This window comes from Cyanobacterium stanieri LEGE 03274, assembly GCF_015207825.1.
In the GTDB taxonomy this organism is placed as follows: Bacteria; Cyanobacteriota; Cyanobacteriia; order Cyanobacteriales; family Cyanobacteriaceae; genus Cyanobacterium; species Cyanobacterium stanieri_B.
Window position 1 is genome coordinate 115344 of record NZ_JADEWC010000002.1, and the last position, 57671, is coordinate 173014.

Below are 57671 nucleotides of genomic sequence, written 5' to 3' on the forward strand. Positions count from 1 at the left end.
GGGATTTATTTTTCCCCATCTTCACCCCGGTTTTGATGCCATGTTTTCCATTGCCAAACTCATTGAAATGTTGACGGTGCAAGAGCGCTCTTTAACTCAGGTAAGAACAGAATTACCTAAAGTATGTCATAAATCCCAGTCTTTGCGTTGTCCTCTCAAGACTAAAGGTGCGCTGATGCGTTACTTGGTAGAAACCGAATCCCCTGAAAAGTTAGAATTAATTGACGGGGTGAAAATTATTGAGCCTCATTCTGATAATTGGGTTTTGATTCTACCTGATGCGGGGGAGTCTTTGGTTCATATTTATACCAATAGTGATAGCAAAGAATGGGCTGATAAGTATGCCCAGATTTATCGCTCGAAGATTCAAAAGTTTATTATTACTCAGCAGGTGAATGATTAATTTGGAACAACAGCAAATTGCTTACTAATAGAGAAAAATAGCTCCTGTAGGTTGTAAATTAAAAGTACGATTTCCCTTACTAATTTCCTCTATGACGCTCACTGTCAAATTAATAACATTATCCTCTGTCACTTCCACCGAATATTTAAGACTCATACGAGAAGCATTAGGATTATTCATATCAGGATATATCACCAAATAAATAGAATTTTCTGGATTTAAACTTCTAATAGTAGCAGTGTCATCAGGCCTTAAAACCGTAGGAGTAAGAGTTTCATCCGTAAAAGAATAATCAAGAAAAACCCCCGTTTTATTAATAATATTTAAACTAATGGGCTTTTCCATATTTACCCTTGCCACAGGTTGCCAGAAACCGGGTTGATAAGTTTCGGCAGGGGGATTATTGTTAGTTTCTGTTTGAGCGTTTATCCTTAAAGATGATAAAGCTAAATTGGTTGTAGTAAACAGTAAAGACGAAAAAATTAAGGATTTCCACATAAATTGATAATTTCCAAAGAATATTCTTTTACCCATCAATTTTAGATCAAATTTTTCATCAATACGGATTAATATAGCGATAAAATCACTCCCCTTGCAATCAATTACCTTTGTAAAGATCTAAACAATTGACAATTAACAATGGACAATTGACAATTAATAAACTGTTACCTGTAACCTGCAACCAGAAGCCTGAAACCTTACTCTAATTGATTTGTAAGTGATCATTCGGACTTGATACAATTAGTTAAAACGACAATCCCTTAACCATAACCTCACAGCCTCACCAACTACCCCTGAAGTAGTATCAACCACAGGGGAAACTAATCCATTATCCCCAACCTCACCAAATCTTGTTAACAACATCACCATATCCCAACCTCTATTTGTAGGGGTTAATAACAACCAATGATAATTATTTGTTTCTTCTAGCCTTGTATCACTCAAATACTGTCTTTCACGGGTAGTAAAAAAAATTTGTTCAATGTGAGATGAATTATTAGCCCCGTAACTTCTCTGCGACAAAGGTAGTTTTTCCATTTCCCATTGCCCTGCTGTAATGATATATATGGGCATAATTGGGGAGTTTGCCGCCCCCCGACGGGATTTTTGAATTACTCTATTGCCATAATCACTAATGTCATTTACTAATTTATCTGCTAATTCTGTTATTTCTTGATTACATTGGTTGTTTGATTTTTTTGTATTTTCTCCATAGCTTTTTTGGCTAAAAAGGGTAGTTATTATTAATATTAAACTAAAAATTATTTTATTCATAGGGGTTAGTAAAAGTGTGCTTTTTCAAATAAATTATAATAATATTATGCCAAATAAAATATTTACTATAAACTTGTTTATTAAGTCAATTAGAATGTATGATGACTAATCATTAAATAACTATCTAGTGAATGTTTATCTAGTATATTTATTAAAATAAAATTCAGTTTTATTAAACATATTTTGTTCAAATCCATTAGCTTACCTGCTTTTTTATAAATTAGTATAAATCAACAAAATAAAATCTAAATCTTTTGTCAATTAATAATTAATTTTTCCTAACACAATTCGGATGAAACCTACTGACTGTTATAATAAGGTGGTGTATATTGCAAATATCTAATTTCTTGATGATTCCTAACTCTGACTTTCTCCAACAGCTTAATTCTGCTCAACGTACAGCTGTAGAACACTTTAATGGCCCTCTGTTAGTAGTTGCAGGGGCAGGTTCAGGAAAAACGAGAGCTTTAACTTATCGTATCGCAAATTTAATCAAAACCCATCAAGTTTCCCCAGAAAATATCCTCGCTGTTACCTTTACCAATAAGGCAGCCAAAGAAATGAAGGAGAGGATTGAGGTAATTTTTGCCCAAGAAATGGCATATAGGAAGCATCAACAAAAGTTAGAATCTTTACCAGAATTAGAACAAAAAAATATTAGATCTAGGGTTTATCGTGGCACGATCAAACCCCTTTGGGTGGGTACATTTCACAGTCTTTGTGCGAGAATTTTACGCTTTGATATTAATAAATATCAGGATGAGAAAGGTAGAAAGTGGGAAAGGAATTTTACCATTCTTGATGAGTCTGATGTGCAGAGTTTGATTAAAAATATTGTTACGAAAAAGCTCAATTTGGATGATAAAAAGTTTGATCCAAAAAAAATGCGTTATGGTATTAGTAATGCTAAAAATTTGGGTTTTTCTCCTTCTCAATATGCCGTTGAAAGACCTGATTATCGGGGGCGAGTTTTGGCGGAAATTTACGAAGAATATCAAAATGAGTTAGCAAAAAATAATGCCCTTGATTTCGATGATTTATTGTTAATTCCTGTGCGTATTTTTCAGCAAAATGAATCAATTTTAGGTTATTGGCATCAACAATTTAGACATATTTTGGTGGATGAATATCAAGATACTAATCAAATTCAGTATCAATTAATTCAACTTTTAGCTACTAATAATGAACCGAATAAAACGGATTGGAATTGGCAAAATAGATCTATTTTTGTGGTAGGTGATGCGGATCAATCTATTTACTCTTTTCGCATGGCAGATTTTACAATTTTGCTAAATTTTCAGCAAGATTTTGGGGATGGTTTAGCTGATGATGATACTCGCACCATGGTTAAGTTGGAGGAAAATTATCGCTCTCGGGAAAATATTTTACAAGCGGCTAATTATTTGATTGAAAATAATAGTCAGAGGATTGATAAGGTGTTACGGGCAACCCGTGGGGAGGGGGAAGCTATCTATTGTTATCGGGGAAATAATGAGAGGGAGGAGGCTTCTTTTGTGGTGCGAAAAATTGAAAGTATGGTCAAACAAAATCCTAGTTTGGATTGGGGTAAGTTTGCTATTTTATATCGTATTAATTCTCAATCGAGGGCGTTTGAGGATGAGTTAATTAGGCGTAATATTCCTTATAATATTGTGGGGGGTTTTAAGTTTTATGAAAGAAGAGAAATTAAGGATGCTTTGGCATATTTAAAGTTGATTGTTAATCCTGCGGATACGGTGAGTTTATTGAGGGTTATTAATACTCCGAAAAGGGGCATCGGTAAGACTACTACGGAAAATTTAATTACGGCTTCTCAGGAGTTAAATGTGCCTCTTTGGGAAATAATTAGCGATCAAACTTCGGTAAATGCGATCGCAGGTAGGGCTTCTAAAAGAATTACTCAGTTTGCTAATTTAATTAGCGATTGTCAAGAAAGGGTGAAGGATACCCCTGCGGTGCAGATTTTGGAGCAGGTGTTAGAGATTTCGGGTTATTTGGATGATTTGAAGCAACAAGGCACAGATGAGGCGGAAAATAGACAGGAAAACCTTAATGAGTTATTGAATGCCATGATGCAATTTCAGGAGGATAACGAGGATAGCAGTTTAGAAGGTTTTTTGAGTAGTGCTTCTTTGGCTTCTGATTTAGATAATTTGGATGAGGGAGATTCGGCGGTTTCTCTGATGACGTTGCATTCAGCTAAGGGTTTGGAATTTCCTGTGGTGTTTTTGGTGGGTTTTGAGCAGGGTTTGTTACCCCATAATCGTAGTTTAAATGATCCTTTGGATTTGGAGGAAGAAAGACGTTTATGTTATGTGGGTATTACAAGGGCAAAAGAACAGTTGTTCCTTACCCATGCCCGGGAGCGTTATTCTTGGGGTAGTGTGGATTATTGTGCGCCTTCGCAGTTTTTAGGGGAGTTGCCACAGGATTTGATTTCTACTAATTTAACTCCTAGTTATGCGGTGGGTAATATCATTACTGAGGAGAAGGAGGAAAAACCAAAGTCTTCTCAAAACTGGCAGGAGGGCGATCGCCTGTATCACCCCACATTTGGCACGGGTGTTGTCACCCATATTTTAGGATTGGGCAAAAAACATACTATCGTGGTTAACTTTGAAGTGGGAAGAAAGATAATTAATCCTAGCCATACTAAGGTATCTAAGTTAACTTAAGTGGGGGATAACATGGCTCAACGGCAGTGAATTATAAAACTGCATTACGATCTAAGACAAGTAAGTTTCTCAATTGATCGCTATCCAAATCCGTTAACCAGTCTTCACCGCTATTGATGGTTTGTTCTGCCAATTGTTTCTTACTCTCAAGAATATCGTTAATTTTTTCCTCCAATGTACCACTACAGATAAATTTGTGAACCTGTACATTTTGGGTTTGCCCGATACGAAAAGCCCTATCGGTGGCTTGATTTTCTACCGCAGGATTCCACCATCTATCGAAGTGGAAAACGTGATTAGCTTTGGTGAGGTTTAAGCCTGTTCCCCCCGCTTTGAGGGATAGAATGAAGATAGGAGGGCCTTGGGGGTCATTTTGGAAACGATCTACCATTTCCTGACGTTTTTCCATTTTGGTACTACCTGATAAAAACATCACATCTACCCCTAATTTTTTCTCAAGGTAGGGTTGCAGTAGATTTCCCCATTCAGTAAATTGGGTAAAGATTAAAGTGCGATCGCCTTCAGCCACAATTTCTTCGAGCATCTCTTCTAACCGTAACAATTTCCCAGAACGTGGTTCAAAATCAAGGCGATTTTCTTTCAAGAAATGGGCAGGATGGTTACACACCTGTTTTAACTTCATCAACAAAGTTAACACCAAACCATGGCGCTGGATGCCCTTACTATCATTAATTTTCTCTAGGGAATCATCCACCAGACTTTGATATAAGTGCGCCTGTTCGGGGGATAAACCACAATAAACATTCATCTCCTGCTTTTCGGGTAAATCTTGAATAATATTTTTATCCGTTTTCAAACGCCTTAGGATAAACGGCTGAACCAAAGAACGTAAAGTTTTCAAAGAATCTTGATCGCCATACTTCTCGATGGGTAAAGTAAAACGCCGTTGGAAAAACTGCTGAGTGCCTAAATAACCAGGGTTCAAAAACTCCAAAATTGACCATAATTCCGATAAACGATTTTCCACAGGAGTACCCGTTAAAGCGATACGAAAATCACCATCTAACTGTCGGATAGCTTGAGTTTGCTTCGCTTGGGGATTCTTAATATTTTGAGCCTCATCCAAAATCACCCCTTGCCAATCAACCCCCTTGAGGGCATCTAAATCACGAAATACGAGGGCATAACTGGTGATCATCACATCCTGCTTACTCGCTTCCTTGGCGAAGGTTTTACCCTTTTTCCGTTGTTCTCCGTGGTGAATTAATGCCTTGAGACTAGGGGCAAATTTCTGGATTTCCCGCGCCCAGTTATTCATCACCGAAGTAGGACAAATAATAATGCAAGGCTTAGTTAATAGTTTATCCTGCTTCAGACGTAGCAAAAAGGCGATCAATTGAATGGTTTTACCCAAACCCATATCATCGGCTAAACAAGCCCCTAAGTTCCATTTTTCGAGGAAATATAACCAACTAAAACCGGCTTTTTGATATTCCCGTAAATCCCCTTTAAAGGTTTTGGGAGTGGGTAGAATTTTGATTTTTTGATAGTCATGGACACTGTTAATTAATTCCGAGAGCGCCCCACTACTTTCAAAGGATACGACAGGTAATTTGGCGATGGTTTCTCCGTTTCCTCCGCTCAACCGCAGGGCATCTTCTACGGTTAAGTTAATGTTACTATTGGCTTGGTCTAAAATATCTTGGGCGGCTTTCACATCGGCAGGTTGCAAAGCTAACCATTGTCCATCTACTTCCACGATGGGGGATTTTTGGGCTAAGAGGTTTTGAAATTCTTTGTTAGTTAATACTTTATCCCCCACGGCAACTTTGAGATTATAATTCAATAGGCTATTGAGGTTTAACCGCTCTCCTTTTTTCAGGTTTACCTTAGCTTCTATTTTTACCCCCAAGCGTTTTTCTCCTGCACCTTCGGCGAGTCCATCGGGTAAGATAACCCCCAAACCGTTATCCTGTAATTGCCAGACGGAACTACGGATGAATTGATAGGCATCGATGGCATTTAATTGGCAACTATTGGGCATGGACTCCTCCAAACTCGTGGCAATATGGGGATATATCTTCGCCGCCAAACCTAAACCTTTTAAGAGGATTTCTTGGGGATTTTCTATGGTGCGATCGTCAATTTCCAATTCGGGGTGGGAATGTTGCCAAATTTGCTCGGAAGGTACAAGAAAATCGGGATTATCAATGGCTTGTAAATAATAATCCAATTTCCAATTATCATAGTTATTTTCTGAACCTGCGGGGGGAGTTAATTTAAAACAGATACGATATTGTTTTTTGGAAAGTTGAAAATCAGAGGTGATTAAATTGTCTTGAATGGGTAATGTCCAATGATCAAAGGCCATCTTTAACCGTTTACTTTCTGTAGATGGCAAATCACAATAATTTATATCAGTTTTTACAAGGGAATTTACCCATGGTTCAACGGTTAAATCCGTACCAGATAGATTAGGTTCTTCTAATAATTCTCTAATTTGTAAATCAACAATGTTGGTTAAAAAGTCTAAAATTAATTCTTGAGGATCAATGGTGGGTGATTCTTCTGATTCTACATAACACCTACACAAAGAGGGCATAGTTTGTACAAATTTGGTCAGCCTAACTTGGTCAATATTACTATCTAATAAAGGTTGCCAAAAACTCTTGTTATGGTCATCAATGGTAGGTAGAAATTTTTGACGACAAATTAAGTCTAAACTCCAACGATATACATGACTCCAAAATCTCAAATCTGAGCCGATATAGTCTTCATTGTTGAGGGGAATTTTTCTTAAAAAGTTGATGGTTTCAATGAAGTTAAGTTTGATTCCTTCTACTTTCCAAGGATATAAAATAACGGTACTTAATTTGTTTTCAATCGCCACAAATTGTTCATATAGAAGCGGTACAACTGTTTTTGATCTGGGTTTTTTTTGAACGGGGAATAAAACTAATTCTTTATTTTTTATCTTGTCTAATTTTAAAGATTTATGATCTTTTGAATCAATGATTAATTGATATTTTTCAAGGGTAGAGATAAGATTGTCTAAGGAATCACTTTGGAAAGGATAATTATAAATATCTCTGGTTTGTAAATCGTATTTTTCTGTGCCTAATTGTTTCCATTCTTCACTCCAAATAAAAAAATATTTGAAATGATTTTTGACAATAAAACTACCACGCAAAATTGACATATTATTTCAGTTTTTTTAAAAAATATATATTAACCAAGAATACCTTTTCAAGATGAGATAGCGAGGCATAATCTGGGTTATTTAAGTCGCAAAAAATAAGATTTTAGCTAGATTTTTAGTTATGATGGATATAGTTATTTTTTATAGGTAGAAGTATAATTATAAAATAAAACTATACTATGTCATGGTGGGATATTAATAGTTAACTTCCCTGATCTTATGCCTTATGATGTATTAATATCAGGCTCGGTGAATACTTACACTGTATGATTTAATACGTTTGGTAAGATGTTTTGCCATGAAATTTCATCTTACCATCATTGAGGATCATTGATCACTCCTGTTTTATGGACTTATTTTTAGTTACGATAGAAAACCATTGGTAGTTATAAAAAAAAGGGTGATGGCATCATAAAAATTGATACTTCTAACCTTTTTGATGGTAATTTTCCGAAATAATAACCAGTGTTACTGAGTAAATTTTATTCTAAATCATGACCTCAAAATCATCTAATAGCCCTCTTTCAAGACTTTTAGAATATTCTCCTAAATACCGTGGTTTAATTTATCGGGCGGTGAGTTGTTCGGTATTAAACAAGTTGTTTGATTTGGCGCCCCCTGTGTTAATTGGTGCGGCGGTGGATGTGGTGGTTCAAAGGGATGAAAGTGCGATCGCCCGATTCGGTTTTGAGAGCGTCTTTTCTCAGTTGTTGGTATTAACGGTGTTATCGGTAATCATTTGGACGTTAGAATCTTTGTTTGAATATGCCTACGAGCGTTTATGGCGCAATTTAGCCCAAAATATCCAACATGATTTGAGGCTGGATGCTTATAGTCATATCCAAAGTTTGGAATTAGAATATTTTGAAAATAAAAGCACTGGTCGTTTATTATCGGTATTGAATGATGATATTAACCAGTTAGAAAGATTTTTGGATGTGGGCGCCAATGAAATTTTACAGGTGCTTACTACCGTAATTATCATCGGTTTAGCCTTTTTTATTCTTACTCCTACCACCGCTTGGATGGCCGTTGTACCCATTCCCGTGATCATTTGGGGGGCGATCGCCTTTCAGAAGTTTCTCGAGCCTCTATACGGTGATGTAAGGGAAAAAGTAAGCCTTTTAAATGGTCGTTTGAGCAATAATCTGAGCGGTATTACCACCATCAAAAGTTTTACCACCGAAACCTATGAAATTGAGAGGATAAAAGCCGACAGTGAAGCCTATCGTCGCAGTAATCAAAGGGCGATCGCCTATAGTGCCGCTTTTGTACCCCTAATTCGTTTTGTAATCTTGGTTGGCTTTACCAGCATCCTTTTATTTGGAGGCTTACAGGTAGAAGAAGGTACACTGGCCGTGGGTACTTATAGTGTACTGGTATTTATGACCCAACGGCTATTATGGCCCCTTACCCGTCTTGGGCAAACCCTCGATTTATATCAAAGGGCAATGGCTTCCACCACTAGGGTAATGGCATTGTTAGACACTCCTATTCAGATTCACTCTGGGGATACTCCTTTATCCCTTACGGATACCCAAGGGGATATTTACTTAAAGGATGTTACCTTTTCCTATTTTGAAAGAGAACCTGTGTTAAAAAACCTTAATCTTCATATTGAGGCAGGAAAAACCACCGCCATTGTTGGCTCAACAGGTTCGGGAAAAAGTACCATTATTAAGCTACTCCTCCGACTCTATGAAATTAATTCGGGGATAATTACCCTCGATGGCACTAATATCCAAGATATTGTCCTTTACGACTTGCGCAAAGCCATGGGCTTAGTAAGTCAAGAGGTGTTTTTATTCCATGGTAGCGTTAGGGAAAATATTGCCTACGGTAGCCCCAACGCCACAGAAGATGATGTTATTTCTGCCGCCAAAATAGCCGAAGCCCACCAGTTTATTATGGAATTACCCCAAGGATACGATACCGTAGTGGGTGAAAGGGGACAAAAATTATCAGGAGGACAAAGACAAAGATTATCTATTGCTCGGGCAATTTTGAAAAATCCCCCTATTCTTATCCTTGATGAGGCAACCTCCGCCGTTGACAATGAAACAGAAGCTGCGATCGCCCGTTCCCTACAATATATTACCAAAGATCGTACCACCATCATGATCGCCCATCGTCTTTCCACTATTCGCCATGCCGACTGTATTTACGTTATGGAAAAAGGAAAAATTATCGAACAGGGTAAACATGAAGAATTAATCGCCCATAATGGTATTTATCAAAGTCTATGGCAAGTGCAAACAGGGGAAACAGTAAATTGTTAAGGTGCGCTGTCACAAATTAGGGTAAGGTTGCAGGTATTAAGGAGATGAGGGGTATGGGGGATAAGGAGATAGGGAGTAACGGTGATGATAGTTCAATTTATTGAACGAACTACCATTAGCCTTGTAATTCATTACACGGTGGAGCTGTGAAGGTACAATCTATTTATGAATTATCCAAACTTGATATAATTCACTACAAGGGGAGTGATGATATATTTTCTGGTATTCTTAACCATATTTAACAATATTTTACCCATCCCTAAAAATCTAATGATCCTCAAAACTAGAATCATTCAACCAATCCTGGTGATTCTCATCTCCATTACTATTTCTTGTCTATTACTAATGTGGCGTATTCCAGGCATGGAATTAGTGGGAGTTACCCCCAATTGGCTACTAATTTGGTTGGTAGTGTGGAGCGTCAAAAGAAATCTATGGCAAAGTATGGTAGCCGCTGTTTCCCTGGGTTTGATTTGGGATAGTATCAGTGGAGATTTTCCCACCCATGTTTTAGGATTAGCAGTGATAGCCCTTTTGACGAGTAATGTTTATCAGGGGGAATATATCAAAGAAGACGTTATCTCTATTGTGGTAATTGTCTTTGGTATGGTTATTATCAGTGATACTGTTACCGCCCTACAATATAGTTTACAAACGAATCTTCCTTTGAGGGATATTTGGTTAAAATACCAACAGCATTCCCTTGCTTCGGCAATTATTAGTAGTTTATGGACACCCTTACTTTATTATCCTTTCAATCATTTTATTAATCCCTCTAAAAAATCTCGTCGTCCCTGAAACCTCACTCTAATTTATAACTGATCAAGGGTAATTGATATTATCGAAAAATTGATAAGGTTTGTTTCACTTAAGAACATATAATATGAATAGCTTCTGGTAATTTATCATAAAGTCAAAAATGCTCAACTCCGTTTTTAAAAGTTGTTATCCTAGATTAGAAATATTATCAGGAAACTTACAACTAGATCTTTTTGCCGCCAAATTAAAATCGGTAGTTGAAAACAAAGCCCCTCAAGTTTATCAAAATCCAGACTTATTTTTTGCCAATACTTTCCCCACTGATGGCATAAAAACCCTCATTAGAGAAGTATTTACCCGTCTAAGTGGTAAAGGTAGCGGTTCACCTATTCTACGCCTCGAAACCAGCTTTGGGGGCGGTAAAACCCATGATGAGATAGCGATTTGGCATATTGCTAAATCTGGGCGTACCATTCAAGGTTTAGAGAGATTTACGGATTTAGATATTATTCCTACTCAACCGATTCAAGTAGCCGCCATTGATGGGAGAGATTTGGATGCAGAAAATGGGGTAATTCATCAAGACACAGGGGTAACGACTTATACTTTGTGGGGTGAAATTGCCTATCAGATAGGGGGAGTAGAAGGTTATCAATTATTGCAAAAGAGCGATCGCACCTTATTAAGCCCCGGTACATCAGTGATGGAAGCCTTAATAAAAGATAAACCGACGGTAATCATGCTAGATGAAATTGCCCGTTATCTAAGCATGGCAAGGGGGAAAAAAGTAGAAGATAGTAACCTAGGAAAACAGGTAGTTAGTTTCCTATTTTCGTTAATGGATTTAGCATCTGCCACCAATAACCTAGTCTTAGTGTATTCCCTAGCCTCTAGTAGTGATACCTTTGCCGAGGAAACCAACGAATTAAAAGAATTATTGAGCGCCTCCGCCCGTCAAGAAAGAATTTTAACCCCTAGCACCGATGTAGAAATATATAATATTGTTAAACAAAGACTTTTCGACTCCGTAGATGAAGAAGCAGGGAAAAAAGTAGCTTCGGCTTATCTGCAAATGTATAAAACAGCGCCCCTTAATTTGCCCGATAGTTGTAAAGATGCTACCTATGCCGAAGCCATTGCCCAAAGTTATCCCTTCCATCCCGAATTATTTAATCTCCTTACCAAAAAAATCGCCACCATCGATGAATTTCAACGTACCAGGGGCGCTCTACGCCTACTAGCCCAACTGGTGCGTTATGTGTGGAATAATCATCATAAAAATGATGAAGATAACCCAGAAAACAATCTGCCCTTGATTCATACCCACCACATACCCATGGGTAAAGAAGAAAATATCACCAACGAATTAACCTCCAAAATTCAAAGAAACACCATGCGCCCTGCCATTAACGCAGATATTTTTAACCCCACAGGCAGAAAAGCCTACGCCCAACAACAGGATGAGCAATGGTTAATAGCGGGGAAACCTCCCTTTACCTCCTATGTAGCCAGAACTATTTTTCTTCATTCCCTTAACTATGGTATCAGTGCCGGGATTCGTCAAGCTGAGTTGAATTTATCCCTTCTCACTCCGAAAGTTGAATTAAATTTTGTTGATAACACCCTAGAAAAATTACAAACCGTGGCATGGTATTTGGATGTTGACCCTATTACTACCATAGCAAGATTTAAAGAAGAACCCTCCATCAATAAAATTATCACAGAAGAAAAAGAGCAGATAGGCAGGGGAGAAGCAAAAGAAGAATTACGCAAACGCCGAGATACTATCTTTGCCAAAAAGTTTTTTACCCCCATCAGCGCCCCCAACAACCCCGTTGATGTGGACGATCGCCCCGATGATGTGGTATTGTGTCTTATGGATTTTGATGACATTACCATCGCCGAATCGACGGAATTTGCCCCTTCTTCGTTAGTTGATATTCTCAATAAGACGGGAGAATCAGGACGTTTTCGTATTTATCGTAACCGTATTTTGTTCTTGGTTGCCAATAAAGGAGAGTTGGAAAAAGCCATAGACGTGACGAAGGAATATAAAGCCATCCAAAGCATCCTCAAATCCCAGACAAGGCTAGAAGACTTATCCCAAACCCAACAAAAACAACTCAAACAAAGGGGCGCTGACAAAGAATTAGGAGTCAGACAAGGTATTTCTAACGCCTATCGTCACCTATTCTATCCCGACTTTGACCCAATCAAAGCTCCTGAAGGCTTAAAACATTTCATTTTATCTCCCCAAGATGCCAACACCGTCAAAGGTAAAAATAATCAACAGGATATTATCTTAAAAGCGCTCAAAGACTGTCAAAAAATTCGGGGAGATGAACCCCTTAAACCCTATGCCCCAGCTTATATCCAACAAAAAGTATGGCCAGCAGGGTTGGATAATATTACCACCAAAGCCATCAAAGAAACCTTTGTTAAGGATTTGGGTTTAAAATTTTTATTAGATCAAGAAATCTCCCTCTTTCGGGATACCATTCGCCAAGGGTTGGTTGATGGTATTTGGGATTTGGAGGTTAACTCACCAGACAAAAAGACAACCTATATTAAAACCGATACTCCTTTAAGCAATCTTCCCCCCCTCATCGAGTTTTCCGACAAATATATTCTTTATCGTCGGGGTATTTTACAACCGCCCCAGCCCAAGATAATTGAACTTTCTGGGCAAGTTATTAACCCTGAAACAAAAGAGGTTAGGGTGCGCTGGAAAGCTAATAATGCCTTAGCAGTTACTTTATATCAGGATAATAGTCTAGTGGGTGATAACTTCCGTTATAGCGATGAATATGCCACCACCATTGAGAAGTTAACCGTCTTTAAAGTAGTGGCTAATTATGGTGATGGTGAAACGGCTACCCAAGAAATTACCATGGATTTAGTTACTTCTAGGATGAAGGAAAAAACAGGTAATTATGTGGTTGATAATAATGATCTTTTTAAGATTATTAAACCTACTGAAATTGTCAAAGATGGTACTATTAATGGTACTTTTAATTATTTAAAAGATGAATGTTTAGATAATAAAATCAAGGGAATTTCTAGCATTATTTTTACTGTGGATAATGTGATGGATTATCGTAAAATTAATACGGCTTTACCTTTGTTAAATAGACCTCAATTATGGTCAATAAAAATAGATCAAAGTATTACAATTCAAGCCCCAGAACAGTTTTTACGCCTAGAATATCAGGGAGAGGTTAATAATTTTAGAACTTTGTTTAATACTGTTAATAGTTTACTAAATATTCCTAATAATGAGGCAATAATATCGTTAACTATTACCCTTGATTTTGTTAATCCTATCGTACCTGATGGTACGGAATTTAATATGATTTTTGATCATTTGAAGCGTAATCCTGTGGATAGATTGAGTTTAAGGGCGATGTTAGTTAATGATGAGAAAACATCTCCATAATGCGTGGTGTAATAGATTGTTGGTTATGTTTTCATCCTAAAAAACAAATATCGAGTTTAATTCATTAAACGAAAAATCCGTAGCCTCGGAATTTATTGCGAGGCGATATATGACGATAACCCATAACGTTATAAATCATTGAGGTGTATTCCCATCACCCATCGTGTAATAAATTGTTGGATTATCATCATCCCCCACCATGAAATAAATTTCATGGCTAATAATTTTACGTTCAATAAATTGAACTAAGATAATCATAAAACCCCAGCGCACCTTACACCCCACAAAAATATCGAGTTTAATTCATTAAACGAAAAATCCGTAGCCTCGGAATTCATTACGAGGCGATATATGACGATAGTCGATTTAATTATCATCATCCCCCACCATGAAATAAATTTCATGGCTAATGGTTTCACGTTCAATAAATTGAACTAGAATAATCTTAAAAATTAATCTTTTCTAACTCATTAATAATTGTGTTATCCCGATGATGTTGTTTTTGGTTTTTTATATAATCAATTACCATGGGTAAACCTCTTTTTCCCACCGTGAAAATGCCGTAGCCATTCTGCCAATAGAAAGCATTATTATCTATTTTGCCAACGAAATTAGAACTACTACCCTTAATTTTTCTTACATATTCAGATACTGCCATATTTGGAGGAATTGAGACTAATAAATGAATATGATTTGGCATACTATTAATACCATGAACGATACAACTAAATTCCTTTGACTTATTAACAATATATTTATGTAATCTTTCTTCTATGGAGAAATTAATCAGGGGTAATCTTTCCTTTGTTGCCCATACGATGTGATAATATAATTGCCAGTATGCCATTGATATTATTATTAATTAATATTGATTCTTTGTCGTATTTTAAGCTCAATAAGCAATAAAAAATGATAGAGTTTAATTCATTAAACGGAAAACCCGTAGCCTCGGAATTCATTACGAGGCGATATTAAACGATAACCCATAACGTTATAAATCATTGAGGTGTATTCCCATCACCCATCGTGTAATAAATTGTTGGATTATTATCATCCCCCACCATGAAATAAATTTCATGGCTAATGGTTTCACGTTTAATAAATTGAACTAAGATAATCATAAAACCCCCAGCGCACCTTACACCCCACCAAAAAATATCGAGTTTAATTCATTAAACGAAAAATCCCGTAGCCTCGGAATTCATTACGAGGCGATATATGACGATAGTCGATTTAATTATCATCATCCCCCACCATGAAATAAATTTCATGGCTAATAATTTCACGTTCAATAAATTGAACTAAGACTACCATAAAACCCCCAGCGCCCTTACACCCCACAAAAAATTATAGAGTTTAATTCATTAAACGAAAAATCCCGTAGCCTCGGAATTTATTACGAGGCGATATATGACGATAGTCGATTTAATTATCATCATCCCCCACCATGAAATAAATTTCATGGCTAATAATTTCACGTTCAATAAATTGAACTAAGACTACCATAAAACCCCCAGCGCCCTTACACCCCACAAAAAATTATAGAGTTTAATTCATTAAACGAAAAATCCCGTAGCCTCGGAATTCATTACGAGGCGATATTAAACGATAACCCATAACGTTATAAATCATTGAGGTGTATTCCCATCACCCATCGTGTAATAAATTGTTGGATTATCATCATCCCCCACCATGAAATAAATTTCATGGCTAATAATTTCACGTTCAATAAATTGAACTAAGACTATCATAAAACCCCCAGCGCCCTTCACCCCACCAAAAAATATCGAGTTTAATTCATTAAACGAAAAATCCCGTAGCCTCGGAATTTATTACGAGGCGATATATGACGATAGTCGATTATTACCATAAAACCCCAGCGCCCTTCACCCCACCAAAAAATATCGAGTTTAATTCATTAAACGAAAAAACCCGTAGCCTCGGAATTTATTACGAGGCGATATATGACGATAGTCGATTATTACCATAAAACCCCCAGCGCACCTTACACCCACCAAAAAAATATCGAGTTTAATTCATTAAACGAAAAATCCGTAGCCTCGGAATTTATTACGAGGCGATATTAAACAATAACCCATCATTCATTACGAGGTTAATCACCCCTCAAACATCTCCGTCTGGAAAAATTGTACCTTCGACTTAATCTCATCAATACCCAACCAAAGATTAATCAAAGTTTGTTTCTCCTTCATACTATCAGGAATCACCTTAAAAGCCACCTCCATCACCTTCACCAACAAATCATTACCCCCTAACCCCGTATTCTTGAGGAATTTGCGCACCGCTTCCAAATCCGCCTCATCCTCATATATCCCTATCAAAGCATGTAACCCATCGATGAGATAATCCATAGAAAACTCTTGGGGATTGATAGTAAAAGCCCGTTTTTTGAGCCTTTGTTGCGGTGTTAATAACTTACAAATACCACTGGCAGAATCAATTAACTTATATTCTTTTGCCAAATCATTGACATTAAAACCACCCACCGCCAAAGCCAACTGTCTAGCTTCATCAAAAGGAAACTCCCGCGCGCCAAAGGCATCCCATGCCAATAAATACCACTGAGTTAGGGCATCAAAACCAATGGTATCGGTTTGTAATAGTTTGCGGAAACGATAACCAGCAATGGCTTTTCTGGCTTCGGCGAAAGCAACTTCTGGGCGCACTTCTTTCCCCGTATTATCAAGGATAGGATAGGATTTAGAAAAGACGTTTAAGGCTACCCCAAAAGCGCTGAGATATAAATCAATACCCGTAATGTCGTTATCCTCAAAGTATTCTGCCCGTGATTCCACTAGGTTAGCCACTTCTGGGCGTAAGTCATCCCACCATGCTTGGGGTGCGTTACTATCCCTCTTTCTACATACTAATATTACCGTGCTAGAAACACTATTCTTCTTCGCTTGGTGGAGGTTTTGGGGGTTTTCCGTGGATACTGCCCATGAAGCGGTGATTTCAAACCCTGCATCGATTAAGGATTTGGCTAACACATCCCACGCGCCCGATTCTTTATGGTTAAATTGTACCGTTAAAACGCCCTCATCCTTCAACACCCGATAGGCTTCATTCCATGCCATATTCATTTTGCCTTCATAATCCTGTTTGGCTAACTCGTCGGGGGAGATACCCATATTACGGAAACGGGAAGGGTTGGCAACGGCTTCCCTATCTTTGTCGGTTAATTCTTGCCAAAAGATGTCGGGGAATATGTCTCCTAATATTCTTTTATTCCAGACGTAAAAAAAGTCGGACAATTCGGCATATTGGATTGTACCATAATAGGGTGGATCTGTGACAATTGCTTCTAAGGTTTTGTCGGGTATGTGATATAAGCTATCGGCAGATTCGAGGTTTATGTTAATGTTTGATGGGTTGATTTCTTTGGTTAATTTTGTCTCTGGGGGTGTTTCTACGGTTAGGGTTAATTGTTGTTGTTTTTTGCTGGTTTTTTCTTGTTTATTTACTACATTTTTTTCTTGGTTTATATATTCGCAAAGTTTGCTAAATTCAGAGGTAAACGCATCAGCACATTGATTCCATAATTCACCTATTCCAGAAACTTCAGGATAATTCCAATTAAGATTTAATGAGTGTTGCGTTGAGGCTCTTTCAACAGAAAATCTCCCAGAATTCCAAATAGATAATCGACAATTTCTATCCACGCACCTATCCAATACTAAAGCTAAATAGGTGATAATTGCTTGGGCTTTTTCTAGTTCATATTCCGCTAATATTTTGGCTTTTGCCTCGTTGATTATCTCTACATAACTCACAAGAGTTAATAATTGACGAGGGTTAAATAATTCATGCCATTGATTAATACCAATATTAGGTAATCTTTCAGTTTCTTCACCCATAGGAATATCAATATCAGGTATTAGTTGATTTAAGTGATATTCATCTGATTTAGCTTCTAAATATTCCTGTGCTTTTTTAACTCCTTCTAAATCTAAATCTGTGGGGATTCTAAATTGTAAACTGCCTTTTCCTTCCTTAAACGCCACGGCATATAATTGATGTCCTAATCCTTCGGCTTGTGCCTGTTGTTTGATATAATCATCTTCGATAACATTGTCACAATTACAACATTTGCCAACCCCTCGCCCAATGGTATTATAATCGCTAGGGTCAAATTCTATAGTGGATTGTCCATCATTAATATTAATAGTTGTACCCTTTCCTTTTTTGCCCTTTATTAACTCAAAGTCCACTCTTTTTTCAGCAAGATTAGGAATAGGTTTAACGGCATACCAATCTGATGTTACTTTTCTAGCTTGTCCTTTTCCTGCGTAGTTACTGGTTTTACTTAGCCACCAATTAGGAGAAAGGGGAATGGTAGAATGACAATGGGGGCAATTTACCGTGTGCGCCCAAAGGTAATTTTGTACGGTTTCGTTGGGTTGAGATGGGAAAAAGTCTTTTAATCGGGTTTTTGCTTCACTTGCCACATAGTTAACCCATTTGTCGATGTCTTGTTGTAAATCCTTACCAAACTTAAGGGGATATTCCATCCCAGCTTTCATGGTGATGTAGGCAACGGGATTTAAATCGGAGGCGAAGACATTTAAGTTATACCTAACCCCCTCAAAGGGAATGCTACCCCCTCCCGCGAAAGCGTCGAGGATGCTGGGGGTGTCTTTTCCCCATGTGGTTTGACAATGGTGTTGTAGTCGTTGGATTTGCTTTTGGGTGGGGGGTTGTTTATAAAGACGTATTTCTTTGATGTTGCGCAGTTTGTCTTTTTCTGCTTCGGTTTTGCTAGATTTTTCCCAAAATTCGATTTCCTCTTGGCTATAGATACCCATGATGTAGAGAAATTCTTCTGTGGTGATGTCGGCGGGGAGGAGGGAGGCTAACACGGAGGCGCGGGAAAAGGATAATGGTTTGCGAGAATACCAACGATGTAATCCTTTGAAGGGGTTTCCGCCATGTTCGTAATATACTTGTTGGTTGAGGAGTTTTACGGGGAATATCTTTTCGATGAATAGTTTTTTGCGCATTTTCTCCTCTTAATCGGGTGTTGCCGTTATCCCACCATGAAATGGGGTTTTGCCTTCGCCGTGTAATAAATAGTTGGGTTTGTTGCCATCAACCGCCATGAAATGAATTTCATGGCTACTATGTTTTCGTTCAATGAATTGAACTAGGGTGATAAGGTTATTGTAAGGGGCGATGGTTGATTATTCCCATTACCCACCATGAAATAAATTCCACGGCTACCGTGTTTTCGTTCAATGAATTGAACTAGGGTAATAAGGCTATTATAAGGGGCGATCGTACTTTAAATCAAATAGAGTTTAATTTATTAAACGGTAAATCCCGTAGCCTCGTAATTCATTGCGAGGCGGTATGTGGCGATAGTCGATTATTCCCATTACCCACCATGAAATAAATTTCATGGCTACCATGTTTTCGTTCAATGAATTGAACTAGGGTAATAAGGTTATTATAAGGGGCGATCGTACTTTAAATCAAATGGAGTTTAATTTATTAAACGGTAAATCCGTAGCCTCGTAATTCATTGCGAGGCGGTATGTGGCGATAATCCATAGGGTGATGGATGGTTTGATGTGTTGCCGTTATCCCACCATGAAATAAATTTCATGGCTACCATGTTTTCGTTCAATGAATTGAACTAGGATAATAAGGTTATTATAAGGGCGATCGTACTTTAAATCAAATGGAGTTTAATTTATTAAACGGTAAATCCGTAGCCTCGTAATTCATTGCGAGGCGGTATGTGGCGATAGTTGATTATTCCCGTTATCCCACCATGAAGTAAATTCCACGGCTACCATGTTTTCGTTCAATGAATTGAACTAGGGTAATATGGTTATTATAAGGGGCGATCGCACTTTAAATCAAATGGAGTTTAATTTATTAAACGATAAATCCCGTAGCCTCGTAATTCATTGCGAGGCGATATGTGGCGATAGTCGATTATTCCCATTACCCACCGTGTAATAAATTCCACGGTTACCATGTTTTCGTTCAATGAATTGAACTAGGATAATAAGGTTATTATAAGGGCGATCGTACTTTAAATCAAATGGAGTTTAATTTATTAAACGATAAATCAGTAGCCTCGTAATTCATTGCGAGGCGGTATGTGGCGATAGTTGATTATTCCCATAATTCATTAGGAGAGAATATTAATCAGCCAATAAAATACGCAACGCCCTCAACGCTAAATTACCCCTATCACCGCTAATTTTAGCAAACCAATAATAAGCCTCCTCATGACTCATCGCCATTATGCTATTCATAATACTAATTATTTTTTCTTCTTTTCTTAACGGTTGAATAGTTTTAAAAAGTATCGCTAAATTAATTCCAGAAGATTCCGTTAAAATATAGTTAGATTTTCTTTTATTATTCAGAGTTTTAGGGTCATATTTATTATCTTTTAATGTTTGATAAATAGCATCTCTGACTAAGATAATCTTATTCATTTTTAAGACTCCTACTTTTTGGGGAGATAATCTTTTTTTCTCTCCAGCTTTTTTGTAGTCCCACTGATATAATTGGATAATAAAATGATTATCTTTTAAAGGAACTATCCTCAACTGAAACTCTTGCACTTTTTAGCTAATAGTTAATAATGATTGACAATTAGTTTTTATAAATTTATCACCCTAGAGACTGGGCAGTCATTTTAAAATAAATTTTAAAAAAGAAGATAAATTCTGTTATTCACAAAGATATTATACCACTATTATTACCAATGTTATTAACAAAAAAATCTTGGTTAATTAGTTACTCTAGTAACGAACATAATCCCATTATTGATTTTTATATTCCTGCCCTAGAGTGTGCCATCACATATGACCGCAAATCAGGCTTTTTTAATAGTGCTATTTTATCAAAAGTCGCTCAAGGATTAGATGTGATGGTTTATAATCAGGGGCAAATTCGCTTGATTATGGGCTGTGAGTTTAGCAAGGATGATTTAGATGCTATTAGTAAAGGATATAAACTAAAAGAGCAATTAAACACTTGTTTAGAAAGACAATTATTAGAACCTGATAGCTTAACTCAGTTAAAACATTATGAAATTTTAAGTTGGTTAATAGCCCATGATTTTTTAGAAATTAAAATTGCTATACCTTTAGCTAAAAATGGCTTACCTAATCAATTAAATAAACATAAATTATTTCACGAAAAAACAGGAATTTTTACAGATAAAGAGGGTAACAAAGTAGCGTTTAGTGGTTCAAATAATGAGTCTTTGGGTGGCTGGGAAAGGAATATAGAATCATTTCATGTTTATTGTAGTTGGGAGGGAGAAAGGGATTTAGAAAGGGTAAATGAGGAAGAATATCGCTTTGAACAGTTGTGGAATAATTTAGCCCCTAATGTGAGGGTTTTTGATATTCCCAATGGAGTAAAAAATAAGTTGTTGCGCTACACTCCACAATCAATTAATAATAATCCAACATTAATAATTGATCATCTTCAGCAAGATAATTCAGAAAATAATAATCAACCAAAACAATTAGAGGAAAATAATCAGCAATACAACAAAGAAGAAATAATTAATTTAAGTGAAGAAGAAGAAATAGAGATAGAAAAAGAAAAATTTGCCCCTTTATTAAATATTCATAATCATGGGGGATGTTTAGCTTATGCTTTAGAGTCTATTCCCGTTAAACCATGGATTCATCAAAGAAAAATATTACTAAAATTTATCGCTAATTTTCCCAATTCCGCCTTAATTTGTGATGAGGTGGGATTAGGTAAAACCATTAGCACTGGTATTATTGTCCGTTATTTACTTATTTCCCGTCAAGTGCGACGGGTATTAATTCTTGCTCCTGCTAGTGTACAATCTCAATGGCATGAGGAGTTAAGGGAAAAATTTAATCTTCATTTTTGGAGTTATGGGGGAGGGGTTTTCACAAATCCTGATAAGGAGGTTATTAATCCTGTGGGAAATCCTTGGAATGAGGTGGATTTGGTGTTGGCTTCTTCCCATTTGGTGCGTCAGGGTAGCCGTAGTCAAGAGTTGTTGGAGGGGGAAGATTGGGATTTGATTGTGGTAGATGAGGCACACCATGCGCGTCGTCGTAATCCTCAACGGCGGGAAAATACTCCTAATCGTCTGCTGGATTTATTACAGCAACTCAAGGCGAAAACGAAAAGTTTGTTATTGTTGACGGCAACACCCATGCAATTAGACACTATCGAAGTTTTTGATTTACTTAATTTGGTGGGTTTAAAAGGATTATGGCAGTATCAAGATAATTTTTGTGATTATTACGATAGCTTATCCCAACCCGTTAACGAATTAAGGCTAAATTTTTGGCAATCTCTGGCAGTTAATTATTTTCAGCAAGGGGGAAAATCTTGTAATATTCTTGAACAATATTTACTACAAAAAAATCGTCTTGTATTCTATCGTCTTAAGGATACATGGCAGAAAGGCAGGGCGATCGCCCATCCCCGTAAATTATGTAAAGATGATGCTTTTATAGAGGCTTCTCGACAGTTTTTGACGGTGAATACTCCCCTCAAAGATTTGATGTTTCGTCATACTAGGGAAACTCTACGGGAATATTATCGCCGTGGTATTTTGCGTCAGTCTATACCCACTAGACTTGTGTTTGACAATGCGATCGCCCTTAATCATACCAATGAAATTCCATTATATCAAGCCGTAAGCGACTATGTGAGACATTTTTATAATTTAGCCCAACAGGAAAACCGCAAAGGATTAGGCTTCTTGATGACATTATACCGTCGTCGTCTCACCAGCTCATTTTATGCCATCCAAAAATCATTACAACGACGGCTAGAGGGCATTAGCATCACCGATGATGACTTAATGGATTTGGATGATGCCGATGATAATATTATTCAAGGATTAGAAAAATATTATAAACCCACAGATCCATCAGAAATAGAGTATTTAGAAAATATTTTAAGTAAATTTGAACAAGTGGGCGAAGATACTAAACTATCCCATTATTTGAGTCTTTTACGTCAAGAATTAACCCATAGAGAAAAAGTTATTACCTTCTTTCAATATACCGACACCATGGATTATGTACGAGATACTTTAGTACAGATGTACGGTAATCAAGTGGCTTGTTATTCAGGTAGAGGAGGGGAATTATACCAAGATGGTAAATGGAAAGTAGTAAAAAAGGAAATAATTAAAAAACTTTTTACTATTGATAATAGTAGTACATCTCCAGAATTGTCATTAAATAATGGTAAAAATATGATAGACGGTAACGAATTGCCGAAAATCAAAATATTATTATGTACTAAATCGGCTAGTGAGGGGTTAAATTTACAAACTTGCGGAGTATTGTTTCAATATTCCTGCCCGTGGAATCCCATGCAAATTGAACAACAAATCGGGCGTTTAGATAGAATCGGACAAATTCACCCCACCATTCATATCCACAACTTTTATTATGATGGTACTGTAGAAGCCAAAGTATATCAGAAGTTGAGATCTAGGATAAATGCTTTTGAAACAGTAGTGGGAGACTTACAACCCATTTTAGCACAAGTACCCACCTTTATTGAACAGGCGGTCATGGCCGCAGACCCTGAAGAAGAAGGGGTTTTATTGGCTGAGTTGGATAATTTAATGGATAATCCTCCATCACGCCCAGATTTAAATAAAATTGTATCGATGAATGTTTCTGCTGACTTGGAATTGTTAAGACAAAATATTGCACCTAATCCCCTCCCTCCTCAACAAGTAGAAAAAATATTTACTCAATCTTCATGGTTAAAAAGTCAAGGAATTATATTTGAGAATAAAGGTGATTTAACATGGCAGATAAATTGGCACGATAACATTTATCATGTTACTTTTTATCCTGAAGTTTATGAAGAATATCCCTCACTCAAACTGATGTCTTTGGGTGAACCACTCATCGAAAAGTTTTTGATATTATTATGTAGCTTTTTTTATTCGTAATAATAGCAAATTCAATTTAGAAAATATATCATCATTTGCCCACTCATAAATTAACTCCTAATTGTTCCATGATTATATATTGACTTTGATATATTTGTGGCGACTTTGTAACTTAGAAAATATCCACCAATTAAGAAATTATATTAAAAATCAACAAAGCTATATTTTCAATATGCTGAAAAAGCATTTTTTTTGTATATTTTTGTAAATAAAAGTCAAGTTTAAATAATTTTAACTAGATTTGTTTAATAAAAGAAGTATTTTTTTAATGGGGATTATATAATAAAGAAAAATAACTCAAAGTAATCATTTAATTTGCTAATATTTATTGTACTAAAGGGGTTATTTAGTTTTAATTCATAATTTTTAAATCGTCAAATAAAGTTTTTATTTAGGGATATTTTTTATTTCTAAAATGTGATTTTGAATGCTCTTGGAAAGGGAGTAATTCGGTCTAGTCCCTAGTTTTTGGAGACAAAAAAATGCAAATAAGTGATATACTTAAACGTTACAATCAGGGCGATCGTGACTTTAGGGAAATAAATTTAAGTAAAAGTAATTTAAGTGGAATGAACTTAAGTTATGCAAATTTATCTCGTTCTAAATTAACAGAAGCTCATTTGGCATGGTCAGATTTACAACGATGTTTCTTATTAGAGTCAGACTTAAGGGGTGCTTTTCTCTACGGTGCAAATTTAAGTTTTGTGAAACTCAAAGAAGCGCTACTTTTAGAAGCAGATTTAACTAAGGCAGACTTACAGGGTGCGCAGTTACACAAGGCGAATTTAGAGGGTGCAACCCTCAGCGGTGCGGTATTAAATTGGGTAAGTCTTTACATGGCTAATTTACCGGGGGTAAACCTGTGCGGTGCAAATTTGGAGGGAATTAATTTAAGGGGTGCTAATTTAGAAAAGGCGAATTTGAATTGGACAAATTTAAATGGGGCGAGGTTGAGTGGGGCTAATTTACGGGGTGCAAAACTCTACGGAATTAAGTTGAAAGGTGCTTTTCTCAATGGTTTAGATTTGCATGGTGTTAATTTTAGTGCCATGGATTTAGAAGAAACGAAAATGAGTGGTATGAAGTTATACGGCAGTGATTTTAGCGGTAGTAATATGCAGTCTGCCTATATGCGTCGCAGTGTGTTGGATAAGGCAAATTTAAAAGGTGTGGTGCTAAATCAGGGGCAGTTGAAGGGGGCTCAATTTGTTCAGGCAAACTTGATGAAAAGTGATTTAAGTGAAACGGATTTGAGGATGGCGGATTTAAGTTTTACTAATCTTAATTTAGTGAATCTAAGGGGCGCTGATTTGAGTAATGCTAACCTCCATGGTGCTTATCTTTGGGGTGCTTGTCTTGATGGTGCTATAGTTAAGGGTGCTAATTTTACGGGAGCAAATTTACGGGATGCTGATTTATCAGGCATAGATTTATCAGATGCAATTCTGACAGGGGCGACTATGCCTGATGGTAAAATTCACGTTTAGAGGCGACGGGCGATCGCACCTTCCCAAGTATCAACCATGGTAGTAAGATTAAGATTAACTAGGGAAATACTAGAAGAATTAACCTGTAAACTATCACCTTTTACAGAACCAATTTCCTGCCAATTATTGGGTAAATTGTCCGTCAAAAAATGTTCCCATGCCTCTTTATTATCAGGGGAAACAGAAACAATAATGGCACTTGCCAACTCCCCAAACAAAGCCGTATCCAGACGGCCAGCAAAAGCAGGTACATTAACCACTGCTCCCAAACTGCCACCGATACAACATTCAGCAAGGGCAACCGTTAAACCGCCCTCCGCACAATCATGGGCAGATTTCACCAAACCATGACGAATCCCCTCACGACAAGCCTTTTGTACCGCCTTTTCTAAATCAAAATCGAGGGCAGGAGGTTTTCCAGCGATGGTGTCATGGATAGTCGCTAAATACTCAGAAGCCCCCAAACTAGGATTAAAAGCCCCTAAGAAGTAAATTAAATCCCCTTCCTGTTGCCATCCTTGCCCCGCAATTTTGCTAATATCGGGAATCAAACCCACCATCCCAATCACAGGGGTAGGATAGATGGGTTGAGGATTGCCTTCGCTATCCACCGTTTCGTTATACAAGGAAACATTACCCCCCGTTACAGGGGTTTCAAACTGACGACAGGCTTCGGAAATACCACTACAAGCATGGTGCAACTGCCAATAACCGATGGGCTTTTCAGGGCTACCAAAATTAAGGTTATCCGTTACCGCAATGGGTTGCGCCCCCACACAGCTGAGGTTACGGGCTGCCTCTGCCACCGCCAAAGATGCTCCCACATAGGGATCAAGATAGACATAACGGGGGTTACAATCAGTGGTTGCAGCAATACCCGTTTTCGCCAATTGAGGTTTTCCATTTACAGGACGCACCCGAATAATGGCGGCATCAGCGCCCCCAGGGAGCATCACGGTATTGTTTTGTACTTGGTGATCGTATTGGCGATAAATCCATCTTTTAGAAGCGATGGTAGGCTGATCTAGGAGGGTTAACAACACTTCAGACCATTTTTGACCTTTGACCCCATTTTCGTCGCACTCAGGCAATTCTTTCTCATGCCAAGCCCATGCCTTTTGGGCATATTCGGGAGCTTCGGATAATAATTCATGGTGATAGACGGGGGTGTTGTCCGCTAGGGCAGTGGAAGGCACTTCAGCGGCGATGCTCCCTTGGTGGAGGATGCGCACAATTTGTTCTTCGATTACCTCCCCCGCCACCACGGCATGGAGTCCCCAACGCTCGAAAATATCGATTAATTCTTGTTCTCTGCCTTTTTGAGCCACAAATAACATTCTTTCTTGGGATTCGGAAAGCAGATATTCATAAGGTATCATGCCCGTTTCCCTAGCAGGGATTTTGTCCAAATCCAATTCGATGCCCAATCCTCCTTTGGCGGCCATTTCTGAGGTAGAACAGGTAATTCCTGCCGCGCCCATGTCTTGGGCCGCTACCACTGCTCCTGTTTTAAAAGCCTCCAAACAGGCTTCTACCAGGGATTTTTCGAGGAAAGGATCTCCTACTTGCACTGCGGGGCGATCGTCCATGGAATCGTCCGTTAACTCGGCACTGGCGAAACTAGCTCCACCCATACCATCTCGTCCTGTGGTAGAACCCACATATAATACGGGATTACCTACCCCAGAAGCCCCTGATTTAACAATGGTTTCGGTTTCCATCAAGCCGATGGCCATGGCATTAACGAGGGGGTTTCCTTTATAGGCGGAATTGAAATACACCTCACCCCCCACAGTGGGAACGCCGATACAATTATGGGTAATGATTCCTGAAGTGGTGACAAATAAATGAGTATTATCCACCTCAATATCATACACGGGGTAATTTTCAACCTCTTGAACTTCGATGTCTTTTATTTTAACAAAGGCTACTTGATTGGAAACATGATAACGAGGGAACGAATGTTGATTGCCTTGATATTTTTCTAAAGCAGAGACTAATTGTTGATTTCTTTCTTCACTAAAAATCTTGACAAATTTAGCTAAATTATCAACATTATTAATTTCTAGTTGCCATAGGGGTAAAGATTCACACTGTCTGCCTTCAATGGTAGATATTTGAGCTGGTTTACGGTAAATATAAGGAACTACCCCTAAATTTTGTAATAAAAATATTGTTTGTTCAAATAGTTTTTGGCTAGTGGTAGCAAAACCTATTTTGGCGTGATTACCAGTGGTTTTTGTGGTTAATGAACCATCCCCTCTCAATAAACCTTTTAATCCTTCTTCTTGTAATGTAGGTGACCAACTAAAGAAACAATCAGGAAAGGCTTTGAGGGGTGCTTTATGTCCGCATTGCCAAACTTCTTTTAAGAGATGTCCTAATAGCCAAGAAGTAGTATAAACGGCAAAAGTTGACTTTCTTTCTTCAATACAGGCTTTTAAACCTAATTTTTCAATTAAGTTAATGACATCTTCCACATATTCTTTTTCATGGAGTCCAAAAGTAAAGATGATTTTGTAAGTGTTACCATTTTGAGAAACACAACCTTCTGACAAGTAATAGCCTAATAAACGGGCAAAATCTTCATCTATTTTTAAAACCGCTTTCATATAATTAGCTTTACCACTACGGCGATAAAGACGTAATTCCGAAGGTTCAATGTTAACTAAGGATTCTAGTTGACGATAAAGATTAATGGGTAAATATCCCTGTGTGAGATAACGATGTCTTGGTTCTGCATTAGGTTCGATTTCCTTGAGTTTTCTTTTTAAGACTTCAGTTTGTAATTCACACCAATGATCTGGAAAATCGACATAAACGTCGTTAAATTCTTCTCCTAAAAGGGAAATTAAGTTTAAATCTTCTGTTTTTGCTTCATTAAAGGGTAAATTTAGTAATAAAGGTATTAAATCTCCTTTTTGTAGTTCTTTGGCATCTTTAATTTGCCATTGTCCGTTTTGCGCTACTAACTGGGGATGATCTGGGGTGAGGGTGATTTTTCTGCCTAAAGCCGTTTTGAGGGTGATTAGTTGGTTAGTGAATCGTTTATATATACGGCGAATGGGTTGCCAAGTGGTTTCTTGGGTTTCTTGGTTAAAGGATAGGGTTTCAATGGATTTTTGTAGTTCTAAGGTATCCTCATGGGTATCTGATAAATGTTTTTCTACAAAGTTGCCAATGGTGTCAAAATGTATTCCTTTCTCATCACGCCATATAAGGGTTTCTTCTGCAATCAAACAGTTGCCGTAATGACTTATACCCTCTACCACTCCTTGAAAAATTCTCTTGGTGTGGGGATTATCTAAATTACCAAATCGAAGAGAGTTTAAAATGGCGATGGGACGCGCGCCCATGGTAAAAATATCTCGGAGGATACCCCCTACCCCTGTGGCGGCTCCTTGGAAGGGCTCGATCGCACTGGGATGGTTATGGGATTCAATCTTGAAGGCTACCTGTAAACCATCACCAAAATCCACAACCCCTGCATTTTCCCCAGGCCCTACCAAAATTCTTTCCCCTGTGGTGGGAAATTGGGAAAGGAGAGGACGGGAATTTTTATAACAACAATGCTCTGACCACATTACCCCAAACATCCCTAATTCTGCTCGGTTGGGGTGTCTGCCTAAACGTTGGACAATATCTTCATATTCAGAGGGTTTTAAACCTTCGGAGGCGATTTCTTCAGGGGTAAAGGGCGCTGACATATATGGTTGTTTTTTTCGTAATTTAACGCCTACATTATCCCATATTCATATATCTTAATCAAATTTTTTTCCTCAGTCCTCAAGATATAAATTCAACCAAGGATAAAGAATAATCTGGGTACATCAGCTATTAAAGATATTACCACCATTGCAAGAATGCCCGTTGCCCATTCCCTACCAACCCTAGAAAATGTTATCCCTAACTGGCATTGCACGGGTTATGGTATGAAATATAGTTGAATTACACTAAAAACTAAAACTTCTAAGTATTATAACCGTTCCCTGTTCCCTGTTCCCTGCCTCAACGAAAAATCATACCTAAAATCAGCAACGCTCCCTAACTCAGATTATATTACAGTTGAGAAAGTAAGTTTTGATAATAGTCTTGTTTATAGTTAATTTCTTGGGCAATTTGTAAAGCCTGACTAAAATAAATCCTCGCTTGGTTGATGTTGCCTTGTTGTTGATAAATTATTCCCATGCTTTCATAGGTTTCCATTAATCCATAATAGTTATAGGCCTGTTGTTGTAGTTTGATTAATTCATCATAGACAGTTAGGGCAGAATCTAATTGTTCATATTCTTGATATAAATTTGCTAATCTTTTTAGGGCATCCGTTGCGATCGCAAATTGTCCTTGCGCCCATGCAGTATTAAAAGCCTCCTGATAAAAATTAGCCGCCTCTTGAGGGTTATCCAATAACTTATAATCATCACCCATAGAAATTTCTAGCAATGCCACAGCCCTTAAATTATTATTTCTCACATAATTAGCAATTAACTGCTTCTTATACTCCACCGCATTTTCAGGACGTAATATCGCTCCATTAATCTCCGATAAACGCCTTAAGTAATTAGACTCAGCCAAAAAATTATTATTTTCTTGAGCAAAAGTTAACAACTCCTCATAAATCGGTTGAGCATTGAAATAATCAAACTTACTCAGATATAAACTACCCAAAGCCTCCAAATTATTAATAATATCCTCCTCCTCATCTTCTCCACGGGCATCATCTAACAACTGTCTCCTTAACGCAATGGAATTATCAACATCCCTCAAAGTTTCATAGGCTTCCAAAAAATAAGGCAACAACTGAGGATTTAAAAGATTATTAGTCGTACTTTCCCTTTGTAAAACCGATAACCTCTCGCTCAAAAAATTAACATCATCTCCCCTACCCCTTGCCCATGCCACGGCGCCCACTTCACCAATTAACTCAACTTCTTCCCTAGCCCCCAAAAAACGAGTTAGCCTAATTTGACGATACCAAATATCAAACGCCTCATCCTCATTACCCAACTCTAACTGACTTTGTGCCAACTGATTTAACTCCTCAAGAGCAATTTTTAAGGCTTCTTTTTCCCCTTGAGTTAAATTATTTCTTCTTGGTAATAACTCATCCCTAACATTTTCATTAATGGGATTAGCCCTTCTGTTTTGGGCAACAACAGGGTTAAAAACTGAAGATATAGTTAACAATAAAATTAACCAAGAATAGATAATAAAACCTTTTTTAAGGAACATGGTATATGTAGAAAAATTTAAACCGTCACCTATTATAGTCTTTTACAAAAAATCCTTTGATTTGAAGAACAAAAAACCCTATCTGGTGACATAGATAGGGTCATGGATTTTATAATAATTTTAAAGCACGGAAACCGTAATATAAACCAACCGCCGCCACGGTGAAAGCACCGATGATGCCAACATAAGCAATTACACCAGACATATATAAAACTCCTTAACTTAAAATGGATAACCCATATATTGTACAATGAAGTGTTAAGTCAATCATAAGTTATGGTCGCTCAGTCTTCTTAAATTATCAATAATGATGCAGTCAATCATCCCTGTTAAATTGCCCCAAAATGCCTACGAAATTCATATCGCTACAGATGGATTAAAAGAAATTGGCAAAAAAGCAAAGTCTTTAAATATCGGCAAAAAAGTTTTAGTGATTTCTAACCCCGAAATTTTTGACTACTACGGGCAAACGGTAATCGATTCTTTTACCCAAGAAGGATTTTCCGTTAATTATCATCTCATTCCTGCGGGGGAAAGTTATAAAACCCTTGATTCCATTAGTAAAATTTACGATACAGCCTTAAATTTAAGACTCGAAAGAAATTCCACCATGGTAGCTTTGGGGGGTGGGGTGATTGGTGATATGACAGGTTTTGCGGCTTCTACTTGGTTAAGGGGAATTAATTTTATTCAGATTCCCACTTCTTTACTGGCTATGGTAGATGCTTCGGTGGGGGGCAAAACGGGGGTAAATCATCCCCAGGGAAAAAATTTGATTGGGGCTTTTTATCAACCTAAATTGGTTTTAATTGATCCTCTTGTGTTAAAAACACTGCCAGAGCGAGAGTTTAGGGCAGGTATGGCGGAAGTTATTAAATATGGAGTGATTTGGGATAAAGAGCTTTTTAACCGCCTAGAATCAGCAAATAATCTTAATTCTATGGATGTTTTAAGTGCTGATTTACTCAGTTATATTTTAGAACGTTCTTGTCTTGCTAAGGCTGAGGTGGTGCGACGGGATGAAAGGGAAGGGGGAGTAAGGGCTATCCTTAATTATGGACATACGGTAGGCCATGGAGTGGAGAGTTTGACGAATTATAATACTTTTGTCCATGGAGAGGCTGTGGCCATTGGTATGGCTGTGGCTGGAAAAATTGCTGTGGAAGCTGGTTTATGGACAGAGGATGAGTTAATCAGACAAAATGATTTAATTAAAAAGGCTGGTTTACCTTTGGATATTCCTGCAACGGTGGATAGGGAAGATTTATTGGATAGTTTGCAGTTGGATAAGAAGGTTAAGGCTGGAAAGGTGCGTTTTATTTTACCGACGGAGATAGGTAAGGTAATTATTCGGGATGATATTCAGACGGATTTATTGAGGAATTGTTTTCGGGCTAGTTAGGAAGTCAGCAACCCTTAAGGATAAATGGTGGTAACTACTCGATTATTACCGTTGCCTGTTACTGTTACTTGTTTATCTTGTAGTTTGCCTTGCGCCCTATTTCCTCGAAAGTTAACTACGGGATTTATCTGTTGATATACCACGTTACCTTGAGCGTCTATATTTTGATCATTTAAATTCCAGATTACATTATCGGCATATAGTTTCGCTTCGTTATCTAGGGATTCTCCAAAAATTTGCTTACTCAGATAAACTTTATTCTCTGTTAAGTCAACTTTACCTTGATTTGCCGTCATGGTAATTTGTTCATCTACTTCTACTAAACGTATCATTTTATCGGCTTCAACAATTCTGTTATTATAATCCCATCGCATTCGGCTACCTGCCCCTTGTAGGGGAGGATTTAGGGATTGATATTCGATGTTATTTTCTACTATTAAAATGTTATCGTTGAGATTCATTTCTGCTGTGGTAGCCTTTAGGGTATCTGTGATTTGCTCATCTTCGTAACGGCTGACTTCAAATGGTAAGTCTGTACTGATTAACCCCTGTTCTATTTGCCAGATGATGGCATCGGCAAGGATTTTTAATTGTGGTTCAAAGGTATTAGCGACAATGTCTTCTGTTAGTTGTAATACTTGGGTGGCGGTGTTATATTCTGCTTGTTGGGTAACTAATCTGATTTGGGTATGAATTGCTTCGATATTTTCTTCAAGGGTAAAGTAGTTTTGCTCTGGTTTCCAATATAGTTTTTCTCCTCGGATTTCCATTTCGTTACGGGTGTCGAAGGCTATGATTTCCCCGGTGAGGTTGATTTCTTCTCCGTCGTTGATAACTTCCCCGTTTTGGGCGCTGATTTTGAGGACGATTTCTCCATTTTGGAGTAAGTTAGCGGTAATATCTTCGATGGTGGCGTTTTTGTTGTCTTGGGAGTAGGTTACTTTACCGACTCGTAGTCGCCAGAAGTTTTCACCATCGTTGTTGGATTGTTCGATGGTGGCATCACTTAAGACGATGCCTGATTCTACTGTTTGATTGTTGTTGGTGTCGTTGATGGGGGGTTGATTTTGGCAACCGCTAATGAGGAGAATGGTGAGGAGGGGGATAATTTTTCGGTACATCTGAGATTAGGCTATGGCGGGGTTTTGGGTTTTTTTGAGGTGATCTACAAATAGGATTCCGTTTAAGTGGTCAATTTCGTGTTGTATAATTCTAGCAATAAAACCATGGAATTCTCTTTCTTGTTTTTCCCCTTTTCTATTGTAGTATGTAAGGGCGATCGCCCCATAACGTAATACATCAGCCCTTGTGCCTTTAACACTTAAACAGCCTTCCTCCTCCATTAAAAAATCATCGGAAAAGGAAATAATTTCAGGGTTAATCATCTCCATGGGTGCCATGAAAGGGGCATGGGGATAACGGGCATTCGGATGGGAAGCCACCACCACCACCCGAGTAGAATAACCAATTTGAGGGGCAGCCAAACCTACCCCATGGCGCTCAAACACCATTTTTAACATCATATCAATTAACTCTTGTATGTCTGAGGCGTGAATATTTTCCACCCGGGGAGCTACTTTTCTTAAAATAGGATTACCAATTTGTAAAATTTCTACCATTGTCCGTGTATGATATTTCCAAACTTTAGTGAATTTTTTATCTGAATGGGATCTGAATATACTAATTTTAATTTAGTTACTCAAATAGAAGCGATACTCTATCTTAAAGGTAAACCAACCAGCTGTGCAGAAATAGAAGAATTAACCCAAGCGGGGGAAGAAGAAATAGAATCGGCCTTGATTAAATTAATGTCTGATTATGCCCACCGCCCCGAGAGTGCTTTAGAAGTGGTGGAAACCCCTGCAGGATATGCCCTACAACTGCGCCATTGTTGTCAAAATCTCCTCGAAAATCTTGTCCCTGCGGACTTAAACACCGCCACCCTTCGTACCCTGGCTGCGATCGCACTTACAAATCCCATACTACAAAGCGACTTAATAACCGTGCGTGGTAGTGGAGCTTATCAACACGTCCAAGAACTGCTAGAATTAGGTTTTATCCGTAAACGTCGTCAAGCCGAAGGGCGCTCTTATTGGTTGGAAATTACCGACAAATTTCATCAATATTTTGAAATTGACCAACTACCAACCTAAAAAACGTTTATATTAATAAGCAGGTAAAGAGGAACTGAGTAAAAGAAGAATCACTATAGAGGACAAAAATAAATGGTATTTAACGCAAATTTTTTTGGCGGAGAATCAGACACAACTTTAGATAACACCTTAATTGATTACCTACAAAAACAAAAACCAGAAACCCTTGAAAGAATAGCCCAATCAGCAACCCCAGAAATCAAAGAAATCATAACCCACAACGTACAAGGGTTATTAGGGATGTTGCCCACCGAAGGATTTAACGTACAAATTGTCACCGATAAACAACATATGGCAAATCTACTAGCCTCTGCCATGATGACGGGTTATTTTCTCTGTCAGATGGAAAAAAGAAAAACCCTAGAAGAAAACCTCTTTGATACCGATTCCATGGAGTAATTATTTTCTTGGCGTTGGTGAATTAAGGTATGATTTTTAGTTGAGTTTGGCAATAGGCAATGGGCAATAGTAATAATAGTTTTAATACTATACATTTACTGTAATTCAATAATGCTTCATACTCAAAATCAGCAATGCCATTTTTTTCAATGGTGGGAAATACCCACCATATATTATATTCTTAACCTGACACCTGATAACCGATACCTGACACCTTTTTTACAAGACTATAAATTTTATCCTGAAATCAGGTTATTATAGGGTGGTTATTGCCCTACCTCAAAATTTTCTCCGTCAGTTTCGCAAGAATAGTCTCCCTTAACTGTTTATCCTTGGGTAACATCGCCAAAATCTCTTCAACTTTTTGATTAACTTCAGACTCCCGTTGACTATCTATCCATATCAGGTGATTGGTTTCTTCCCCGTCACTGCGGGTAACAGTAATCCTTCTGGCGGATAATCCTTCCCCTTGTTTAACTTTTACTTGCCCTTGGATGGCTTCTAGGTTGGTAAATTTACGGGATAATTCAGCCAGTTTACTTTGAAATAAACTAACATCTTCATCTTTCCAAGATTCCGCTGGTTTGTCAGCAATAATCATCATCAAAGCCTCTAACCATTGTTTATCATTTTTGGTTTCATCACATACTGCTTGGGTAAAACGTTTTAAAATTGGCTCAACACATTTATCTTTAAGGTAAGATGCCCTTATGCGTAAGTCTTCCCTGAGTTTTGTAGTCTCGTTTCTCACCCCAAAGGCAGAATATAACAAGGATTGACATTCACTCAACAGATTTTCGTAGGCAAGATTAATTTCTCTTAATGCTGTTATCAGGTTTGTTTTTAGTTGTTTGGCGGTGATACCGTCTTTTTCTTTGTTGGTGGTGATGGGGGGTAAGTCACAGGCTTCGGGTAGTTGTTTAAATAATAGTTCGTCAGGTTCGACGGTTTTTTGTAAGATGGTTAAGATGTTTAGTGCTGTTGGACTTAATTCTTTTGTTTGAAGGGTATAACGGGGGAGTTGTTTAACAAATTGATATAGGGGAGTGACAACGGTTAAAAGGGTGGCGTTACGAATGTTTCTTTTGGCTTTTGTTTGCGGATTACGCAGGATAGCTTCTAATTCTTGGAATACTTCTCCCCTTAATCCTTCTATGGCAAAATATTTTACGGCATAACGTTCGGGATTTTTGACTAATAATTCTAAATGTTCTTCCCCTAGCACTGGTATAAATGTACCATCTTGATATACTCCCACTTCTTCTTTGTAATACAGTAATACGGCGGTAAGAATGATGGGGATGATGCCTTCTTTTACTCCGTAGGGGGGTAGTTGTAGGATTTGGTATAGTTGGGCGATATTTTGGGGATTTTCGGTGGCTGATGTGCAAAAAAGGGCGATCGCACCCCACACTTTATCTATATTAGGATTATCCCCACCCATAGGCGCATGAATACCCCACTCTTCATCCATTAAAATTGTAGTATCTGTGTCGGGGGGGGTAGTATGTAGTTATAACCTTTGCCATCACTAGATTTGAGGTTATTTTCAGTCAAAGAAAGAGGGCGATGGATACCCGTTTCCCGTAACAAAGAATAATACATCGTCACCTCAGGGCCATAACCAGAAAAACCAAGATTAGGTAAACTAGAATGGTTAATCATCGCTGTAATTAACTCCCTTCTTGCCTTGCTACCCTGAGAAGTAAGATTGCGACGGTTAATCAACTCATTCCAGAGAATAGGAGTTTTAACAAAAGTCTCATCACACAACCGAGAAAGATAACCATTCAACTCCCCTACACTTTTGACGGGGGTTAACTCTCCCCCAATCCAACAACGACACTCCCCCCGACTAAAATCAAAAACACTATTTAAAGTTTCATCCAAAGCTTTTTGCGCTTCCATGAGACGATAACGCACCTCCTTTCTCGCTACCCCATCCGACTGTAACTCCTTCGCCTCATTATTCATCCGATTCAAAGCGCTAAATTCTTGGGCTTGTAATCGCAAAACCTGTAAGTTATTGGTAGTAATGACAATAATGGGTAAACCATTGACAGTTTTTTGGGGAAAAGTAGGGGGCATTTCCTCCTCCAACCAATAACCTAACCAACCATCCGTCGAATTATCTTCACATTCCACCCTATCCCAATCAAAAGAGGCATCGAGATAATGTCTTTCAAAATAACGTAAAGTGCCTGTTTGATAACTATGTCGTTGCGCAATGATAGGCTTGAGAGGGCGTAATGGGGATAAAAGTTTGGCTAAACTAGACTGCTCTTGTTTTAAATAGGATTCTAGTTCATAATCAATGTTATAGTCTGAACCTTCCCAGATTCTCAACTCATCAATTTGTTTACGATGGGTAATCAACCCTTGTCTTAAAAGTTGTTCAATTTTTTCTTGCCAATAGTTAAACCTATCGTTATCCTCTCCATCACAAAGACTATGGGCGACTAAATTACGGGTTGCCCTAATAATACCTGTAATACTAACTAAGTTTAGCAAACCGATCGCCTTTAGCAACCGCAAATTATCCTCATCGAGGTGTTTGGCATCGTTGATTAAATCATAGATTTCTACCCACCGTTGGAAATTTACTACCCTTGTCAACCCCATACCCACGGAGGAGATAAAATAATCATAGATTTGATCAAGTTTGAGGGTAGGTAAGTCATCATCGTTAATAACCGTTTCCTCTAAAAACTTTTTGAACGAAAAAGGCTCATCGGATGTGATAAAAGTAAATAAGGTGCGATCGTTTTGGGCATATTTGACGCATAAAACTGGTAAAATTAAGGCACTAAGGGGATGAAGGGGATAAATATTTTTAATTAAATTATCTTCAATTTTTTCTAACTTTAAAATTGGCTCTAATGTTTGATTCCAATAACTACTATATTGGTCAATTTTTTTCTCAAAACCATCATCAAAATTCGAGGTAATAGCTTCGGCGATTAACCTAATCATCTGCCCCGTGGATTCGGTAAAAGCAATATCTTCAAATCTTCCTGTAATTTTTGACCATTCATTACGTTGAATAGTAGCCAACCTTTGTCCATATTCGGTAAAGGCTTGGTGTAAGATACCTAAAATATAAATTCTTTTGCCTTCAACAGCTTCTAATTCTGCTAATTGTTGTAATAAATATAAATCCTCTGCCCCTTGATTATAAACGGCATATTCTAAGTTTTTTCCTAGTTCATCAATAACTAAAATAATATCTTTTTTTGTTTGTAAAACAATATCTTTAATAATACTAACTATGGCAGTATTTTGAACTATTTTACCGTCCTTAATACGGTTTTCTATGTCCTGTAAAGAAGTAATAAACTGCGTAGATAATTTACCCCCAACATCCTTTAAACCATTAATTAACGCCCGAATAATAGTTAAACTAATCGCCTCTCGTTGACTAACGGCGATCGCCCTTACCATGCCATCATCAGGAATATTATTGATAATAACATTATCATCTATATGGTTATTTACTATCTCTAAAGCCTTTCTTTTTACTTGATTTTTTTGATTAGCTAATAAAGAAATTAAAAAATGAACAAAAGCAGATTTACCAGTACCATAAACCCCCGTTAAAGTCCAACAATTATATTTATTTTCTCCACTTACTCCCAACAAAACTCGCTTTAAAGTTTCCACAGATTTATCCGTTAAAACATAACCATCCAAAGCAGATAAATCGTTAAAATCCCTTTCTAAATTAATAGAACGACCATAACGACGTTGTAAAGTAAAATAAGAAGATAAATTCATAATCATCAGTATAAAAAAATTGAGTTCGGGATAATATTTTTGGTTAAGATGGGGAATAGGGAACAGGCAATAGGCAATAGTGATTATATTTTTAATAATCAATTATTTTGATCATGGAAGTATATTTAATAGTTTAGTTAACTATTATCTAGTTTTTAGACTATCACTTAAAGCCTAGTTTTACTAATAAAAAAGAGTTATAAACTGACTTTAAATAGGTAGATATAGCATTATTATAAAAGATAACTTATTATTAAATATTGATTTTAAGGTAATAACTGATTTTCAATTAAATTAAACCGTACCATTCGTAATTATACTAAACCTCAATAACTGAAAGTCAACGAATTTTGGAAGATTTAAGAGGTAAAACCATACCTTTTATTTAAAAAATATTATCAACTATCAATTATCAATTATTAACCGTCAATTATTAAGAAAAAATCATCAAGAATATTATCAGCTAAATCAAGAGGATTACCATTAAAAGATAACTGAATTAAACCAGCAGTATCCGCTAAAAAAAGATTATCATACTTACGAATCATCGTATCAATAGCACCAAGTAAAGCCTCCTCCGTCAACTTAAACACTAAACCAGGGCTACCATAATCATAAAGTAATCTGCTGATACTAATGGTTGTCTGATTATCACTCACCCAACTAGCATATTCCAAACAAGTAGCCACCACAATTTCAGGGGCTAAATTTGGTTTACTGCCAAAACGAAAACGATAATTTTTGTTATGGAGAGGCTGATAAATTAACCCTAAACCCGCAAAAGGAGAATCAATGGAATCTTCCACAAAACCATCATCACCAGTATCCACATACATCCTGAAAATACAAGTCATATCTTTGTTAAGGGAAGAATCAGCAATATTAGGCTTAATCTCATCCCGAAACTTCTTCAAGCCGTTAAGCAAGTCATCTCGACTAAATTCGGTTTCATTAAAAAGATTAAAAGTATAATACCATGACGCACCATTACAACTCGGTTTAAGGAAATGCCAATGTAATAACCACAAAGACGCAGGATTTTCCAAGTATTTATCCCAACCATTTTCCCCTAACAACCTTTGCCCAAAATCTGAGGGATTATCATCATTATCAGTCACTTTAAAAGCATTACACCAATAACGGATACTCCTCACCATATTTTTACCCACTCCCAAACGAATGGGGGCATCATTTGCCTGAAAAATATTATTATCTATACTAGCCGCACTAAAACCTTTATTTAACCATCCCCATCGAGGGTGAAATGTTTCATGACGGGCAAAAACTGGGTTTATGGGATTATCTAACAGATTTAATGGTAATTTGGTTTGAGTCATTGGGTGTTATGGATTACTGTTTAAGGGTATTATGCAATGGGTTTTATATCAATATTTAATTTATTTGATGTGCCATAATTATTTTAATGGCCACCAAGAAACTTTATCCCTAGTGGCACTATAAACTTCTTTTAATTCTTCTGGTTGTAGGATATGAATTACATCATCGGATGTGCTATTATTTTTATCTAGTTTGATTAATCCTTCCTTTTGCATTCCTTTTAAAACTTGTTCAACGGTGCGCTGGTTGAGTTGACAGGCTTTGGCGATTACTTCCACAGCCAAATCAAGGATATAAACTCCTTTTTCATTGGGTTGATTTTCCAATTCCCTTTCTTGATAAATTAACGCCCTGAGGAGAGATGCTACGGCTTGGGGAGGATAACTACTACAGTTGAGGAGATGATAAGTAAATTTTTCCCTTAACTCGAATAGTTTAGCATAGCGATCGCCCATTACCTCAAAATGATCATAAATTTGTTTGAGGGCATCAAGGGGAATTTTAGTGACATAGGTGGTTTTATAAGCCTCCACCAGACTAGGATAAGCCTTTGTTGCTAAACCATGACTAAAAGGTAAACTACGCATTCCAAAACAACCACCGCTATAGGTTAGGGATAAAATGCGATCGAGGGGATTACTACGTAATATTATAGGCCCTCCTTCTAAAACTACATACAAACTATCTAAATCCTCATCAGGGGAAAAAGCGGTAAAAACAGGGCGATTGGAAAAAAGTTTTTCTCTGGTAAGACTATCTGGGGGCAGAAAAGCACTTAATTCTTTTTCGTCTAATCCTTTAAATAAATAGGAGTTATTGATTAAAAAAGTAAGGATGTTAGATTCACTGGGATTTTTTCTTACCATTGTTGCCTGATAATTTAATGTAGTCTTTTATGCACATTTTCCCACAGTTACAGACTGTTTGAGATGGGATTTTAATTAATGTCAAAATTAAATTTAGTTTTCTGGTAATATAAACACCTAATTTAAAAAATTAACTTATCCACTGCCATAGGTTACGCACAGCCAAAAAGACGACTACCACCAAAAAAATTCTGCGCAACCATAGATTACTCATTTTCATGGTGACTTTTGCCCCAATTATCGCCCCAAAAAACATGGTGATGCCCAAAATAATGCCTAATTGATAATCTACTAATCCTTGAGTCATAAAAATGAGGGTAGCAATGATGGAGGAGAAAATATTTAATACTTTGGTAATGGCAACGGCTTCTATAAATGTCATATTTAAAAAGCCAATGAAAGTCGCTGTCAATGTAGTTACATAACCACCACTAAAAAACCCTCCATAGATACCTAAACCAAAGGTTAAACCATAACCTATTTTTAAAGCGGTGGGGCTTGGCTTTTCTTGTTTTTCTAATCCTTTGTTTTTGTTGGTGACGGAAAAAACTGTAACGGCAATCATGAATATGGAGATGAGTAAGGGCATGGTATCGGCAGGGATAATAATTACCAACAAAGCCCCCAAAATTGAACCAATTACTGTTAAAACCGACAACAGAGACAAATCTGGGCGTTTTAGCACGTCACTTTTTAAAAAAGGAATAGTCCCCCCGATACTCATAAATATTAAGGCAAACATATTCGTTGCGATCGCCCTTGCGGGATTAATATCAAACTCTAACATCACAGGCACAGTTATCAGGGAATTACTTCCCGTCACCACTCCAATGACGCTAGTTAAGAAAAAAATCGCAACTAAAAATATTAATTCTGTGGGTGTCATCATACTAAATCCTGTTTGAATAATATACTAATTAGGGCAGGGAACAGGGAACGGGGAACAGGCAAAAGACAATAATTTTTTATTGTCAATGGTTACACGGTGCATAATAGTAAACTTTGCTAATCAGATTTGACATCACTACTTAAAACTTTAAAAATGAAATTAAAATGTTTTCTATTTTAATTAACATATAGAATAAACCTATAGTATATCCAGAAAATGAGCAAAAAAGCACCGTCTAAGTTTAACGCCTCTAGGATAAGAGATCACCTAGCCAATGAACGAACCTACTTAGCATGGATGCGTACAGCAGTAGGCTTAATGGGTTTTGGGGTAGTTATTCTACGTCTTCCGAACTTTCAACCGCCTGAAGTTCCACGACTTGGCATTAGCTGGAAAATGGGGTTACTTTTTGCCTCCGTTGGTTTAATTACCGTCTTACTTTCCACCATCCAATACTTTTCTGTACGCCGTGCTATTGATCAAGATACCTATGAACCTTCTGACAAAATTATTATTTTATTTAGCGGTGCGATCAGGCGTAGCCTGCCACTTCGTGATCGCTCTCTTTGGTGGAGCAATTATTTATATAGTGTTTAGCATTTCTCAGAGAAATATTTTCTTTTTACAATAAAATATTTTTAAAAATGTATTGAAAATTGATTCAAAGTTCATTATGATAGTAGCTAACAAAATTTGTAAAACATGAGCGATGAAACTACAGAGAAGATTATTCAGTAAATTTTTGCTAGGATTAACCATTAGCGGAGTAATCGCCAGTTGTGCTTCCCCCTCCACCACCACAGAAAATACAGGTAGCACAGCAGAATCCCAATCCCAAGAAGAAGTAACCCTCACCCTTGTTAGCTACGCAGTAACCCAAGCAGCCTACGAAAAAATCGTTCCCCAATTCGTTGAATACTGGGAAGAAACCACCGGACAAAAAGTAACCATCGACCAAAGTTATGGCGGTTCAGGCTCTCAAACCAGAGCAGTCATAGACGGTTTAGAAGCTGATATAGTCGCCCTCGCTCTCGCCTCCGACACCTACGCCCTCCAAGAAGCGGGATTAGTCGAACCTGGTTGGGAAAATGAAGTATCTGGACAAAATGGCATTATTACCCGTTCCGTAGTTGCCCTCGTGAGTAGAGAAGGAGGACAGAAAGTAGAGACATGGCAAGACTTAGCAGATCCTAATATTAGCGTAATCACAGCGAATCCTAAAACCTCTGGGGGAGCTCGTTGGAACTTTCTCGCCCTTTGGGGTAGCATCACCCAAGCAGGGGGAAGCATTGAACAAGCCACAGAATATGTTGCCCAAGTTTATAGCAGTGTCACCACCCTTCCCAAAGACGCTAGGGAAGCCTCCGACGTTTTCTATACCAGAAACCAAGGGGATGTATTAATGAACTACGAAAATGAACTATTACTTGCTGAATCCCAAGGTAGAATTCAACCCTACGTTATTCCCACTGATTACAATATCTCCATCGAGGGGCCTGTGGCAGTGGTAGATGGATATGTGGATAGACGAGGTACAAGGGAAGTGGCGGAGGCTTTTGTGGAATTTCTATACACCCCCGAAGCACAAAGGGCATTTGCCGAGGCAGGTTTTCGCCCTGTTAATGAGGAAGTTTTTGCAGAATTTAGCGATAAATTTCCCGTGGTAGAAAATCTTTTCACCATCGAAGACTTTGGCGGTTGGCCTACAGCCCAATCAGAGTTTTTCGATGATGGCGGTATTTTCGATCAAGCCATTTCAGGAAGATAGTTTAGGGTTGCTCAACAAGGGGAGTCATGAGGCGCGATGGACAATTGACAATTACGAAATTCTGACTCTACCAGTATCCCAAAAATTCCGTAGGAATAATTACCAATTTCATTACAGCTATGGAGAGTTGACTATGACAAACCAAGATATTCAAGACAAAAAATCTATCAAAATTTCTATCCATATTCCCCCGAATCATCATGATAAACCAATCATTGTTGATCTGGCTTCCAAGCACAATTTAGAAGTAAATATCACCTCTGCCATGTTAGGGGAATATGCGGATAAAGATGGTTGGTTTAACCTTATCTTGTCAGGAGAAAAAACTGCCATTCAAGAGGCTTTAAATTATCTATCTGACTTAAATATAGAAGTTTGGAGTCAGACGGGAAACGGTCAACAAATAGTAAAAGATTCTTGGAGTTTGGGAGAGTGGGAAATCAGACATTAAACATTCTCGATGGAAAACTATTCCCCTAAAAAAAATCATGATTAGTTCTTTAAAACAACCACCATTCAATTATCGAGAAACCATTAAAAATATTCTGCGCAAATTCTCCATCCCCTGGGCGGTGACTATCATCTTTCTCGCCGTAATTTTAATCATTCCCATGATGGCGTTAATACTTGAGTCAGCGAGTTTAGGATGGGAAAACTTCTGGCAGGAGGCAACGGCGGAGGTGGCAGTGGCTTCCTATATTTTTACCTTTGGCACTGCCTTAGTTGCTTCTTTGATTAACGCTGTGATGGGAACTTTAACCGCTTGGGTGTTGGTGCGTTACGACTTTTGGGGCAAAAAAATTATTGATGCCACCATCGACATTCCTTTTGCATTACCTACCACGGTGGCAGGTTTGGTATTAGCGACGGTGTATTCTGAGGATGGTTGGATTGGTCAGTTTTTTACTCCCTTTGGTATTCAGATTACTTTTTCACCTTTGGGGGTATTTGTGGCGATGTTATTTATCGCCTTGCCTTTTGTAGTCAGAACTTTACAGCCTGTATTACAGGAAATGGGATCGGAAATTGAGGAGGTTTCTTGGTCACTGGGTGCATCGGATTGGCAAACTTTTCGCCTAGTAATTTTACCCCCTCTCATTCCTGCTATTTCGGCGGGGGTGGCTTTGGGTTTTTCTCGGGCGGTGGGTTCCTATGGAACTATTGTTATTGTTGCTTCTAATATTCCTTTTCGGGATTTGATCCCCCCTGTATTGGTATTGCAAAAACTGGAACAGTATGACTATGTGGGAGCAACGGTAATTGGAGCGGTTTTGTTATTTATTTCTTTGGTTTTGTTGTTAATTATTAATCTGTTACAGCAGTGGGGCAAACGTTATGCAGACAATTAAAAGATTAAATACGGGCAAGAATTGGTCAATTTTGGTTGTATTTGTTTATTTGGGACTGATTTTATTAATTCCTGCTGTCTCGGTGTTTTATGAGGCGTTTAAGGAGGGGATTCCCACTTTTTTACAGGCAATTCAACAACGGGAATTTATCCAGGCGGTATGGTTAACGGTGCTGTTGTCGTTGTTTAGTGTACCTTTAAATACGGTGTTTGGTTTGTGTGCGGCGTGGGTAATTGCGAGGAATAATTTTCGGGGTAAGGCGTTTTTGATGAGTATTATCGATTTGCCTTTTTCCATTTCCCCTGTGGTGGCTGGATTAATGATGGTGCTTTTGTATGGGCGTAATGGTTGGTTAAATTGGTTGGTGGAATATCTTGATGTGAGAATTGTTTTTGCTTTGCCGGGGATGGTATTGGCGACGATTTTTGTGACCATGCCTTTTGTGGCGAGGGAGGTAATTCCTGTGTTGGAGGAGATTGGTAGTGAGCAGGAGGATGCGGCCAGGAGTCTGGGGGCGAATGATTTACAGATTTTTTGGCGGGTGACTCTCCCTAGTATTCGTTGGGGTTTACTCTATGGGGTTTTGCTGACTAATGCTAGGGCGATGGGGGAATATGGTGCGATCGCCGTTGTTTCTGGCAACATTATCGGTAAAACGGCATCCCTACCGATTTTCGTGGAATTGGCCTACAAAAACTATCAAAGTCAATCGGCTTTTGCCGCCTCAGTGGTACTGGTTTTGTTGGCAGTTGTCACCCTTATTTGTAAGGAAATTTTGGAACGTTATACAAGGATTTGATCCCCCCTAACCCCCTTGTTAAGGGGGGAACTAATAGATCAAAAACTGTTCCCTATTCCCCGTTCCCTAGTTTCTAATTCACTTTTTCATAACACTATATCTAAAACAATGAGTATTATTATCAATCAAGTAAACAAAAAATTCGGTGATTTCCAAGCTCTAAAAAATATTAATTTAGAGGTAAAACCCAATACTTTAGTCGCCCTCCTTGGCCCTTCTGGTTCAGGAAAATCAACTCTTTTGAGGGTAATTGCAGGGTTAGAAACCCCCGATAATGGTCAAGTAATTATTAATGGAAAAGATACCACCCATCTTGATATTCGTAAACGAAATATTGGTTTTGTATTCCAACATTATGCCCTTTTTAAACATCTCACCATCAAGGAAAATATTGCCTTTGGTTTAAAAATTCGTAAAACTCCCAAAAATCAAATAAAACATAAAGTGGCTGAATTGCTTGATTTGATTCAATTAGAGGGTTTGGGCGATCGCTACCCATCCCAATTATCAGGAGGACAAAGGCAAAGAGTCGCCCTAGCGCGCGCGTTGGCTGTGCAACCCCAGCTATTGTTATTGGACGAACCTTTTGGGGCATTAGATGCCAAGGTGAGGAAGGATTTAAGGGCATGGTTACGGAGATTGCATGATGATGTCCATATTACCAGTGTATTTGTCACCCATGACCAAGAAGAAGCCATGGAAGTGGCAGATGAAATTGTGGTAATGAATCACGGCGTTATTGAGCAAATTGGCACCCCTGCAGAAATTTATGATAATCCTACCTCACCTTTTGTGATGAAATTTATCGGGGAGGTGAATGTTTTACCTAGCCATACTCCTATTTTTGTTAATGTTAATCATGATGAATATTCCTCCCATCCAGAGGTGTTTGTGCGCCCCCATGAGGTAGATATTTTGTTAACAGATGACAATGAAAGTACCAAAACCACCATTAAAAGAATCACTCATCTAGGCGCAGATATACAAGTAGAATTACTTTTAGAAAATAATTTGCCCATTATTGCCCATCTCAGTAAACAAAAATTTAATTCTTTAAATCTTAAAAATAATCAAGTAGTTTTTGTCAAACCCCATCGCATAAAAACCTTTGCCTAGGATGATAAAATTCGCTCTAAATTTATTGTTAAATTATGTGGATTAATGTAAATATCCTCAAAACGACTATCGGGATAAAGAAAATTATTAAAACTTTTACTGCCCATAATTTCCCCTAAAATATAATGATATTCTAAATCAATAATATTACTAACTAACCAGTAACAAGGATATACATAATTAGGGGAAAAAATTTCTATTACCGTCGTTTTGGATTGACAAAAAACTAGATTACTTAAACCACTACCATGGGGAGAAATGACAATTTCTGCTTGATTTAATAATTCTGCTTGTTGCTTGACAGAAAGTAATTCTAAATTGAAAATTTCAAAGTTATATTGTTTTAAAATATTGATAATTTCTTGTTCATTAATTAACCTTCTATTACTAGATTTTTCTCGACTAATATAAATTTTTTTATCAGGTGTTTTTTTATCTAAATTATCACCTAATATTTTTGTACGTAAATATTGACAACTCCAAGGAGGCATCCAGGCGATCGCACTGGGAAAAGAAGGTACAATTAATTTATCAGCCTTAATATGGGTAGGAAAAGAAAGAGGAAATATCTTCGAGGAAGGAATGCCAAACATTTCTAAAGTTTCCCGTTGAAATTGGCAACGATTATCCACCACCACATAATCCACTTCATCCCAAGAAATAGAAGCCTTTTCCAGTAGATGAATACGAGGAAGAATATCAAATAACCAATGGAAATAGATATTGTTTAACAATCCTCCCAAAACAACTACCTTACCTTTAAGACGAGTGACAGGGGAAAGCAAAGAAGTTGTCAACAAGGAATGATAACGAGGATGTTTATCAGGATGATTAGGACTCAGGGCAGGAGATTCGGGAGAAATATCCCCTATCATATAGTTATCATCGCTGATAATGGCACTACTGCCCTCGTCTTCCCGTAACCAAAACCGTCCATTATCTAAAATTGTCACAAAACTAGAGGGTAAGGGGAATTTGTGCGGAAAATAAAAACTAGGATGAATATTATTATCAAAACTATGGGGAGGTTTTAGGCTAAGTTGATTATCTCCATAAATTAACTGATAATTTCCTTTTTTCTTTGCCCATTGTTGGCTAGTTTCATAATATTTTTTAGCTTCATTTATGATTAAATTTTCAGGATGATTAACTTTTTTTGTTGAGCCATTGATTAAATTTTTAATCACATTTTTTATATATTCATTATCCGTATTACTTAATTGATTAAGATATTCTTTTACTTTATCTTGATTATTTTGTTGATGGAGAATAAAGAATAAGTTATCCAGAATATTTTTAATTTCGTTTGTTGTTAATAAATTTTGGTTTGATAAATTATTTTGTTTAAGAACTAAATCATCCAATGCAATTTGATAGTAGATACTTGCTAAAGAGTATTTTTTTTGTGCAAATAATAAATGAGCAATAATAACAGTAAATTCTGCTAAACTTTTGTTGAAAAATAAGTTATCAATTAGACGATAATTTAAAATGATACTTTGATCATTACTTTCTTTACTCCAATTAAGTAAGTTAGTAAATATATCAAAATTATTCACTAAAATTTGCCAAGATTCTTTTGCTTTCTTTACATTTCCTTGCAATAAATAGATATAACCTAGTTCACCATAAATACGGTCACTATAAGGATCAATATTTAAACATTGTTGATAATAATCAATAGCTAAATCTAATTGATGAGTAGCAGTATAACAAAAACCTAAATTGTACAAGATTTTATTATCATTACTATAAAAATCAAGAGCTTTTAAATAATAACTAATGGCTTGATTATATTCTTTAACATACTGATATTGTTCTGCTATATTTAAATATAATTCTTTCCATTGAGCATTTATAGATAAACCATTTTTCCACACCTCCATAGCATCATCAAAATTGCCAGAGTATAGAAAACAATAACCAAGTTTAAGATAACCTTGGAAATACTCTGCATTAAATTCTAATACCTGTTGATAAATCAAAGAAGCAGTATTAAATTGATTATTTTTAAAATATAAATCACCTAATTCTTGAAGATTATGAGCAACAATTACTAATTCTTCCTCATCCGCACACAAAAAACAATCTAGCCAAAGAGCGATCGCCCTTTCCTCGTCATCAGCTAACATATAGCTAACCCCAGCATAAGCCAAAAATAAAGGATTAGAATCATTCACCGTCAATAAAGATTCTATATAAGCCTTTAATTGTTCATAATTATTTTGATAACAATAACTCTTTACCTGTGCCTTAACTTCTAACCAATTATCCATACTATTCTTACAATAGGGGTTGCTAAAAAAAAGCACAAGCCACCCCTCCCCGACCGCTACGGGTCAAGAAAAGGTGGCTATGTTTTATATAATTTTATTATAACATAACTAAGGCTAAATGACTACATTTTTGCTGTTTTTTTTGATAATTATGCTAGAAAATTATTGATTTTTTAAAAAGCAGTAAAAAACTTCACTTAATAGCATAAATATTTCATAGATACATCCTGCTAAAAATACTAAGAAAATATATTAGCCTTAGTTAATTGAACCAGTAATTCTTAACCATGATCACGGGGATTATCTTGATTTCCTTCTATAATAGGATTAGCATTTTTCAGCTGAGAAGTTATCCCCTGAGAGTTCGCATAAGGGAGGGGATTATTATTAATTAAAGCTGTTAAATTTTTTTGAAAAATTGATAAAGGTTGTTCGCCAATGGTAGATGCGATCGCACTTCCGTCCTGATCAAGAAAAACAAAATGGGGAATACCATCCACCTGATACCGTAAAACCTCAGGAAGCCACTTCGTATTATCCACATTAAGCATCACAAAATTAATATCATTGCCATACTCCTGCTTCAAAGTCGCCATATCCCCAGCCATGGCTTGGCAACTGGTACACCAATTGGCATAAAATTCCATCAAAGTGGGCTTACCATTACTAACCGCCACCTCCAAAGGAGTAGAATTTTGTGCCTGTGCCTCCAAAGACTCAGAATTAGCGCTAGTTTGTAACCCTAATACCAAAGTAACACTAAGGGCGATCGCCACCAAAGCAATTACCAAATTTCGTAAACCATTAACCCCAACACCAGAAGAAGTATTTTCAGACATAAATATAATTCCCTACACTATAAATAGTTATTCAAAAACCATTATCCCTCAAACTCATGAAAAAACGAGTAACCCTCACCTTTCCCCGTACCATGGTACAAATTCCCATCACCTATCGCCTTGCCAAAGAATTCAACATCGCAGCCAACATCATCCGCGCCCAAGTCGCCCCCAACCAAATCGGTAAATTAGTAGTAGAATTATTAGGAGACATAGATCAACTAGAAATAGCCATCGATTGGATGAAATCCCAAGACATCAAAGTTTCCTCCGCCACAGGAGAAATCATCATCGATGAAGAAATCTGCGTCCATTGTGGCTTATGTACAGGGGTATGCCCCACCGAATCCCTCACCCTCAATCCCAGTAGTTATAAACTACAATTTCGTCAACAAACCTGCATCGTCTGTGAGCAATGTATTCCCACTTGCCCTGTCCAAGCTATCACCACTAATTTATAAAGGTTTCAGGTATTAAGATGATGAAGACTATGGGTAATAATCATTTAATATCAAGTCTGCTCGATCACTTACAAATTAGCAGTATTAATATCTTAGTTCAATAAATTGAACGAACTACCATTAGCCGTGTAATTCATTACACGGTGGGGCTGTGAAAATATTTGATATAAATTGTTCATTATCAATTGTTTACACCCATGAAAGATTGCGATTTTTATCCCCAACTCAAATTATTTATTGAAACACTACCTCAAAAAGTACGGAAAACCTACATATATAAATACTTCAATCACCATAAAATAAAAACATAGCAACCACTGTCAAAACATTATGAAATTTAACCTTTCTTCCCTATACACATGGTACACCAACGGCATCCGTAACCCCCAATACCGTCTCTGGGTAATCCTTGGCACATTAGTATATCTCATTAGCCCCATCGACATTTCCCCCGACATCATCCCCATCGCAGGGCAAATTGATGATTTTGTCATTGTCTCCATCATGCTATCAGAAGTATCTCAACTACTCTTAGGGGCAATGAAAAACAAAAAACTAGACAAAGATAATATTGACAATGGAAATAGTGATAGTCAAGGAGAAACCGTAGAAGTAGAAGCCATCCCCCTCGACAAGTAAAAATCAATTAGGGCATTGCTGAGTATGAAGCATTATTAAATTACAGTAAATATATAGTATTAAAACTATTATTACTATTGCCCATTGCCCATTACCTATTGCCAAACTCAACTAAAAATCATACCTTAATTCACCAACACCTAAATTAAGTTAAAAATCAATCAAACAAAGATAACGGTAAATGTCCGTAAGTTCCTAGAATAGAATCATTAACATCAGAAAAAATCGTTATTAATACCCCACGATATTCCCCAGAATAATCAGAAACCATGTGAGATAACTTTTCTCCATTAAACTTGATATAAATAGGCTCATCACCATCAACCCCATGACGACGACTAATATCTAAAACATAGCCAAAAGCCTTGAGGTAACTTTGTAAGGCAGAAAAACCCTCATCATAACTCGATGCGCAAATACCCAAATTACAATAATCCGCCTCATGGATAATCAACAAAAGAGATTTTTGCAACTCCACCTTTTCCGTTTCCGATGCGGGAATCTTTGTTTTAATACCACTATATTCCTTTAAAACCCTTAAAGCCGAAGCTACTTCAGAATTCATTTAATTACCCTTAAAAAAATTATTACTACAAATAAACCCCAAGCTAAATTTTAATCCTCAGCACAAGAATTACACTCCCCCTGCACAATTACCTCATAATGATCAACTTTTAGCCCTCGGCGCAACTTGTGAATGGACAAATTAGAAAAAGTTTCCCAAGGAATATCCTCGATTTTTCCACAACAGTTACAGCGAAAATGATGATGAGGAGAAACATTGGCATCGTATCTACATACCCCCTCTTGTAACAACACCTCACGAATTAACCCCACATCCCTCAGAGTTTGTAACGAAAGATATATTGTTGCTTGAGATAAAGTCGGTACGTCTTTATTTAAATCTGTCAAGATATTTTCTGCGGTGGGATGATCATTTCTACTCAACAGATTGGCATATACAGCATAGCGTTGGGGAGTCACCCTCAGCCCTTTTGCCTTTAGTACACTAATAATTTCATCTGCTTTTTTTCCCATGACAAAGTAAAAATAATCTTAGTCTTACACTACAAACTTACAGTCTAATTGATAATCAATTTTTTAGTATTAATCAACTAGCCTTAACTATACCTTAACAAAAATGAATAATTATTGTTGTTGACAAATTCCTAAATAAGAGTTATTCTGAGATAGAAGCAAAAAGTTAAGTAGCTTCAACAATATTTTTAAAAACGTAAAGTTTTATTAACCATTATAGTAGAGGTAAAACATGGCTGTTATCGAACAAGTACCTAGTGTAGTATTCAAAACCCGTGTCCGTGATGAATCCGTAGAAGGACCTAACCCTTACCGTTGGGAAGACAAAACCACTGAAGATATTTTTGGCGGTAAAAAAGTAGTTGTTTTCTCCTTACCCGGAGCATTTACCCCTACTTGTTCTTCTAATCATCTTCCTCGCTACGAAGAATTATACGATGAGTTTAAAGCTCAAGGTGTTGATGAAGTAATTTGTGTATCTGTAAACGATGCTTTCGTAATGTTCAAATGGGGTAGAGAAATCGGCGCTAAAAACGTATTCCTATTACCCGATGGAAACGCTGAATTCACCCGCAAAATGGGTATGTTAGTTGATAAATCTAACCTCGGATTCGGTTTGAGATCTTGGCGTTATTCTATGCTTGTTAACGACTGTAAGATCGAGAAAATCTTTGTAGAGCCTGGTTATGAAGATAACTGTCCTACCGATCCTTTCGAGGTCTCTGATGCTGATACTATGTTAGCTTACCTCAAAGGAACTGCTCCTGCTGGAGTATGTGAACCCGTTAAGGAATTTGTAGGTTAATAATTAAAAAAAAATAATTTGATTTTTGGGGTGTATATTTACACCCTTTTTTTGTGAGTGATACTTTTTTGGTATTGCTGATTTTATGCTAAATCTGATTGATAAAACTTAGCATTACCCACCGTGTAATGAATTACACGGCTACATAGATAACGTTCAATAAATTGAACTAAAGATAAACCTAACACCTAAAACCTGGCACCTAAGACCTAAAACTATTTAATAAACAACATTTCTTGATAGGTAGGTAAAGGCCATAATTCATCATCAACCTCACCTTCAAGGGCATCAGCATATTTGCGGACTTCATTCATCATGGGAAGAATGGTTTGGGCAAAATATTTCATATGGGCTTCGGTATCTGCGAAATCTTCTTTTCCTAGGGCTTCACTAAGTTTTTCAACTTCTATCATTAATTGATTAACCAAGGTGGCGATTTTTTCGATCGCAGTGGTATCCAATTTGATACCGACATTATTTAAACTAGCCATGGTGCTAGTAAGTTTAGAAAGATAATTGATAGCAGCAGGATAAATAGTAGTTTTTGCCATGCTAACCACTAATTTTGCTTCCACCTCAAGGGAAAGAATATATTGCTCTGCATATACCTCAAAACGGCTTTCTAATTCCACAGGGGAAAGCACCCCCATGCGATCAAATAGCTCCTCAACCTCTTTATATCTGAGACTAGGTAAAGCATCAGCAGTGGTGGGTAAATTAGCCAAACCCCTTTCCTCTACGGCCATTTTATGCCATTCATCAGAATAACCATTACCACCAAAAACCACAGCCCCATGTTTTTCCATGATTTCTTGGAGAACTTTTTGGATAGCATCATTAAGCTCAGTACCTTGGTTTAACTCAGCCTCTAATTTTTCCGCAATCCACTGTAAAGAATCGGCTAAGATGGTATTCATCGCCACCAAAGGACCTGCCACCGACTGACTAGAACCCACGGCCCTAAACTCGAAACGGTTACCAGTAAACGCAAAAGGAGAAGTTCTGTTGCGATCGCCCGGATCCTTAGGAATAACAGGTAAAGTATCAATACCAATATTCATGGTTTGAGCCAACTGAGAACCCTTGATTTCTCCCGTGCGAATTTGTTCAAAGACATCCTCCAACTGAGAACCAAGATAAACCGACATGATAGCAGGAGGAGCTTCATTAGCCCCTAAACGATGGTCATTACTAGCCGTTGCCACCACCGCGCGCATCAAAGGCCCAAACTTATGAACCCCTCGGATAATTGCCCCACAGAAAAGGAGGAATTGAGCATTACTATGGGGAGTATCACCAGGATCTAGTAAATTACCCTGAGTAGCATTACCCACAGACCAATTCACGTGCTTTCCAGAACCATTAATCCCAGCAAAAGGTTTTTCATGGAGCAAACACAAGAAACCATGTTTTTTGGCCATTTTTCTTAAAATGGTCATGGTTAACTGTTGATGATCCGTTGCCACGTTAGCACTTTCAAAGAAAGGCGCCAATTCAAACTGGCCAGGGGCCACCTCATTATGACGAGTTTTCGCGGGAATACCCAGACGATACATAGATTCTTCCACATCCTGCATAAAAACCTGTACTCGCTCAGGGATAGCACCAAAATAATGATCGTCAAATTCCTGTCCCTTAGCCGAAGGTCTGCCAAATAAGGTTCTTCCTGCTAAAAGTAAATCAGGACGACTATGGGCGAAATTAGCATCAACCAAAAAGTATTCCTGCTCTGCTCCACAGCTAGAATTAATGGGGGCTATATCAGTATGTCCCAATAGTTCTAACACTTTACGAGCCGACTTGTTGAGGGCCGCATTAGAACGAAGCAGAGGAGTTTTTTTATCCAGAGCTTCCCCAGTCCAAGAAACAAATACCGTAGGAATACAAAGGGTTACACCGTTATCCGTCTCCATCACATAGGCAGGGCTAGTCACATCCCAAGCGGTATATCCCCTAGCCTCAAAGGTAGAACGAATACCACCATTAGGGAAAGACGAGCCGTCAGGTTCTCCTTTGACCAATACTTTTCCTGCAAACTCAGAAATTACCGAGCCGTCACCCTGTACGGACACAAAACCATCATGTTTTTCAGCGGTGGAGTTGGTGAGGGGGTAAAATACATGGGCATAGTACAAGGCTTTTTTAGAAATTGCCCAATCCCTCATGGCCGTAGCTACCACATCCGCAATGGAGAGATCGAGGGGTTCTCCTGTTTGGATGGTTTTTTGTAGGGATTTAAATACATCTTTAGGTAAACACTCCTGCATTTTGCTGAGGGTGAATACATCTTTTGCCCACATTTCTTCCAATCTTTTGGGGCTATTAAAAGGTTTTACCTCTCTATTGGTGATTTGATAAATGGCTTGAACCCTTGATTGATTTCCACTCATAGTCTTTTATTTGAAGGATAATCTTTCAGAATAATGATTATGTAATTTTCAAATAGTTCACAGTGAACACTTTTGTAACTTTTTATCTTTTACCCATTACCCATTGCCCATTACCCATTACCCAAACAAAGGTTATATTTAATTTTAGACTTATTACTTTTATTGAGATACTAATGGCGATCGCACCTTTATCCTGGCAAGAACTAGAAAAATTAACGGACTATCATATCGATAAAATCAACGGACAAACCAACTCCCAAGCCACCCTCAGACTGTTTAACCACCAACAAGAAGCCATAAGAGTAACCCTCTATAGAGATAATCACGCCTGGTGTCCCTACTGTCAAAAAATATGGCTATGGCTAGAAGAAAAACAAATCCCCTACCGCATCAAAAAAGTAACCATGTTTTGCTATGGTCAAAAAGAACCATGGTATAAAGAAAAAGTTCCCTCAGGAATGCTTCCCGCCGTAGAATTAGACGGCAGAATAATCACCGAAAGCGACGACATATTAATAGCCCTCGAACAAACCTTCGGCGTATTACAATTCGGCATGGAAGATAAAAAAGTCCTCCCCCTAAGAAAACTAGAAAGACTACTATTTAGGGCATGGTGTACATGGCTATGCTACCCCACCATTTTTCCCCAACAAGAAAACAACAACCGTCAACAATTTATTCAAGTCATTAAAAAAGTAGAACAAGCCCTCAGTCAAACCCCGAGCCCTTACTTTCTCCAAGACTTTAGCACCGCCGATGTAATTTTCACCCCCTACATAGAAAGAATGAATGCTAGTCTTTACTACTACAAAGGCTATTCACTAAGGGAAGAAAATCCCAATCTTTCCCGTTGGTTTGATGCCATGGAAACTCGCCCCACCTACCGAGGCACTCAAAGCGACTTTCACACCCACGCCCATGACTTACCCCCTCAAATGGGAGGATGCTACAGTAATCGTGAACCCCAAACCCTCAAAAATCAACAAAGAGTTGATCAAGGAGACTGGTTTTTATTACCCGATGTGGCTTACCCTGAGCCTGAAAACTCAAGACAAGAAGCCCTCCACAGAGTTTTAAAACATCGTCACAACATCATCGACATCAACCCTACCGATAATCAATTATTTGATCAAGCCCTACGTAGCGCCTTAACCTACATGATGACAAAAGAAGATTGTCCTCCCCCTAACCAATCTGCCCTCGGGTTAAGATATTTACGGGATAGAATTAATGTGCCTCGGGATATGTCCATTTATGCAGGAAAAAGGCTCAGACAAGCCCTAGAATATACCGCTAGTTTAGATAGTAACATACAACCAGAACCTTTACCCATTCGTCATCGTCGGGATCAAAACCCCCTTAATTTTCGTTAGGCTAGAGGAATAATTCATCATTACAGCGCACACCCTCCATTAACTTTGAAATACTTATGAATAAAATTAAAAAGTCATTGCAATGGTTAACCATTGGCTTAATTACCATCACCTTCACTATTATTAGCCGTAACGTTGCCATAGCCCAACCCATTAGCCATTATTCTGATTTAGCATACCCCCCCTTAGGGGAAGTGGAATTACCAAAATACGATCGCCTTTCCCTCGATAACGGCATGGTAATATATTTAATGGAAGATCATCGTCTTCCCCTCATCACGGGCAATGCAGTGCTAAAAACAGGGGATAAATTTGAACCCACAGACAAAATTGGATTAGCAACCCTCACGGGGGATTTACTACGCACAGGAGGCACCACCAACCGCAGTAGAAATGAAATTGATACTATCCTCGAACAAAAAGCGGCTTCCATCGAAACCTCCATCGGCACAAACTCGGGTAATGTTACTTTTAATACCCTTAGCTATGATTTGGAGGAAGTTTTTAACCTTTTTGCTGATATATTACGTAATCCAGCCTTTGAAGAAACTTTTTTAGATTTTGAAAAAAACAATCTCAGAGGGAGCATTTCCCGTCGCAATGATAATCCGGGTAATGTTGTTCGCAGGGAGTTTAGAAAACTTATTTATGGTGATGATAGCCCCTATGCTCGTACCATCGAATATAGTACCCTTGAGAATATTACTAGGGAAGATATAATCAATTTTTATCAACAACACATTCGCCCTGAAAATATTATTTTAGGTATTGTGGGGGATTTTGAACCCGATAAGATTAAAAATATTATTGCTCAAACCCTAGGAGATTGGGAAGTTGATACCCCTGCCCCTGCCCAAAATATTCCTATGCCCACTCAAGTGGCTTCTTCAGGATTATATTTAATTGATCAACCTCAGCTTACTCAAAGTAATATTTTATTAGGACATTTAGGGGGTGAGTTAGATGATCCTAATTATCCTACATTAACCGTTATTAATGGTCTTTTAAATGGTTTTGGGGGTAGATTACATAATCAGGTGCGATCGCGCCAGGGTTTAGCCTATTCTGTCTATGGGGTATGGGGCGCCAACTATAACTATCCTGGTTTATTTTTAGCAGGGGGGCAAACTAACACCGATACCAGTGGGCAATTTATTCAAGCCATTAACCAAGAAATCGAAAAACTGCGTACAGAGAGAATTAGTCAAGAGGATTTAGACTATGCCAAAAATTCTATCCTTAATTCCTTTGTGTTTCAATTTCAAAGCCCTAATCAAATTCTTTCCCGTATTATGACCTATGAATATTATGGTTATCCCCAAGATTTTATTTT

44 protein-coding genes (2 of these 44 cut by a window edge) are annotated in these 57671 nt (G+C 37.6%); 23 read left to right on the plus strand and 21 right to left on the minus strand.

Going from position 1 to position 57671, the window contains the following annotated elements:
* Window positions 1-403 carry the 3' end of a mannose-1-phosphate guanyltransferase gene (locus tag IQ215_RS01520; RefSeq protein WP_193799558.1) on the plus strand. 2114 nt of this gene lie to the left of the window's left edge, so the window shows 403 of its 2517 coding nt (coding positions 2115-2517); its start codon lies off the left edge, out of view; it ends in the stop codon at window positions 401-403.
* Window positions 404-427: 24 nt separating this feature from the next.
* On the opposite strand, the gene IQ215_RS01525 is transcribed toward IQ215_RS01520, so the two are convergent.
* Window positions 428-901 (minus strand): hypothetical protein, encoded by a 474-nt coding sequence (locus IQ215_RS01525; protein WP_193799559.1) that lies wholly within the window; start codon window positions 899-901, stop codon window positions 428-430.
* A 243-nt stretch (window positions 902-1144) separates the two neighbouring features.
* On the minus strand, window positions 1145-1678 hold the full coding sequence (locus IQ215_RS01530; protein ID WP_193799560.1) for a hypothetical protein: 534 nt from the start codon (window positions 1676-1678) through the stop codon (window positions 1145-1147).
* Between the two features lie 350 nt (window positions 1679-2028).
* Between IQ215_RS01530 and pcrA the strand changes: the two genes are divergently transcribed.
* Window positions 2029-4353, plus strand: coding sequence for a DNA helicase PcrA (gene pcrA, locus IQ215_RS01535; protein WP_193799561.1), 2325 nt, complete (start codon window positions 2029-2031; stop codon window positions 4351-4353).
* A 31-nt stretch (window positions 4354-4384) separates the two neighbouring features.
* On the opposite strand, the gene IQ215_RS01540 is transcribed toward pcrA, so the two are convergent.
* Entirely contained in the window at window positions 4385-7513 is a 3129-nt protein-coding gene (locus tag IQ215_RS01540; protein WP_193799562.1) for a DEAD/DEAH box helicase, read from the minus strand.
* Window positions 7514-8007: 494 nt separating this feature from the next.
* Here IQ215_RS01540 and IQ215_RS01545 point away from each other — a divergent pair, with 494 nt between their 5' ends.
* The 3 genes from IQ215_RS01545 to IQ215_RS01555 all read left to right on the plus strand — a co-directional run bounded on the left by IQ215_RS01545 (window position 8008) and on the right by IQ215_RS01555 (window position 13987).
* Window positions 8008-9792 carry an ABC transporter ATP-binding protein gene (locus IQ215_RS01545; protein WP_193799563.1) on the plus strand — a complete coding sequence of 595 codons (1785 nt, stop codon included), beginning with the start codon at window positions 8008-8010 and terminating at the stop codon, window positions 9790-9792.
* Window positions 9793-10062: 270 nt separating this feature from the next.
* Complete coding sequence (gene mreD / locus IQ215_RS01550; RefSeq protein WP_193799564.1) at window positions 10063-10590, plus strand: rod shape-determining protein MreD; 528 nt, start codon at window positions 10063-10065, stop codon at window positions 10588-10590.
* 121 nt (window positions 10591-10711) lie between these two features.
* Complete coding sequence (locus IQ215_RS01555) at window positions 10712-13987, plus strand: ATP-binding protein (protein WP_193799565.1); 3276 nt, start codon at window positions 10712-10714, stop codon at window positions 13985-13987.
* 445 nt (window positions 13988-14432) lie between these two features.
* Here IQ215_RS01555 and tnpA read toward each other — a convergent pair whose 3' ends face one another.
* A complete protein-coding gene (gene tnpA, locus IQ215_RS01560; RefSeq protein ID WP_193799566.1) occupies window positions 14433-14834 on the minus strand; it encodes an IS200/IS605 family transposase in 402 nt (133 codons plus the stop codon).
* Window positions 14835-15833: 999 nt separating this feature from the next.
* Here tnpA and IQ215_RS01565 point away from each other — a divergent pair.
* Window positions 15834-15977: a hypothetical protein gene (locus tag IQ215_RS01565; RefSeq protein ID WP_193799567.1), complete on the plus strand. Its 144-nt coding sequence runs from the start codon at window positions 15834-15836 to the stop codon at window positions 15975-15977.
* 127 nt (window positions 15978-16104) lie between these two features.
* Here the strand turns inward: IQ215_RS01565 and IQ215_RS01570 are convergent, their stop codons facing one another.
* A complete protein-coding gene (locus IQ215_RS01570) occupies window positions 16105-19008 on the minus strand; it encodes a DUF1156 domain-containing protein (protein ID WP_193799568.1) in 2904 nt (967 codons plus the stop codon).
* An 829-nt stretch (window positions 19009-19837) separates the two neighbouring features.
* Here IQ215_RS01570 and IQ215_RS14450 point away from each other — a divergent pair.
* Window positions 19838-19972 carry a hypothetical protein gene (locus IQ215_RS14450; RefSeq protein ID WP_277815516.1) on the plus strand — a complete coding sequence of 45 codons (135 nt, stop codon included), beginning with the start codon at window positions 19838-19840 and terminating at the stop codon, window positions 19970-19972.
* Between the two features lie 188 nt (window positions 19973-20160).
* Here the strand turns inward: IQ215_RS14450 and IQ215_RS01575 are convergent, their stop codons facing one another.
* Entirely contained in the window at window positions 20161-20589 is a 429-nt protein-coding gene (locus tag IQ215_RS01575; RefSeq protein ID WP_193799569.1) for a DUF7680 family protein, read from the minus strand.
* Between the two features lie 143 nt (window positions 20590-20732).
* Between IQ215_RS01575 and IQ215_RS01580 the strand changes: the two genes are divergently transcribed.
* The gene (locus IQ215_RS01580; RefSeq protein ID WP_193799570.1) at window positions 20733-23945 is read left to right on the plus strand and encodes an SNF2-related protein; all 3213 of its coding nucleotides are present in this window, start codon (window positions 20733-20735) and stop codon (window positions 23943-23945) included.
* Window positions 23946-24427: 482 nt separating this feature from the next.
* Window positions 24428-25432, plus strand: coding sequence for a pentapeptide repeat-containing protein (locus tag IQ215_RS01585; protein WP_193799571.1), 1005 nt, complete (start codon window positions 24428-24430; stop codon window positions 25430-25432).
* Here IQ215_RS01585 and purL read toward each other — a convergent pair.
* The 3 genes from purL to petL all read right to left on the minus strand — a co-directional run bounded on the left by purL (window position 25429) and on the right by petL (window position 30869).
* On the minus strand, window positions 25429-29139 hold the full coding sequence (purL, locus tag IQ215_RS01590) for a phosphoribosylformylglycinamidine synthase subunit PurL (RefSeq protein WP_193799572.1): 3711 nt from the start codon (window positions 29137-29139) through the stop codon (window positions 25429-25431). The two genes, IQ215_RS01585 and purL, sit on opposite strands and share 4 nt — an antisense overlap.
* A 352-nt stretch (window positions 29140-29491) precedes the next feature.
* Window positions 29492-30664, minus strand: coding sequence for a tetratricopeptide repeat protein (locus tag IQ215_RS01595; RefSeq protein WP_193799573.1), 1173 nt, complete (start codon window positions 30662-30664; stop codon window positions 29492-29494).
* A 109-nt stretch (window positions 30665-30773) separates the two neighbouring features.
* A complete protein-coding gene (gene petL, locus IQ215_RS01600; protein ID WP_193799574.1) occupies window positions 30774-30869 on the minus strand; it encodes a cytochrome b6-f complex subunit PetL in 96 nt (31 codons plus the stop codon).
* Between the two features lie 105 nt (window positions 30870-30974).
* On the opposite strand from petL, the gene aroB reads away from it, so the two are divergent.
* Window positions 30975-32066: a 3-dehydroquinate synthase gene (aroB, locus tag IQ215_RS01605; protein ID WP_193799623.1), complete on the plus strand. Its 1092-nt coding sequence runs from the start codon at window positions 30975-30977 to the stop codon at window positions 32064-32066.
* A gap of 14 nt (window positions 32067-32080) precedes the next feature.
* On the opposite strand, the gene lptC is transcribed toward aroB, so the two are convergent.
* Window positions 32081-33187, minus strand: coding sequence for an LPS export ABC transporter periplasmic protein LptC (gene lptC, locus IQ215_RS01610; protein WP_193799575.1), 1107 nt, complete (start codon window positions 33185-33187; stop codon window positions 32081-32083).
* Window positions 33188-33193: 6 nt separating this feature from the next.
* Window positions 33194-33685, minus strand: a complete 492-nt coding sequence (gene def / locus IQ215_RS01615; protein ID WP_193799576.1) for a peptide deformylase — start codon at window positions 33683-33685, stop codon at window positions 33194-33196.
* 45 nt (window positions 33686-33730) lie between these two features.
* Between def and scpB the strand changes: the two genes are divergently transcribed.
* Window positions 33731-34219 carry an SMC-Scp complex subunit ScpB gene (gene scpB, locus IQ215_RS01620; protein WP_193799577.1) on the plus strand — a complete coding sequence of 163 codons (489 nt, stop codon included), beginning with the start codon at window positions 33731-33733 and terminating at the stop codon, window positions 34217-34219.
* A gap of 72 nt (window positions 34220-34291) precedes the next feature.
* On the plus strand, window positions 34292-34618 hold the full coding sequence (locus IQ215_RS01625) for a DUF760 domain-containing protein (protein WP_193799578.1): 327 nt from the start codon (window positions 34292-34294) through the stop codon (window positions 34616-34618).
* A gap of 274 nt (window positions 34619-34892) precedes the next feature.
* Here the strand turns inward: IQ215_RS01625 and IQ215_RS14340 are convergent, their stop codons facing one another.
* From IQ215_RS14340 to IQ215_RS01645, 5 genes are all read right to left on the minus strand, one after another.
* On the minus strand, window positions 34893-36092 hold the full coding sequence (locus IQ215_RS14340) for a hypothetical protein (RefSeq protein WP_241735221.1): 1200 nt from the start codon (window positions 36090-36092) through the stop codon (window positions 34893-34895).
* On the minus strand, window positions 36092-38392 hold the full coding sequence (locus IQ215_RS01630; RefSeq protein ID WP_241735222.1) for a hypothetical protein: 2301 nt from the start codon (window positions 38390-38392) through the stop codon (window positions 36092-36094). Before IQ215_RS01630 ends, IQ215_RS14340 begins: the two co-directional genes overlap by 1 nt.
* A 419-nt stretch (window positions 38393-38811) precedes the next feature.
* Window positions 38812-39729: a DUF4007 family protein gene (locus tag IQ215_RS01635; RefSeq protein ID WP_193799579.1), complete on the minus strand. Its 918-nt coding sequence runs from the start codon at window positions 39727-39729 to the stop codon at window positions 38812-38814.
* Window positions 39730-39807: 78 nt separating this feature from the next.
* Window positions 39808-40596: a Crp/Fnr family transcriptional regulator gene (locus IQ215_RS01640; RefSeq protein ID WP_193799580.1), complete on the minus strand. Its 789-nt coding sequence runs from the start codon at window positions 40594-40596 to the stop codon at window positions 39808-39810.
* Window positions 40597-40726: 130 nt separating this feature from the next.
* Window positions 40727-41485 carry a sulfite exporter TauE/SafE family protein gene (locus tag IQ215_RS01645; RefSeq protein ID WP_241735223.1) on the minus strand — a complete coding sequence of 253 codons (759 nt, stop codon included), beginning with the start codon at window positions 41483-41485 and terminating at the stop codon, window positions 40727-40729.
* A 216-nt stretch (window positions 41486-41701) separates the two neighbouring features.
* Between IQ215_RS01645 and IQ215_RS01650 the strand changes: the two genes are divergently transcribed.
* The 6 genes from IQ215_RS01650 to IQ215_RS01675 all read left to right on the plus strand — a co-directional run bounded on the left by IQ215_RS01650 (window position 41702) and on the right by IQ215_RS01675 (window position 46517).
* Complete coding sequence (locus IQ215_RS01650; RefSeq protein ID WP_193799581.1) at window positions 41702-42082, plus strand: YidH family protein; 381 nt, start codon at window positions 41702-41704, stop codon at window positions 42080-42082.
* Between the two features lie 112 nt (window positions 42083-42194).
* The gene (locus tag IQ215_RS01655; RefSeq protein ID WP_193799582.1) at window positions 42195-43253 is read left to right on the plus strand and encodes a sulfate ABC transporter substrate-binding protein; all 1059 of its coding nucleotides are present in this window, start codon (window positions 42195-42197) and stop codon (window positions 43251-43253) included.
* A 133-nt stretch (window positions 43254-43386) separates the two neighbouring features.
* Window positions 43387-43704, plus strand: a complete 318-nt coding sequence (locus tag IQ215_RS01660; protein ID WP_193799583.1) for an NIL domain-containing protein — start codon at window positions 43387-43389, stop codon at window positions 43702-43704.
* 37 nt (window positions 43705-43741) lie between these two features.
* A complete protein-coding gene (cysT, locus tag IQ215_RS01665; protein WP_193799584.1) occupies window positions 43742-44602 on the plus strand; it encodes a sulfate ABC transporter permease subunit CysT in 861 nt (286 codons plus the stop codon).
* Window positions 44589-45401 (plus strand): sulfate ABC transporter permease subunit CysW, encoded by an 813-nt coding sequence (cysW, locus tag IQ215_RS01670; RefSeq protein WP_193799585.1) that lies wholly within the window; start codon window positions 44589-44591, stop codon window positions 45399-45401. The genes cysT and cysW overlap by 14 nt, the downstream gene beginning before the upstream one ends.
* A 108-nt stretch (window positions 45402-45509) precedes the next feature.
* Window positions 45510-46517, plus strand: a complete 1008-nt coding sequence (locus IQ215_RS01675) for a sulfate/molybdate ABC transporter ATP-binding protein (protein WP_193799586.1) — start codon at window positions 45510-45512, stop codon at window positions 46515-46517.
* Here IQ215_RS01675 and IQ215_RS01680 read toward each other — a convergent pair.
* Together IQ215_RS01680 and IQ215_RS01685 are read right to left on the minus strand one after the other, a co-directional pair.
* Window positions 46514-48793 (minus strand): glycosyltransferase 61 family protein, encoded by a 2280-nt coding sequence (locus tag IQ215_RS01680; RefSeq protein ID WP_193799587.1) that lies wholly within the window; start codon window positions 48791-48793, stop codon window positions 46514-46516. The genes IQ215_RS01675 and IQ215_RS01680 overlap by 4 nt on opposite strands.
* Before the next feature lie 281 nt (window positions 48794-49074).
* Window positions 49075-49632, minus strand: a complete 558-nt coding sequence (locus IQ215_RS01685) for a thioredoxin family protein (protein ID WP_193799588.1) — start codon at window positions 49630-49632, stop codon at window positions 49075-49077.
* A gap of 56 nt (window positions 49633-49688) precedes the next feature.
* Here IQ215_RS01685 and IQ215_RS01690 point away from each other — a divergent pair, with 56 nt between their 5' ends.
* The gene (locus IQ215_RS01690; protein WP_193799589.1) at window positions 49689-50093 is read left to right on the plus strand and encodes an NIL domain-containing protein; all 405 of its coding nucleotides are present in this window, start codon (window positions 49689-49691) and stop codon (window positions 50091-50093) included.
* A 330-nt stretch (window positions 50094-50423) separates the two neighbouring features.
* Window positions 50424-50732, plus strand: a complete 309-nt coding sequence (locus IQ215_RS01695) for a DUF1232 domain-containing protein (RefSeq protein WP_015223871.1) — start codon at window positions 50424-50426, stop codon at window positions 50730-50732.
* 157 nt (window positions 50733-50889) lie between these two features.
* On the opposite strand, the gene IQ215_RS01700 is transcribed toward IQ215_RS01695, so the two are convergent.
* Together IQ215_RS01700 and IQ215_RS01705 are read right to left on the minus strand one after the other, a co-directional pair.
* Entirely contained in the window at window positions 50890-51297 is a 408-nt protein-coding gene (locus IQ215_RS01700) for a DUF1824 family protein (RefSeq protein ID WP_193799590.1), read from the minus strand.
* A gap of 50 nt (window positions 51298-51347) precedes the next feature.
* The gene (locus IQ215_RS01705; RefSeq protein WP_193799591.1) at window positions 51348-51770 is read right to left on the minus strand and encodes a Fur family transcriptional regulator; all 423 of its coding nucleotides are present in this window, start codon (window positions 51768-51770) and stop codon (window positions 51348-51350) included.
* A 232-nt stretch (window positions 51771-52002) separates the two neighbouring features.
* Here IQ215_RS01705 and IQ215_RS01710 point away from each other — a divergent pair, with 232 nt between their 5' ends.
* On the plus strand, window positions 52003-52575 hold the full coding sequence (locus IQ215_RS01710) for a peroxiredoxin (RefSeq protein ID WP_193799592.1): 573 nt from the start codon (window positions 52003-52005) through the stop codon (window positions 52573-52575).
* Window positions 52576-52790: 215 nt separating this feature from the next.
* Here the strand turns inward: IQ215_RS01710 and IQ215_RS01715 are convergent, their stop codons facing one another.
* On the minus strand, window positions 52791-54965 hold the full coding sequence (locus IQ215_RS01715; RefSeq protein ID WP_193799593.1) for a glutamine synthetase III: 2175 nt from the start codon (window positions 54963-54965) through the stop codon (window positions 52791-52793).
* A 173-nt stretch (window positions 54966-55138) separates the two neighbouring features.
* On the opposite strand from IQ215_RS01715, the gene IQ215_RS01720 reads away from it, so the two are divergent.
* Entirely contained in the window at window positions 55139-56338 is a 1200-nt protein-coding gene (locus IQ215_RS01720; protein ID WP_193799625.1) for a glutathione S-transferase family protein, read from the plus strand.
* A gap of 56 nt (window positions 56339-56394) precedes the next feature.
* Window positions 56395-57671, plus strand: partial view of a M16 family metallopeptidase gene (locus IQ215_RS01725; RefSeq protein WP_193799594.1) — the 5' portion only. 187 nt of this gene lie beyond the right edge of the window; the window shows 1277 of its 1464 coding nt (coding positions 1-1277); the start codon lies at window positions 56395-56397; the stop codon falls past the right edge of the window.

What these genes read in the sequence shown, in the direction of transcription:
- IQ215_RS01700 (WP_193799590.1), bottom strand. Translation starts at nt 51,297, where the DNA reads ATGAATTCTGAAGTAGCTTCGGCTTTAAGGGTTTTAAAGGAATATAGT.
- IQ215_RS01580 (WP_193799570.1), top strand. Translation starts at nt 20,733, where the DNA reads ATGTTATTAACAAAAAAATCTTGGTTAATTAGTTACTCTAGTAACGAA.
- IQ215_RS01595 (WP_193799573.1), bottom strand. Translation starts at nt 30,664, where the DNA reads ATGTTCCTTAAAAAAGGTTTTATTATCTATTCTTGGTTAATTTTATTG.
- IQ215_RS01720 (WP_193799625.1), top strand. Translation starts at nt 55,139, where the DNA reads ATGGCGATCGCACCTTTATCCTGGCAAGAACTAGAAAAATTAACGGAC.
- IQ215_RS01625 (WP_193799578.1), top strand. Translation starts at nt 34,292, where the DNA reads ATGGTATTTAACGCAAATTTTTTTGGCGGAGAATCAGACACAACTTTA.
- IQ215_RS01540 (WP_193799562.1), bottom strand. Translation starts at nt 7,513, where the DNA reads ATGTCAATTTTGCGTGGTAGTTTTATTGTCAAAAATCATTTCAAATAT.
- def (WP_193799576.1), bottom strand. Translation starts at nt 33,685, where the DNA reads ATGGTAGAAATTTTACAAATTGGTAATCCTATTTTAAGAAAAGTAGCT.
- IQ215_RS14340 (WP_241735221.1), bottom strand. Translation starts at nt 36,092, where the DNA reads ATGGATGAAGAGTGGGGTATTCATGCGCCTATGGGTGGGGATAATCCT.
- IQ215_RS01710 (WP_193799592.1), top strand. Translation starts at nt 52,003, where the DNA reads ATGGCTGTTATCGAACAAGTACCTAGTGTAGTATTCAAAACCCGTGTC.
- cysW (WP_193799585.1), top strand. Translation starts at nt 44,589, where the DNA reads ATGCAGACAATTAAAAGATTAAATACGGGCAAGAATTGGTCAATTTTG.
- IQ215_RS01635 (WP_193799579.1), bottom strand. Translation starts at nt 39,729, where the DNA reads ATGACTCAAACCAAATTACCATTAAATCTGTTAGATAATCCCATAAAC.
- pcrA (WP_193799561.1), top strand. Translation starts at nt 2,029, where the DNA reads ATGATTCCTAACTCTGACTTTCTCCAACAGCTTAATTCTGCTCAACGT.
- IQ215_RS01685 (WP_193799588.1), bottom strand. Translation starts at nt 49,632, where the DNA reads ATGTCTGAAAATACTTCTTCTGGTGTTGGGGTTAATGGTTTACGAAAT.
- mreD (WP_193799564.1), top strand. Translation starts at nt 10,063, where the DNA reads ATGATCCTCAAAACTAGAATCATTCAACCAATCCTGGTGATTCTCATC.
- IQ215_RS01570 (WP_193799568.1), bottom strand. Translation starts at nt 19,008, where the DNA reads ATGCGCAAAAAACTATTCATCGAAAAGATATTCCCCGTAAAACTCCTC.
- IQ215_RS01690 (WP_193799589.1), top strand. Translation starts at nt 49,689, where the DNA reads ATGAAAAAACGAGTAACCCTCACCTTTCCCCGTACCATGGTACAAATT.
- tnpA (WP_193799566.1), bottom strand. Translation starts at nt 14,834, where the DNA reads ATGGCATACTGGCAATTATATTATCACATCGTATGGGCAACAAAGGAA.
- IQ215_RS01675 (WP_193799586.1), top strand. Translation starts at nt 45,510, where the DNA reads ATGAGTATTATTATCAATCAAGTAAACAAAAAATTCGGTGATTTCCAA.
- scpB (WP_193799577.1), top strand. Translation starts at nt 33,731, where the DNA reads ATGGGATCTGAATATACTAATTTTAATTTAGTTACTCAAATAGAAGCG.
- IQ215_RS01545 (WP_193799563.1), top strand. Translation starts at nt 8,008, where the DNA reads ATGACCTCAAAATCATCTAATAGCCCTCTTTCAAGACTTTTAGAATAT.
- IQ215_RS01660 (WP_193799583.1), top strand. Translation starts at nt 43,387, where the DNA reads ATGACAAACCAAGATATTCAAGACAAAAAATCTATCAAAATTTCTATC.
- cysT (WP_193799584.1), top strand. Translation starts at nt 43,742, where the DNA reads ATGATTAGTTCTTTAAAACAACCACCATTCAATTATCGAGAAACCATT.
- IQ215_RS01705 (WP_193799591.1), bottom strand. Translation starts at nt 51,770, where the DNA reads ATGGGAAAAAAAGCAGATGAAATTATTAGTGTACTAAAGGCAAAAGGG.
- IQ215_RS01565 (WP_193799567.1), top strand. Translation starts at nt 15,834, where the DNA reads ATGACGATAGTCGATTATTACCATAAAACCCCAGCGCCCTTCACCCCA.
- purL (WP_193799572.1), bottom strand. Translation starts at nt 29,139, where the DNA reads ATGTCAGCGCCCTTTACCCCTGAAGAAATCGCCTCCGAAGGTTTAAAA.
- aroB (WP_193799623.1), top strand. Translation starts at nt 30,975, where the DNA reads ATGCAGTCAATCATCCCTGTTAAATTGCCCCAAAATGCCTACGAAATT.
- IQ215_RS01630 (WP_241735222.1), bottom strand. Translation starts at nt 38,392, where the DNA reads ATGAATTTATCTTCTTATTTTACTTTACAACGTCGTTATGGTCGTTCT.
- lptC (WP_193799575.1), bottom strand. Translation starts at nt 33,187, where the DNA reads ATGTACCGAAAAATTATCCCCCTCCTCACCATTCTCCTCATTAGCGGT.
- IQ215_RS01650 (WP_193799581.1), top strand. Translation starts at nt 41,702, where the DNA reads ATGAGCAAAAAAGCACCGTCTAAGTTTAACGCCTCTAGGATAAGAGAT.
- IQ215_RS01640 (WP_193799580.1), bottom strand. Translation starts at nt 40,596, where the DNA reads ATGGTAAGAAAAAATCCCAGTGAATCTAACATCCTTACTTTTTTAATC.
- IQ215_RS01715 (WP_193799593.1), bottom strand. Translation starts at nt 54,965, where the DNA reads ATGAGTGGAAATCAATCAAGGGTTCAAGCCATTTATCAAATCACCAAT.
- IQ215_RS01655 (WP_193799582.1), top strand. Translation starts at nt 42,195, where the DNA reads ATGAAACTACAGAGAAGATTATTCAGTAAATTTTTGCTAGGATTAACC.
- petL (WP_193799574.1), bottom strand. Translation starts at nt 30,869, where the DNA reads ATGTCTGGTGTAATTGCTTATGTTGGCATCATCGGTGCTTTCACCGTG.
- IQ215_RS01530 (WP_193799560.1), bottom strand. Translation starts at nt 1,678, where the DNA reads ATGAATAAAATAATTTTTAGTTTAATATTAATAATAACTACCCTTTTT.
- IQ215_RS01645 (WP_241735223.1), bottom strand. Translation starts at nt 41,485, where the DNA reads ATGATGACACCCACAGAATTAATATTTTTAGTTGCGATTTTTTTCTTA.
- IQ215_RS01680 (WP_193799587.1), bottom strand. Translation starts at nt 48,793, where the DNA reads ATGGATAATTGGTTAGAAGTTAAGGCACAGGTAAAGAGTTATTGTTAT.
- IQ215_RS01555 (WP_193799565.1), top strand. Translation starts at nt 10,712, where the DNA reads ATGCTCAACTCCGTTTTTAAAAGTTGTTATCCTAGATTAGAAATATTA.
- IQ215_RS01585 (WP_193799571.1), top strand. Translation starts at nt 24,428, where the DNA reads ATGCAAATAAGTGATATACTTAAACGTTACAATCAGGGCGATCGTGAC.
- IQ215_RS14450 (WP_277815516.1), top strand. Translation starts at nt 19,838, where the DNA reads ATGGTTATTATAAGGGGCGATCGCACTTTAAATCAAATGGAGTTTAAT.
- IQ215_RS01525 (WP_193799559.1), bottom strand. Translation starts at nt 901, where the DNA reads ATGTGGAAATCCTTAATTTTTTCGTCTTTACTGTTTACTACAACCAAT.
- IQ215_RS01695 (WP_015223871.1), top strand. Translation starts at nt 50,424, where the DNA reads ATGAAATTTAACCTTTCTTCCCTATACACATGGTACACCAACGGCATC.